Annotated in this window: 24 protein-coding genes and 1 pseudogene (1 of these 25 running past the window's edge); 15 read left to right on the top strand and 10 right to left on the bottom strand. The window is 73.0% G+C overall.

The genetic code is table 11. The annotated features are described in order from the left end of the window. The 3 genes from MMF94_RS32840 to MMF94_RS32830 all read left to right on the top strand — a co-directional run. Positions 1-192 carry the 3' portion of a DivIVA domain-containing protein gene (locus MMF94_RS32840; protein ID WP_379660415.1) on the top strand. It extends 555 nt beyond the left edge of the window, so only the last 192 of its 747 coding nucleotides appear in the window; the start codon falls outside the window, past its left edge; it ends in the stop codon at positions 190-192. 81 nt (positions 193-273) lie between these two features. Continuing rightward, positions 274-1,407, top strand: a complete 1,134-nt coding sequence (locus MMF94_RS32835; protein ID WP_241041324.1) for a MinD/ParA family ATP-binding protein — start codon at positions 274-276, stop codon at positions 1,405-1,407. A gap of 154 nt (positions 1,408-1,561) precedes the next feature. Further along, complete coding sequence (locus MMF94_RS32830) at positions 1,562-2,650, top strand: MinD/ParA family ATP-binding protein (RefSeq protein ID WP_241041323.1); 1,089 nt, start codon at positions 1,562-1,564, stop codon at positions 2,648-2,650. A 169-nt stretch (positions 2,651-2,819) separates the two neighbouring features. On the opposite strand, the gene MMF94_RS32825 is transcribed toward MMF94_RS32830, so the two are convergent. Further along, on the bottom strand, positions 2,820-5,132 hold the full coding sequence (locus MMF94_RS32825; RefSeq protein WP_241041322.1) for a hypothetical protein: 2,313 nt from the start codon (positions 5,130-5,132) through the stop codon (positions 2,820-2,822). A gap of 557 nt (positions 5,133-5,689) precedes the next feature. Here MMF94_RS32825 and MMF94_RS32820 point away from each other — a divergent pair. Continuing rightward, positions 5,690-6,841 carry a MinD/ParA family ATP-binding protein gene (locus tag MMF94_RS32820; RefSeq protein WP_241041321.1) on the top strand — a complete coding sequence of 384 codons (1,152 nt, stop codon included), beginning with the start codon at positions 5,690-5,692 and terminating at the stop codon, positions 6,839-6,841. Positions 6,842-6,854: 13 nt separating this feature from the next. On the opposite strand, the gene MMF94_RS32815 is transcribed toward MMF94_RS32820, so the two are convergent. Continuing rightward, positions 6,855-8,891, bottom strand: a complete 2,037-nt coding sequence (locus tag MMF94_RS32815; RefSeq protein ID WP_241041320.1) for a hypothetical protein — start codon at positions 8,889-8,891, stop codon at positions 6,855-6,857. A 687-nt stretch (positions 8,892-9,578) separates the two neighbouring features. On the opposite strand from MMF94_RS32815, the gene MMF94_RS32810 reads away from it, so the two are divergent. After that, a complete protein-coding gene (locus tag MMF94_RS32810; protein ID WP_241041319.1) occupies positions 9,579-40,787 on the top strand; it encodes a preprotein translocase subunit SecA in 31,209 nt (10,402 codons plus the stop codon). 63 nt (positions 40,788-40,850) lie between these two features. On the opposite strand, the gene MMF94_RS32805 is transcribed toward MMF94_RS32810, so the two are convergent. The 5 genes from MMF94_RS32805 to MMF94_RS32785 all read right to left on the bottom strand — a co-directional run bounded on the left by MMF94_RS32805 (position 40,851) and on the right by MMF94_RS32785 (position 47,294). After that, positions 40,851-42,761, bottom strand: a complete 1,911-nt coding sequence (locus tag MMF94_RS32805) for an AfsR/SARP family transcriptional regulator (RefSeq protein WP_241041318.1) — start codon at positions 42,759-42,761, stop codon at positions 40,851-40,853. A 73-nt stretch (positions 42,762-42,834) separates the two neighbouring features. After that, positions 42,835-44,181: an Nramp family divalent metal transporter gene (locus MMF94_RS32800; protein WP_241041317.1), complete on the bottom strand. Its 1,347-nt coding sequence runs from the start codon at positions 44,179-44,181 to the stop codon at positions 42,835-42,837. Between the two features lie 111 nt (positions 44,182-44,292). Next, positions 44,293-45,228, bottom strand: coding sequence for a TAXI family TRAP transporter solute-binding subunit (locus tag MMF94_RS32795; protein ID WP_379660414.1), 936 nt, complete (start codon positions 45,226-45,228; stop codon positions 44,293-44,295). Next, a complete protein-coding gene (locus MMF94_RS32790) occupies positions 45,225-46,616 on the bottom strand; it encodes a sensor histidine kinase (RefSeq protein ID WP_241041315.1) in 1,392 nt (463 codons plus the stop codon). Before MMF94_RS32790 ends, MMF94_RS32795 begins: the two co-directional genes overlap by 4 nt. Positions 46,617-46,625: 9 nt before the next feature. Further along, positions 46,626-47,294 (bottom strand): response regulator transcription factor, encoded by a 669-nt coding sequence (locus tag MMF94_RS32785; RefSeq protein WP_241041314.1) that lies wholly within the window; start codon positions 47,292-47,294, stop codon positions 46,626-46,628. Positions 47,295-47,407: 113 nt separating this feature from the next. On the opposite strand from MMF94_RS32785, the gene MMF94_RS32780 reads away from it, so the two are divergent. From MMF94_RS32780 to mutM, 5 genes are read left to right on the top strand one after another with little or no spacing between them, the layout of a single operon-like run. After that, positions 47,408-47,872: a hypothetical protein gene (locus MMF94_RS32780; protein WP_241041313.1), complete on the top strand. Its 465-nt coding sequence runs from the start codon at positions 47,408-47,410 to the stop codon at positions 47,870-47,872. A gap of 54 nt (positions 47,873-47,926) precedes the next feature. After that, complete coding sequence (locus tag MMF94_RS32775; protein WP_379660409.1) at positions 47,927-48,502, top strand: YceD family protein; 576 nt, start codon at positions 47,927-47,929, stop codon at positions 48,500-48,502. Between the two features lie 28 nt (positions 48,503-48,530). After that, positions 48,531-48,713 carry a 50S ribosomal protein L32 gene (rpmF, locus tag MMF94_RS32770; RefSeq protein WP_241041312.1) on the top strand — a complete coding sequence of 61 codons (183 nt, stop codon included), beginning with the start codon at positions 48,531-48,533 and terminating at the stop codon, positions 48,711-48,713. A 58-nt stretch (positions 48,714-48,771) separates the two neighbouring features. Continuing rightward, positions 48,772-49,500, top strand: coding sequence for a ribonuclease III (rnc, locus tag MMF94_RS32765; RefSeq protein WP_241041311.1), 729 nt, complete (start codon positions 48,772-48,774; stop codon positions 49,498-49,500). A gap of 9 nt (positions 49,501-49,509) precedes the next feature. After that, the gene (mutM, locus tag MMF94_RS32760; protein WP_241041310.1) at positions 49,510-50,391 is read left to right on the top strand and encodes a bifunctional DNA-formamidopyrimidine glycosylase/DNA-(apurinic or apyrimidinic site) lyase; all 882 of its coding nucleotides are present in this window, start codon (positions 49,510-49,512) and stop codon (positions 50,389-50,391) included. Positions 50,392-50,407: 16 nt separating this feature from the next. Here the strand turns inward: mutM and lysA are convergent, their stop codons facing one another. The 3 genes from lysA to MMF94_RS32745 all read right to left on the bottom strand — a co-directional run bounded on the left by lysA (position 50,408) and on the right by MMF94_RS32745 (position 53,425). Then, positions 50,408-51,745 carry a diaminopimelate decarboxylase gene (gene lysA, locus MMF94_RS32755; RefSeq protein WP_241041309.1) on the bottom strand — a complete coding sequence of 446 codons (1,338 nt, stop codon included), beginning with the start codon at positions 51,743-51,745 and terminating at the stop codon, positions 50,408-50,410. Between the two features lie 183 nt (positions 51,746-51,928). After that, positions 51,929-52,963, bottom strand: coding sequence for a magnesium/cobalt transporter CorA (corA, locus tag MMF94_RS32750; RefSeq protein ID WP_241041308.1), 1,035 nt, complete (start codon positions 52,961-52,963; stop codon positions 51,929-51,931). A 21-nt stretch (positions 52,964-52,984) separates the two neighbouring features. Further along, positions 52,985-53,425 (bottom strand): hypothetical protein, encoded by a 441-nt coding sequence (locus MMF94_RS32745; RefSeq protein ID WP_241041307.1) that lies wholly within the window; start codon positions 53,423-53,425, stop codon positions 52,985-52,987. Between the two features lie 184 nt (positions 53,426-53,609). Between MMF94_RS32745 and MMF94_RS32740 the strand changes: the two genes are divergently transcribed. From MMF94_RS32740 to MMF94_RS32720, 5 genes and pseudogenes are all read left to right on the top strand, one after another. After that, entirely contained in the window at positions 53,610-53,930 is a 321-nt protein-coding gene (locus tag MMF94_RS32740; protein ID WP_241041306.1) for a PadR family transcriptional regulator, read from the top strand. Positions 53,931-54,003: 73 nt separating this feature from the next. Then, positions 54,004-55,221, top strand: coding sequence for a DUF1700 domain-containing protein (locus MMF94_RS32735; RefSeq protein ID WP_241041305.1), 1,218 nt, complete (start codon positions 54,004-54,006; stop codon positions 55,219-55,221). A 408-nt stretch (positions 55,222-55,629) separates the two neighbouring features. Continuing rightward, on the top strand, positions 55,630-55,722 hold the full coding sequence (gene kdpF / locus MMF94_RS32730; protein ID WP_241041304.1) for a K(+)-transporting ATPase subunit F: 93 nt from the start codon (positions 55,630-55,632) through the stop codon (positions 55,720-55,722). 37 nt (positions 55,723-55,759) lie between these two features. Then, positions 55,760-57,421 carry a potassium-transporting ATPase subunit KdpA gene (gene kdpA, locus MMF94_RS32725; protein WP_241041303.1) on the top strand — a complete coding sequence of 554 codons (1,662 nt, stop codon included), beginning with the start codon at positions 55,760-55,762 and terminating at the stop codon, positions 57,419-57,421. After that, positions 57,418-57,671: pseudogene (locus tag MMF94_RS32720) on the top strand (potassium-transporting ATPase subunit B); the annotation flags it as partial. The gene kdpA and the pseudogene MMF94_RS32720, both read left to right, overlap by 4 nt.

Below are 57,671 nucleotides of genomic sequence, written 5' to 3'. Positions count from 1 at the left end.
GTGGATCGGCTGCGCCAGGAGTGCGACGGCTACGTCGACGCAAAGCTCGCGGAGTTCGAGGACACCCTTACCAAGGCCTTGCGTACGGTCTCCCGCGGCCGCACCCAGATGTGGCGCGGCGGCCCCCCGAGCGGCGCTCCGACGGGACTGTCGAACGGCCGCTCGGGCACCGGCATGGACCTCATCGAATAGCCCACAGCGGATACGGCCGAACGGATCACCACTCGGTCACTTTCGGCTGGACGGTGATCGTCACCGCGTTACCCTCTGCGGGTGGCGAGCCGCCCCGTCGAACCCGACCCGTCCGTGTGGTGGGAGCGGTACGGGTACCGGCTGGAACCCCGTCCGGGGGCCACGACGACCGACCGGCGGCACGCAGGTCCGGAAGGGCCGGGAGAACACGTGGGTGCAGTGGGCTCGACAGGAGATCGGTCCCCGATCACCTCGCAGCAGCAGGACGGCACACCGGGCACGGCAGGGGAGCTGAGCTCCGAGACGATCCTGCGGGCCCGGCCCGACGAGCCCGCTTCCGGTTGGCGCCGTGCGGTGCTGCGGGCCACCGGCGGCCTGGTGAACCCCGGCCCGAGCCCTGCCGAGGTGCAGTGGCGCGACCAGTTGCACCGCATCCGCCATCCGCTGCTGCAGTCGCACCGCATCGCGGTGACGTCGATCAAGGGTGGCGTCGGGAAGACCACGGTCGCCACGCTGCTCGGCCTCGTCATGGCGGAGAACCGGGGCGACCGGGTGATCGTGCTCGACGCGAACCCCGATGCCGGCACGTTGGCCGACCGCCTCACCGGCGAGTCGTCGGTGACGGTCCGGGAGTTGCTGCGTGACATCGCCCGCATCCACTCCTGGACCGAGGTGTCGCGCTACACGAGCCTTGCCGGCCGACTACAGGTGCTCGCCTCGGAGCAGGACCCCGCATCGAGCGACGCGTTCAACCGCGAGGAGTACGAGGCGATCTGCGAGCTGCTCGACCGCTTCTTCAACATCATCATCACCGACTCGGGCACCGGGCTCGTGCACTCCGCGATGGAGGGCACCCTCAAGCTCGCCGACAGCATCATCGTCGTCGGCGCGCCCACGGTGGACGGGGCGGGCCGCGCGAGTAAGACCCTCGACTGGCTGCACGCGCACGGCCACGCCGAGCTGGCGTCCGAGGCCGTGGTGGTGCTGTCGTGCGACCGGGTCAGCGCCGAGGTCGACCGCGCCCGCATCAGCGAGCACTTCACGACCCGTTGCCGGGCCGTCGTCGAGCTTCCGCACGACCCACACCTCGCCACGGGCGGCCGGGTCGAGCTGGCCCGGCTGCGCCCCTCCACACGGCACGCGGCCTACCGCCTGGCCGCGCTCATGGCCGACCGGTTCGTGACATCGCCGGACGCCACCGCCGGCCCGCAGTGATCATCTGGAGCGGTACCCTGCCCGCGTTTCGGGCGCGGGCCCGTGATCACGGGGGAATGGTGGCGGTGAGCAGCCGGGAGAGCACCATCGCGGCGGCTGCCGCACACGGCGATCGGAGCGCCGCCACAGGCGCGCATCCGGGGGCGGAGCGGGCATGACACAGCCGAACGAGACGGTCGCAGGCGATCGGCCGGAGGCGTCGTCCGACGACCCCGAGCCGGTGAGCGCCCCGGTGGGGCCGGAGCCGGCGGCCGACCGGCCCAACCGCTCCCGGCCCGACGCAGGCAGCGCCGCCGAGCTCACCGAGGACTCGATCGTGCGTTTCCGCAGCGACCGCCCGCAGCACGGGTGGCGCGCTGCGCTCTACACGATCACCGGAGGGCTCGTGAACCCGGGCGTCGGGGCCGCCGAACGCCGGCGCCAGGACCAGCTGCGCCGGATCCGGCGTCCGCTTCCCGGCTCGCACCAGATCGCTGTCAGCTCACTGAAGGGCGGGGTCGGCAAGACCACGGTGTCGGCGTGCCTCGGGCTCGTGCTCGCCGAGAACCGCGGCGACCGGGTGATCGCGCTCGACGCGAACCCCGACGCCGGCACGCTGGCCGATCGGCTGACGACCGAGACCGCGGTGACGGTCCGCAGCTTGCTCGACAACATCGCCGCCACCCACTCGCTCACCGACGTCGCTCGGTACACGAGCCTCGCGGGCCGGCTGCAGGTGCTCGCGTCCGAACAGGACCCCGCGATGAGCGAGGCGTTCAACCGCACCGAGTACGAGCAGGTCTGCGAGGTGATCACCCGCTTCTACAACGTGGTGATCACCGACTCGGGCACCGGCCTCGTGCACTCCGCGATGGAGGGCACGCTCGCGCTGGCCGACAGCCTGGTGATCGTGGGCGCCCCCACGGTCGACGGTGCGAGCCGGGCGAGCAAGACGCTCGACTGGCTGATCGCGCACGGCCACGGCCCGCAGGTGGCCGACTCCGTGGTGGTGCTGAGCTGCGACCGCATGAGCAAGGAGGTCGACCTCAAGCGCGTCAGGGGCCATTTCGAGGCCCGCTGCCGCGAGGTGGTCGAGGTGCCCCACGACCCCCACCTCGCCACCGGCGGTCGTATCGAGCTCGCCCGGCTGCGGCCGGCCACGCACGACGCCTTCCTGCATCTCGCCGCGCTGCTCGCCGACGGCTTCGGCCCGCGAGTCCCGCGTGCGGAGGTCGCTCCGGAGCAGGTGCCGAGCCTCGGTTGAGCAGCCCGGTTCGTCGGCGCCTACCCGAGCCGTCCGGCTGCGGCAGGCGCTGCAAGCCTCCGGGCAGCCGTCGTTCGCCACAGTGCTGACATGGCGACGGTGCCGGTCGTGCCGCAGGGAGACCCGGCACGTCCCGGCACCGCCGGGTCGATCAGCTCATGGCCGACGACTACTTCTTGGCTCCGGACCCGCCCGACTTGGACGACCCGCCCGAGCTGCTCTTCCCGGCGTCGCTCTTGCTGCCGCCGCTGGTGCTCCTCGACGCGGTGTTGCCGCTGCTCGGGCCGGTCTTGGTGCTCTTCTTGTTGCGCGCCGTCTTGGTGCCGGGGCTCGTGGTCGTGCTGCTCTTCTTGCTTCCGGCCGTGCTGCCACCGCTCTTCGAGGTGGACGAGGACTTGGACGGTGACGTGGCCCGGCCGGTGGAGCCGGAGTCGGTGGACGAGCCGGACCTGCTGCCACCGGCAGCGTTGTTGCGTGTGGCCGTGCCGCGCCCCTCGCCCTTCGCGGCCGAGCGGTCGTTCCCGGCGCGTGCGCCCTCGGAGCCGGACTTGCCTTCCTTCGAGCCGCCCCGCGCCTGCCCAGGGTCGAGCACCCGTCCTGCATTTCCGAGGGCCGTGCCCACGCGGTCCTTGAGGCGCTCCGCCTTGCCGCGCGGCGTGTTCTCCTTCGGCTGCTGCTTGCCGGCCGTCGACCGTGCGGATGTCTGCTGCCGATCGCCGCGCGACGCCGAGGAGCTCGTGGGGGTGCGGGCGTTGCCGCTCTGACTGCGCTCGGCCTTGCCGGCGGGCGTGGACCCCTTGGACGAGCCGCTCTCCGACGACGTGCGCCGCTCGCTGCCGCGGCCGAGCAGTGATCCGGTCACTGTGTCGACGACGTTGCTGACCGGCCGGACGCGTTCGGAGGACTGCTCGTTGCGGTCGCTGGAGCCGGACTGCCTGTCGGTGCTGGGCTTCCGGTCGGAGTCGGAGCGGTTGCCGGAGTCGGACCGGTTCGACGAGCCGCTCTCCGACGAACCGCGGCGCTCGTCGGAGCGGCCCAGCAGTGATCCGGTGACGGTGTCGACGACGTTGCTGACCGGCCGTACGCGTTCGGAGGACTGCTCGTTGCGGTCGCGGGAGCCGGACTGCCTGTCGGCGCCGGGCTCCCGGTCGGAGTCGGACCGGCCGGTGACGACCTGCCGGGCGGTGTCCACGACGTCGCCTGCGGTACGGAGCACCGCACCACCCGTGCGGACCGCGCTCGCTGCGACGTTCGTCGCCCCACCCTGCGCACCGTTGCCGGCACCGTTGTTGCCGCGCAACGCCATGGCCAGGTCGGTGGTGGAGCGTCCGTCGGCCTTCGGCCGGGACGGGTCGGGCGGGGCCGTGGAGCTCACGGTGTTCCGCTCCTCGCGTGTGCTCTCCCGGCGGGGAGCGATCGCCAGCTCCTGCTGCGGTTTCTGCGCCCGCGGCTTCGGGTCGGGCCGCTTCTCGATCAGCGCGATGACCTGCTGCGCAATCGACGTGGTGTGGTCGCTCGCGTCCGGGAGTGGTGCGGAGACCGCCTCGTCGACGCCGTGGCGCAGGACCTCGAGCTCCTGGGAGTTGTAGTCGCGCTGCTGGCGATGCACGTCGCGTTGGGCCGCGAGGGTGCGGATGGTCTCGGCCTGGTCGGGGCTGGCCGGTTCCGGTGGGGCCGTGCGGAGCGCCCGTTCCACGGCGTCGAGCTGCGCCTGGGCGGTGGTGAGGTCGGTGGTGACGTCCGGCAGGGAGCGGAACGCGCTGATCTGCGACTGCAGTGTGGCGCGCTGCTGCTCCAGCAGCGCCTTGCGCTCCTGGAGGGCTTGGAGTGCGGCCGGTTGTCCGGCGCGCTGAGCCTCGGGGAGCCGGTTCCAGCTCGCCTCGGTGACCGCGACCGTGTCGAGCTGCTTGTTGATCGAGGCGAGAACGATCTCTGCCCTGGCTGCCCACTGCGCAGGGTCCGCCGAGGGCTGGGGTGCGGCGGGCGGAGGCGGCGGTGGGGCGACCGGAACCGGCGTCTGCGTCAGCAGGTACCCGCCGCCTCCGGCGATCAGGCTCGCGACCGCGATGCTCGCGACTGCTCGCTGACGTAGCAGCACGGCGGCGCGCTTGCGCTCACCGGCGCTCCGCGCGGTGCCGCGGTTCTCCCCCGCCGGGCGGACGGGTCGTGGCGGTGGCGCCGGCGTCGGTGTGATCAGCCAGCTGGCGGCAGCGCTCCACGGCTTCGCGGAGGGGCGACTCGGTGGAAGAGGCTCGGCCGCTGCCGGCTCGGTCGACTCTGCCGGTGCCGTAGGGACGGTCAGGGCCGCGGGTGCTGCCGGGCCTGCTTCCTCGGCCTCGGTCTGGGCGGCCACGTGGCGTTGCTTGCGTGCGGCCGCCCGGTGGGCGGGCGAGCAGTAGCGCCGGGGCGGCCCGCCGTCCTGCGGCTGTTCGATCGTGGCGCTGCACCCGGGTAGGGCGCAGGCGGTCGGCTCCTCGGTCATGTCGTCCCCCCTGGCGAGTTCACGCCTGCGCGATGCTCACGCGTCTCACCGTGTCGCCCAGCCGGCGGCCGGAACACTTCCGGGCACAACCCGCAAGCGCGCCTGCCCCCTTGCATCTCCACCACTGCACACGCAGGCCTCGCTGTGGCCCTCCCAGCACACGACGCCCCATGATCGCGAGTGTGGCCGACGGTATTGCCACGCCGATGCCAGCACGATGCCGCGACGGCCGTGCCGTCGTCGGTGTGCCGGGGTGAGCGCGCAATGACCGGCGAGCCCGAACCGCAACCGATCACTCATCGCCGCGATCGCCCTTCGGCGTTACGCGCCGACCATCCACATGATCATGATATGCCCGGATTGGGCCATGATCCCCGGATATATTGCGATTTCTGAACGTACGAGGGTGTACGGATGGTTCTCCCGGTGATCACCGTCTGCTGAGCGAACGTGCGTAGGATCCCGTCGGCGGTGATCATGCGGGATCTCTCGATCTCGTAGCATCCGGCCGACTGTCCGGTTCCAGCATCGGCCGTCGCCGTGCAGGTGGGGGGAACATGCCCAAGCGAGCCTTCGTGTCATCGGACACCGATCATGCGCCGGACGTGCCGGCCGATCCGGAGCCGTTGCCACACACCGAGGCCGGGAACGAGCCGTCATCGTCCGAGGAGCCGGTGGTCGAGCCCGCCCGCACCCCGAGCGGTCCGGGAGAGGGTCCGGCTGCGGACGAGCGCACCGCTGGGAGCGCGGCGCAACTGACGGACGACACGATCGTCCGGCGCCGCTCCGACCCACCCACCGCAGGCTGGAGGCGGGCGGTTCACACCCTCAGCGGCGGGGTGATCAATCCTGGCGCCGGCCCTGCCGAACGCCACCGGCAGGGCCTGACGCTGCGCATCCGCCGGCCACTGGACGGGCCGCACCAGATCGCGGTCTCCTCCATCAAGGGTGGGGTGGGCAAGACGACGGTCGCGGCCCTGCTCGGTCTGACGCTCGCCGAGCACCGAGGCGACCGCGTCGTCGCGCTCGATGCCGATCCCGACGCGGGAACGCTCGCCGACCGCCTGACCGGCGAGCCCGGCGTCACGGTGCGCGAGCTGATCGAGCACATCGACGGCGTGCGGGCGCTTCCGGACGTCGCCCGGTTCACGAGTCTCGCGGGCCGGCTGCAGGTGCTGGCCTCGGAGCAGGATCCCGCCCGGAGCGAGGCCTTCAACCGCGCGGAGTACGAGCAGGTGTGCCGCGTGCTCCGGCGCTTCTACAACATCGTCGTCACCGACTCCGGCACCGGCATCCTGCACTCGGCGATGGACGGGATCCTCGCGCGGACCGACACCCTGGTGGTGGTGGGCGCGCTCACGCTCGACAGCGCCAGCCGGGCCAGCAAGACGCTCGACTGGCTGGTGGCGCACGGCCACCGCGACCTCGTCGGCAACGCCGTCGTGGCGCTCGCCGGCGACCGCACGAGCAAGGAGGTGGACACCACCCGGCTGCGCGCGCACTTCGCGGCGCGCTGCCGGGCCGTGATCGATCTGCCCCACGACCCGCATCTCGCCACCGGCGGCCGGATCGACATGGATGCACTACGTCGCAGCACCGTCGACGCTGTTCTCGAGCTCACCGCACTCGTGGCCGACGACTTCGGCACCGCGAATCCCCGCGAGCCCGCGCCTGCCGATCCTGTGGCAGCCGATCCCCGATCACGGTGACCAGCGGCAACCGTCAGACGCGCGGCCCGAACTCGTTGTAGGCCAACCGCCAGTTCCGGTTCGCGCTGTCGACGTTGCGATCGGAGGCGAACAGGCGCACCGAACCGGGGTCGTTCACTTCCAGGCCCGCGCCGAACCGGAAGTGGATCAGGAAACGCTCGGGTGCCTGCACGCGCACCAGCTCCCTGCTCCAGAGCGCCATGTGCCGGCCCGCCAGATCGAGCTTGTAGAGCGTCACCCAGTCCTCGAAGCGGATCGGCGACGAGTCCGTGGGCCCCGCCGACTCGTGCGAGCCGAGGCCGAGCAACCACACGTCGCCGTGGATGTCGGTGAGCAGGGAGATGTGATCGGGTGCCGGTTGTCCGGTCGTCCGGCAGGAGAAGCGGAACGTGAAGCGGCACCGCGGGTCGGCGAGCGGCAGCGGGTTCGACTCGTACACCGACACCTCGCCCTCGCCGTACACGGCGATCACGTAGTGCCGGTTCGCCCCCGACCCGACGTCGGTGATGCCTACGGCGTTCACGGCCCGTCCGACGTCGACCCGCAGGTCCAGCAGAGCCGGCTCCGTGGTGTCGGTCAGGGCGGAGAGATCGTAGAAGCGGACGCAACCGTGGCGCCCGCCTGTGCCCTCGAGTGACAGGGCGAGGTAGTCGCCGATCACCTGACCGCCGCCCGGATGGTTCAGCCCGTCCTCGGGCAGGGTGACGGCCCGGGCCTCCCGGTCACGGTCGCGGTCGGCGATGTCCATCTGGCCGCGGGCCTCGAGCGCGCGGTGGCGCGGCAGCAGGAACCAGTCGCGGTAGGGCAGGATCGCCCGGATGCGGTCGTAGGTGTTCTGGGTGACGTCACCTACGACGCAGTGTTTGAAGACACCGGTCGGGGACACCGCGGCCACGGCGGCGGGCACGTCGATGAGCCGGGGGGACCACCACTCGGGCGTGGTGGCATGGAATGTGGCGAGACCGGTGCCGTCGTGGTCCGTGGAGCGGAAACCGACATCGATGCCGAACTCGTCGGAAACCACCTGCAGCGCGCCGTCGGCGGCGGCGTGGTTACGCGCGGAGATCGACGTGTACCTGTTCCAACTGTCGTTGTCGTTCTTCGTGCAGACGTTGATCAGGGTCGGGTCCGATTCGTCCCGGAAGAACAGGAACAGCCCGTCGTCGTGCACAGCGGGTACCGGCGTCTCGCGGCTGCGGTTGTGGCCGTTGATCGATCTCCACCCGTACCAGGCGAGCCCGTCGAGGCTCTGGGCCACCAGCAACGCGCCCTCGTCCACGTGATCGGTGTAGAACGCATAGAGCATTCCCCGGTAGCTGATCAGCGCGGGATTCGAGGCGGTGTCGAAGGACGCGCTGGTGATCGTCCCGCCGTAACGCCATCCGGCACTGTTGTCGCTGACGAGAGTGAGCAGGGTGGCGGGAGACTGGCCGGGGCGGAATGCCACCACAAGGCGATCGCCGTGCACCACCGGAACCGGCGCGTCCGCCATCGTTCCGGTCATGTGTTCGAGATCCACGGGGGCGGTCCAGGCCGAGCCGGTGCTGCTCACACAGATTCGCAGCCCTCTCGTGGCGCTGTCGCCGCGGTAGAAGACGTACAGCGAGCCGCCGTGCTCCATCGGGACGGGTCTGCTCGAACTGCGCGCGGCCTGCGTGGTGATCGTGGAGAGCGGTGACCATTCGTGCCCGTCCACGGTGTGACAGACCTTGATCATGCCGGGATCGGTCTTGTCGCGGAAGAACACGTACAACGCGTCCTGGAAGACGATCGGCACCACCTCGGCGGCAGCCTGCGCTTCACCGGGCCGCTCGATCATCCTGATCCGCGCCGACCACCGGGACCCATCACGCGAGGTGCAGTAGTACACCGTTCCGCGGTCGGACGTACCCCGATAGAAGAGGTAGAGCACCCCGTGGAACCGAATGAGTGCGGGAACGGCTCCGGTCCATGCACGATTCTGCGCGGTGACATCACTGACCATCGACCAGTTCTGGGCGCTCGTGCCCACATCGTCGACCGGTCCGGACACTGTCGTGGTGCTGGTCATCGGGCCTCCCAGGGCTGGCCACGGCAATATTTCAAAGGACGGAACAGCCCGACAGACCCTGATGAGGTGTCCCACGGATCGGTGGATGCGCGGGCCGCCGACTGCCCTGCGTGGCTCCGGAACAATTGTCGTTCCGCCGGATCGGCGTTGTCCCGGGGCGCCGATCCCGGCTCCGAAGTCCGCCGTTCGCGGGGGACTGTCGGGCGGATCGAGCACCTGTTGTTGTGCTCAGCTCGTCCGAGGCGCCCTGGGCCGCCTGCCGCACGGACGCGGTAGTCCGGAGGCTCGCCGAGCCGGCTCGCGGAACCAGGCGTGAGCGTCACCCTGCGTAGCCGTCGACGAGGTGTTGCCACCCCCGCCGGAGATGAACTCCCGTCATCGATCTGGTCAACTTCGGAGGGTTTCTGTTAACCTGATGTTCGCCTTGATCGTCAAGGTCGGGGCTGTGGCGCTGTCCTCGCTGGTTGCTGACGTAACGCAACGGGCCGGGTGGCGGGGTCGCAAGGGCTGCTGGGCGTGAGTTCGACCGTCCGGTTGTGGGTCGCTGCCTCAGGCGCGACGTGCGGAGCCCGTCGTTCTGCATGTCCCTGCATGTCTCCGTGGTGGTCCGCGGGCCGTGTCCGTGACTGCCACTCGGTTCTGTCACCTTGTCCCGATTCGTCCGGCGAGTCGTCTGGAGCTTCCGTCATGAGTCCGGTGTCTGTGCGCGATGGTGAGGCTGCTGGCCTCGCCGTGCGCTCGGACGCCGTCGTGCGGCTGCGACTGTCGCCGCTGGAGCGGTTGCTGTGGGTGATGCGTTGGGTCCTCGGGCTGGCGGGCGCTGTCGTCGTGCTGTGGGTGGGGGCGGCCTTCCTGGCTGCCTCGCCCGCGTCGGCTGCGGTGGCGGTCCCGGTGGTTGCGGGGCAGGGCGTGCTGAAGGGAGGTAGCAGCAGGCCCGCAGGTGGAAAGAGCGGTGGCTCGGATTCCGGTGCATCGGAGAAGAAGAGCACCGAGAAGAAGAGCACCGAGAAGAAGACCGGCACCAAGTCGGCGACCGAGAAGAAGGCGACGACTGAGAAGAAGACGACCGCCGGGAAGAAGGCGGTTACCGAGACGAAGACCTCGGAGAAGAAGACCACTTCCAAGGCGGCGAGCGAGAAGAAGGCCACCTCCGAGAAGGCGAGCTCGGAGAAGAAGACGACCGAGAAGGTAGCGTCCGGGAGCAAGGCGTCGGCGAACAAGGCGGCGTCGGAGAAGGCCTCCGAGAAGAAGGCGGCGTCGGAGAAGAAGACGTCGGCTGATAAGAAGGCGGCTGCGAAGCGCGAGTCGGGGAAGCGCAGCGACAAGTCGGAGAAGCCGAGTGCCACGGGCGGCAGCCGGCCGGCCGCGGCGACGATGAGCGCCCCGTCGTATGACGAGAAGTCGGGCGAGCCCGCGAAGCGGACGACGTCTGCCGCGAAGAAGGCCGACTCCGAGAAGGCCGAATCGAAGAAGAAGACCTCCGCGCGCTCGGGAGCGACGCCCGGTGGGAAGAACACCGAGGCGCAGAACGTGAGCGATCGGCGGGACACCACAGTTGTCGCGACTCGCGAGAAGCTGAAGAAGACCACCGCGGCCGGCAAGGATTCCGCCGCAGCAAAGGCGCGCGCGACCACCGGTGATTCGGCCGGCATGCGGATCGCCCGCCAGGCGCTGACAACGCTCGGCGAAAAGGCAGGCGAGCAGCGCGCGACGAAGCTCGGCGCGGCAGAAACGCGGAAGATCGCGGACAAGGTGCGCGCCGCCGTCACGGGCGTTGCCGCGAAGCAGGCCACGAGGACGGCCGGCGCCGAGCTCGACGCGGCATTGGCAACGGTCGCCGGCACGAAGGCCGTCGGGAAGAAGGCCACCGAGAAGACCCCCGTTACTGCCGCCGACAAGGCACGTGCCGCCACGAAGGACCTCGCGAAGATTGCCGGCAAGGAATCCGGTGTTGCCGACGAGAAGGCCGTCCGCGCCGCTCTCGACAAGGCGTCACCTGCGGTTCGCAAAGCCCTGGCCGAGACCGCGGGGACGGTGCCCGGCGCCGCCGCTGACAAGGCGGGTCGTACCGCTGCTCTCGTGAAGATTGCCGAGAAGGCGCTCGACCAGGCCGACGGAAAGGCCGCTCTGAAGACAGCGGAGAAGGCCGGTAAGAAGAAGGCCGGCGCAGCGGCGGATGAGGCGGTCGCCGTCCGGGCCGCGCGTGCAATCCAGGCGGTTCGGGAGGGCGCGCTCGCGGAGGCGGCGTCGTTGCGGTCGCGGACGTTGTCGGCGACGGGGTCTCGTGGTCCTCCCTCGGACGAGGCCGGCGACCGGTATTCGACGGGCCGGTTCGGGCAGTGGCAGGAGTACGACGATTCCGCGGAGCGGACCGAGCGGGTGCTCGAGGGCCGGATCAAGGTTGATCAGAGCAAGGCGGCGTTGGCGGCGGAGAAGAAGAAGGTCGCTTCGGGTGAGGTGACCAAGGCCGCGTATGCGAAGGACGAGAAGAAGCACCAGCAGTTGGCGAAGCAGGTCGCGGCGGATCGCGCGGAGCTGTCGCCGGAGCGGGCTGAGCTGGTCGATGAGGTCGTGGACGGCCACCGCGAGTTGACCGCGCGGGAGAAGCAGCTGGCGGCGGAGGAGAAGAAGGTCGCCGCGGGCACGGTCACGAAGAAGGCGCACGCGCAGAACGTCGCGAAGGTCGAGGCGCAGCGCGATGAGGTGTACGAGGCCACCGATGAGTTGATGGCCGCCACCGACAACGAGGTGTCGGATGCGGTTCCGTCCCGGAGTCGTGGTGAGGGGTCGGCGGCCGGGTGCGGGTCGAGCGGGGTGTTCGTTGCGTGCGGTTCGGTGAGCCGGGGCGCGGACGGGCAGAAGGACTCCGACCGGTGTGTGGCGTTGGCCGGGGTGTCGTCCGGGTGTGGGGTGCAGACCTCGTCGGGGGAGTCGAAGGGCTCGGCGTCGTGCACGTTGTCCGGTGCCGATCAGGGTTGTGGTAGCAGCGTTTCCCATCGCGATGCCGACGGTGAGGTGGCCACGGCGTCGGCGAGGTGCTCGGGGGATGCGAGCGGGTGTGGCCTGAGCAGCCGGGCGAGCTCGGCAGGCGGAGAGTCTGCGTGCGCCACGGGTGGTGGGTCGTGCCGCAGCGAGTCGTCGGGTCCCAGCGGCATGGACGCTCAGTCCGTGGGTGGAGCGGAGCGGAAGACGTCGGCCTCGGCGTCGTGCACCGGCCGGTGCGACGTGACCGGTTACGCGTACTCCTCCGGCGCGCAAGCGCAGTGCCGCACCGACGGCGGCGTGTGTGACAGCAGCAGCACCGGGTCCCGGTCCGATCGGGACGAGGCGCAGCCGGCCACCGCTGGGCGGGGGGCCGGTGCGAATCGGGCCGTCAGCACCGAGCCGGTTGCCACCGGCGGTGAGTCGCGGGGTCAGGGGAGCGGGTCGGCGCACTGCGAGTCGGCGAGTGGCTGCGGCACGTCGAGCACGGTGGACCTCGGGGACGGCGCGGACGTCGGGCACCGGGGAGCGCGCTCGGGTGGTGACGCGGTCGTGGCGGGTGCCGAGGTCACCTGCGATGCCGCCTGCACAGGCCGTTCGACCAGCAGCACGGACGCCGGACGCAAGGCCGGGCCTCGTGACGCGAGCGCGGCTGCGGGTGCGGCCGCGGATCCGGTGCCGACCGGCACGCCGGAGGCCGCCACGAACGCCTCCGCGAACTGCACCGCCACCGGCGGGGGTTGCCGCACGCACAGCGAGTCGCGCGCCGACGGCACCGCCGACGTCAGCGGGAGCAGCGCGGCCACCGCCGACGTGGACTGCGACGGCGCTGCCGGGTGCACCGGTACGGGCGCGAGCAGGACCGGCGGGACGGCGAGTGGGCTGCGCGACGGTGCGGCGCGCACGAGCACCGGGTCGGCCGGCTGCGATGTCTCCGGTGGGGCGTGCGGGGCGAACAGCAGCACCGAGATCGACAACCCGATCGAGGAGTATGACGACCGATGGGTCGGCTCGGACGCCGACGGCGCTGTGCGGCCGGCGGTGCTGACCGATGGCGTGGCCACGGCATCCAGCTCGTCGGGCACGCGGGTGGACTGCGGGGACTCCACGGCGTGCTCCGGCAAGGGCACCACGGCGACGACGGGGCGCGTCACCGGCGCGGTCGCGACCGCGGGTGGCGCAGCGCCGGTGCGGGAGACGAAGGGCTCGTCGACGTGCGAGGCGTCCGCCGGTGCGTGCAGCGCCGAGTCCGTCTCGGATGTGAGTGACGGCGCAGCCCCGGGCTCCGCCAGGACGGGGTTCGACACGGTCGGCGCCGTTGCGCCGGCGGCTCGGGAGCTGAGTGCATCGAGCCGGGCCGGTGCGCAGGTCGAGTGCGCCGGTGCGGACTGCCGGGGCGCGGCCGCGAGCACGACGTCCGGTTCGGCGTCGGGGGACGTCACCGGGCTGCGCGACAGCACGGGCTCGTCGAACTGCACCGCACGCGGCGCCGGCGCAGGGTGCTCGGCGCAGTCGGACACCACCGTGAGCGACCGGGCGCCCGCTGCCGGGGTCGGCGCCGCGGGTGCGGTGACGGGTCCGGTGAGCGTCTCGAACGCGGGCGCCTCCGTTCAGTGCTCCGGCGGTGCGGGTGACTGCGGGGGAACCGCGAGCTCGTCGACGAGTGCGCGGGACACTGCGGTGTCGCCCCACTCCCGCGGATCGTCGGCGAGTGCGGACTGCATCGTCACGGGTGGCGGCTGCGACGCGCAGACCAGCTCGTCCGGTTCGTCGGCCCCCGACTTCGTGGTGGTCGACCCCGCGACCGGGCGCCCGGTGGCGGGTCAGCCGACCAGCGGACCCACGTCCACGTCCTCGTCGAGCGCGAGCCTCGTCTGCCCGTCGGGTGTGAATTGCTCGGGCACGGTCCACACCGGTTCGAGCGCGTGGGACGGCGCGGTCGCGGGCGGGAAGCCGCGGACGTCGACCGGCACGGCGAGCTGCACGGCGGGGACCGGCGGCTGCGATGTGCAGTCCGTCTCGAACGCGTCGACGGGCTCGGGCGCTGCGCTCGCCCTGAGCGGGCAGCCGCAGGCCAATGGGCCCACGAGCCGGGAGGCGGCCGCACCGGTCACGGCCGAGCGGTCGCAGGTGAACACCGCGCGGTTGACGGCAGGCCCCTCGGCGGCCTCCGCGGCCGGGGCCGCCCTGTCCTGTGAGGGACAGGAGGCCTGCACAGGTCGCGTGTCGAGCGCTGCGACCGCCACGGACCCGTCGGTGTCGCCCGACCCACGCGGCTCGTACAGCGAGGGTTCCTGTGAGGGTGTGTCGGGTGGCGTCTGCCAGGCGGTGACCAACTCGGGAGCGTCGTCGGGTCCGGACGCGAACGTCATCGCTCCGCTGGTGCAGGCACGCTCGACCTCGAACGCCTCGATCAGCTCCGGCACCACGGGATCCGCTGACGAGCAGGCTCCGGCGGACGACCAGCCGGTCCAGGTGCCGGGTCAGGACCAGCCGGCCACCCCGCCGGCCCCGACTGCGCCGGGCTCGTCGGCGAACTCCGGTGGGCCGACGGTGCAGGGCGCGTCCAGTTGGACGATGGCGTCGGCCACACTGGACTGCGACGGCAACGCCGCGGACTGCCGCAGTACCGCCGGCAGCTCGGCCTCCGGCAGCGACGGCCCCAGCACGCTGGCCGGGGCCGGTGGGGCCCGGGGGCCGCCGGAGGGCGTCTCCACCACGACTGCACGCTGTGCCGGCGGCCCCAGTGCCTGCCAGGCGCAGACCAGCTCCAGTGCGGGGTCCGGCCAGGTTGTGGCCGACATCGTCGCGGAGCAGCAGAACAGCGCTGCCGAGCAGGCCGGCCAGCAGGCCACCGAGGCCCGCCGGCAGGCCGAGCTGGCAGCACAGGTCGCGGCCGAGCCCGGCGCGACCACCGAGCAGAAGAAGGCAGCCACCGACGCGGCCACGGTCGCCGAGGCGGCGCAGAAGGCGGCCGTCGACGCAGCCGAACTGGCGGCGAAGCCGGTCGAGAACGCCCCGGCGACGTTGTCGGATTCCTCCGCGGCCGCGCTCTGCGCAGGCGCGGGCTGTACCGCCACGACCACGGGCCGCACCTCGGGCTCGCCCGGCGTCTCCAGTACGGAGGCGACGTGCACGTCCGCGGCGAGCGGGTGCGCGGTCAGCAGCGATGCGACTGCCGGCGTGGTCCGGAACGCGGGCGTGGCGCAGGGCGGGAAGACGAACCCGGGTTACTCGGGTAGCGGGCAGACCAGCTCGATGCTGACCTGCCCGGAGGCCGGATGCACCGGCCGGATGACCGGCACCGCGGACGTGAGCGCCGGCCCCCAGGGCCGCCAGAGCCGCAGCAGCGCCGACGGCGAGACCGGGTGCGACGGCACCACCGCCTGCCAGGCTCAGATCTCCGCCGGCACGTCGGCGACGGTCGGCACGGATCGCGACCCGGCCGCCCGGTTCGCCACGACCAGCGCCTCGGTCGGCGCCACCTGCGACAACGGCACCGCGACGGGCTGCGCCACCAGCACCTCGTCGCGCACCGAGGCGGTCGGCGCGATGAACGTGCGAGCCCTGGCCACGGGGTCCTGCGCGACGGCAGGTGCCTGCCAGTCCGCGACCGGCGGGTTCGCCGCCCGCGACGTCGCCGAGGTCACCGCCAGTTGCGCCGGGACCGGCTGCACCACCCACACCCAGGGCAACGCCCGCTACGCAGGTGGGAACGCCGTTCACACCGCATCCAGCCGCACCGACTGCACCGCAGGCCCGAACGGCATGTGCGGCAGCTCCAGCCGGGTCGGGGCGACCGAGACCGGCGCCGAGGTGTCCGCGAGCTGCGCCGGCACCGAGGGGTCGGCGTGCACCCATCGCATCGCCGCCCGGTCCAGCGCGCAGAGCAGCACCGGCGGCCACCAGGCCAGCGCCGACGCCGGTTGCGGGTCCGCCGGCGGCGCCGGCAGCGGCTGGTGCGCCACCAGCGCGGCGGCTCAGACCAGCGATGAGTTCGCCATGGCCGCTGCGGCCTGCCAGGGCAGCGCGGGCTCCGGTTGCCGCTACTCCTACCGGGCCCACAGCAGCGATTCGGCGGGCGGCGCTGCCCACGCCACGGCCACCGGTTTCGGTCGGGGCACGTTCGGCGCGGGCCAGGTGCTGACCACCGCCGCCGCAGCCGCCGGACCGGGCTTCGCGCAGGCCTCGGCGTCGTGCCTCGGTACCGCCGGCACGACCTGCAGCCACTCCTACTCGGCCGCCGTCTCGGCATCCGCCTCCGCCGCCGGTTCGTCGGCATCGGCGTCGGCTCGCGGGTCGGGCGGTGGGGGTATGGGCGGTGGTGGGGTCGCCGTCAGCGCGCGGGCCGTCGCGGGTCCCGGGTTCGCGCAGGCCTCGGCGTCGTGCACCGGCACACCCGGCACCAGCTGCAGCCACTCCTACTCGGCCACGGCCTCCGCATCCGACTCGTGGAAGGGGCCGCACGGCAGCCACAGCGAGGCGCAGGCCTACGCCCACGGCTCCGGTGGTGGCGGTATGGGCGGGGGCGGTGTCGGAGTCTCGGCCCAGGCCGTCGCGGGACCGGGTTTCGCGCAGGCGTCCGCGTCCTGCTCCGGCGCCGCGAACTGCACCACGAGCTTCTCGGCGGAGGCCGAGATGCACGCCCGCGCCGAGGATCCGGAGCGCGGCGGTTACTGGGAGGCGTGGGGCCACGCCAAGTGCGTGGGAGGCGGGTCCTCGGGAGGCACCTGCGGTGCGCGCGCCGAAGCGGTGCCCGGCCCGAACGGCGGTGGGCGGGGCTGGTGCACCGGCACCGGTAGCTGCGTCGAGCACTCCGGTGGCAACTCCTTCGAGAAGTATGTACAGCCGGGCTCGGGTCAGCCCGTCGACAAGAACGGGAAGCCCATCCCGATCGAGGAGCTGGGCCCCGACGACCGGGCCGTGCAGATCGAGCGTGACGCCGACGGCAACGTCGTGTGGAAGATCAAGCCGAAGGGCGAGAAGGTTCGAGGGGGCACCTGCCCGGCGCCGTGCAAGAACGGCGTGGACGAGTCCGTCGAGGGCGGTGAGCGGGTCGGCTACGACCCGGCCGACGGCTTCTCCGGGTCCATGCCGACCGATCCCGGGTCCGACAAGCGCGACAGCGCCACCGGTTCGGACGGCGTCCGCCTGGCCCGGGATGTGCAGGGGAACGGGGGCGGCTGGGTCCGTGGCAGCGGAAGCGTCACCAACGGGCGCACCGGCGAGACGGTCCGGTACACCCGGCGGGCGACGTCGGACAACCCGCTCAACACCTTCCGGCTGAGCAACCCCGCCGGCTCGCCCTTCACGTCCACCTGCAACGGCGGGTGCGTCTACACGGGAGCGAAGCTGCCGGGTAAGGCCGGTGTGGACCACCTGACCGTCGAGGGCGCCTGGGGTGAGATCACCGGCCGCGACGGCAACGGCAACCCGGCCAGGATCACCTTCACCGGCGCGGGCCACTTCACCTCGGCCGAGGGTGACACGTTCTTCGGTGTCGGCGGCACGGGCACAGCGGATCGCGTCGAGATCCTCACGCGAAACGCGTCAGGGCTGGGCGGATACATCAAGGTCACCAACGGCTACGGCACGATCCGCACGGCCGAGGGCGCCTCGCTCGCCTGCTGGGGCTGCGAGGGTGCGGAGTACATGCCCACCCGGGCCGGGATGGGCGGCCTCGCCACCTGCTCGATCAGCAACGCAGGCGACTCCTGCACGGCGACCGGGGCCCCGTGGAAGGGGCAGAGCGACGTGCAGCGTGCCTCGATCGACATCCACGCGAAGGGTGCCGTCGAGTTCGCCCAGTTCCTCCGCAACGCCGACGGCAGCGGCGGCGGGGCGGTCGCCTTCACCTCGGGCGACGGCTTCGCCCGGGGCACCGACGCCTACGGGGACTGGATCCAGACAGCGGGCGAGGGCGGCCGGATGGCGCTGCTCTACTCCGAAGCCGACGGATACAACCGCGGTCAGTCGTGTGTCGGCGGCAAGGGCGGCACGTTCGAGGGCGGCTGCAGCGGATCCGACCCCGTCGAGCGCAGGCTGAAGTGGGTCGAGCCCTCGCAGGACGTCACGGCTGCGCTCGGGATGCGGGGTGGCCCACCGCAGCGCCCGCCGGGCTTCATCGGGCCGGTCGCGAGCGGCGGCTCCACCTCGCTCGTCGACCGCGCACGCGCGGCGTTCCGGTTCACCGCCGGACAGGGCCACGTCCGATGGATGGCGGAGACCGGCAACCACCAGCTCGCGCCGGTGGCCGAGGCCTTCGAGCGGGCCAAGCAAGGCGGGATCACCCATGCGGAGGCGCGGGAGCTCGCCCGGAAGGTGGACGGCCTCCCGGCCAAGACGATGGAGCGGGCCGGGCGGACCGGCGACGCGCTGGAAGTGCTCATGAAGGTCAACGGCACCCAGCGCCCGTCGACCGAGGACGTCGAGCGGCAGCTCGCGGAGGACCCGCGGCTCGTGGCCTCCCTCCTGGGCCGGCCCTACGAGGCGGGCTGGAAGCCGTCCGATCAGGACAGGACCACGGCGAAGAACAAGCTCCTGGACCAGCAGGCGGCGTCTGCGCGGGCGATCGGTGACCTGAACGCGCTGCAGCCCCGTGAGGACGCCCTGCAGCGCCGGCAGGACGCGTACGAGCGGGCGGTCACGAACTACAACCTCGGGCTCGGCGGGAACCGGGCTGCGCTCGAGGCCGAGCGCAAGGAGATCGAGCGTCTCTCCGGCGACCTGGAGGACGACCAGCGCCCGATCATGGGCAGGCTCGACGCGTCCCAGGAAGTACTGCGCACCTACGACATCGCGGCCGCGGGCCTGGCGAACGACCCGAACTACGCCGGCAACATGCGGGTGGCGCAGGCGAACCTCGAGGCGGTCCAGGGCGTCGTGGACGCGCTGCCCGAGCTGAAGACGGATGCGGACGTCGCGGCGGCACGGAAGCTGGTGGCGTTCAGCGAGGCCGCTCGTCTGGGCTACGACGCCTCCATCGAGGCTCCCCGCCTCCCCAGCAGCAGGCTGCACGACATGGCGCTGCCGTCGTCCGGTGCACCGGACCTGGCGCTGGCCATGCGCTCGGCCGCCGGCTACTCGTACTTTAAGAAACTGGTGGAGACCTCGAACAGCCCGTTCGTCAACAAGGACGGGAGCGACTACACACCGGACCAGATCTCGGACCTGGCCGCCACCTGGGTCTACGGCGATCCGGCGGACCTCACGGAGGTGGCCCGGCTCGCCGGCACACCGCGCACGGCGGACGAGGCCGTCCAGCTGCTCGCCGGCAAGGAGAGCGAGGCCGGCCACGACGAGGCCATGGACAACTACTTCCGGCAGATCAACCAGGCCGGGCTCATCAAGGATCTCGGGTCGACCCTGTCCGACTCGGAGATGGACAAGCTCCGGGACGTCGTGAACGAGGAGGATCCGAAGAGCGTCGGGGGCTTCTTCCGCTTCATGCTCGAAGGCGCGCAGCTGCTGCAGTCCGAGGCGGTGCGCAAGTACAACCGCGAGTTCGGCGTCGGCCACGAGAGCTTCGGCCGCAACCTGGGCCGCGGCGCGGTCACCCTGGGGATGGGGATCCTCACGCTGCCCGGCACGGTCATCGGTGGCGGCGGGGTCGAGATCGCCAACAAGATCAAATACGAAGGCGTGCTCGGCACCGCGGCGTCGCTCACCCCGGGCACTGCTGCCTTCGCGCCCTTCCTGTCCGAGCGGGACCCCACACGCTCCGCCGCTCCGCCACAGCGCACCGGCGAGTCCGATGTGGAGTACTACACGCGGCTGCACCCCCTGACCGGCGGCATGCTGGTCACCCCGGTCACCAACTCGTGGAACCGGTGGTTCGGTGACGGTGACGCGTCCCGGGACTACCACGACCGGCCCGTCGAGTCCTTGATGGAGGACGGCCTCCCGGTCCTGATCGTTGCCGGCGGCGTCGCCGCAGGTCTGCGGGGCGGCGCCGTCGGGGCGGCAGCCCGTGGCGCCGCCGCGCGCGCGACCGCCGCGAACCTCCCACGGACCGCGGCCACCGTGGCGCAGCGCTCGGCTCTGCGAACCGCCGCGGTGCGGTTCGAGAACCGGGCGAGTCGGCTCGAGACCGCGCGCAAGATCGCGAGCGTGCCGGTGCACCTGGCGTCGGCTCCGTACTACGCCGTGGGCCTGCCGGTGCGTGCCGGCTCCGCCGCCGTTCGTGCCGTGACAGCGCCGGCGGCGCGGGTGGCGCAGGCCGGAAGCACCGCAGCCGGGATGCGCGCGCTGGCAGGCGCCATCGCGAACCGGCCAACCGCTCCGCTCTGGCTCAGTGCCACCACGGGCCTGCGGCGCGTCGCAGGCGGCCTCGGGCGCAGCGCCGAATCCGCCCGCATGATCGCCCGGCACGGGCTTGTCGGTTCGATCAGGATGCCCGGCGCGTACAAGAACCTGGGCGTCAGCCGCGCCGCGACCCCCCAGGCGATCGAGGCTGCCCACACCGTGCGCATCGCGAAGGCCAGCCGGGGGAAGGTCGACGACCCGGTTCTCGCCACAAGGCGAGCGGGCCTCGACGAGTCGCTGCAGATCGTCCGCGACCACCGCGCCAGGGTGACGGCCAAGGTCGCAGCGAAGGACGCGAAGAAGGCCGCACGCGCCACTGCCCGCACGAACGGCCCCGGTCGGCTCGCGCCGCCCGCCACGATCGTGGCGGCGGCGACGGCCGACGCCGGCCGGCCCGGGCCGGCTGCCGTGACCGAGGCGGCCGGTCAGCACGGTACGGCTGCGGCGGCTGTCGGCACTGCCGGGCAGCGTGGGGCGGCCGGTGTGGCGGACGCGCCGGGCGCCGCCGGCCGGGGTGCTCCGGCCGCACCGGGTGTTGCGAACCCCGCGGCACAGCACGGTCCGGCCACGCCGGAGACGGGCACAACCGCAGGCGGTGCCCCGTCAGCAGCCGCCGGCAGGCCGGCCCCCTCACCGACGACCGACGGGGCCGCGGGCGGCGCCTCGCTGGCCGAGCGCATCGATGCGACGCTGGCGGCGAACGGCGACAAGCCGATGACCGCCGCCGCCCTCGCCAGGCAGCTGGGGGTCAAGAAGACCGACATCCACCGGGCGAGCGAGTCCGGTTCCGGCCGCGAGAGCGCATCCGGCAGTGCAACGCCGCGGACCGAGATCGTCCGGGACGGGAACGGGACGGCGTGGGTACAGCGCCACGCAGGTGAACCGCCGTCGGCGAGGGGAAGCGCGACCGGCGACGGGCCGGGCGCGCTGACGCAGGGTTCGCGGGCCATCAGCGGTGAGAGGTCGGGCGCCGGGCCCGGGCCGTCGCGTGCCGGTGCGGGAACGTCGCGGGCGAGCGCCGGTGGCGGGTCGCCTGCCGCGGCGCGGTCCTCGGGCAGCGGAGGAGCACCTGGCGAATCGCCGCGTCCCGCTCCGTCGGGCCCGGGCCGGCCGAGCAACGACCAGGCACTGCCCACCGGGTCGACGGCGAGCGGCGGTCGTCCCAGGACGCCTGTCGGAGACGGTGGCGGCCCCACAGTTGTGAGAGGCCCCGACCCGGAGCCGCTCCGGTCGCCCGACGAGGCGGGGGCGGTCGACACGGCGTCGTCCGTGGGGGCACGTAAGCACGACGGCAAGGTGCGCAGCGGCGACCCGCCGGTCCGCGCGGCCGACGACACCACACCTCGTTCCGAGCCGTGGGTTCGCGGCAAGGAGAAGACGTCGTCCGCCCGGCCGACCGGCGCGGAGGCTCCTGATCCGCGCGGGCTCAGGACGACGCTGGCTGATGCCACGAAGGAACTGCGCGCGGCGAAGGCGGCGCGCACCGAGATCCTGGCGCGGCTGGAGGACGAGCTCGCGCGCACGACCGACCACGGCCGTCGCAGGGAGCTTCTGGATGCGCGTCCCCGGTACGACCGACCCGTCACGGAGGCACAGGCACGAGTAGACGCGGCCAAGCACGAGCTGACGAAGGAGCGCAGCACGCGGGCCTACCGGCCCGAGATCAGCGCGATCAAGACGCTGTGGTCCGACGAGGCGAGCATCCAGGCTCTGCGTGAACGCGTAGAGGCAGGCGAGCGGCTCAACAGGGTCGAGTCCTTCGCCCTGATCGCGGAGCAGATCCGGCTCACCCACGGCAAGCGCCTGCACGACGTGCAGCTCGCCGGTGCCATCGCCATGGACGGCGGCGGCCGGTTGTCCACCCGGATCCGGTTCGCGCTGACGCGTGGCGGCACGGCGCGCGGCACCGTCGTCGAGATGTTGACCGGTGAGGGCAAGACCTTCACCGGGATGCTCCCGGCGATGAAGCGCGGCTTCGAGAACCGTGTTGCGGGAGCCGACGGTCGCGGCGTGCACGTGATGACCAGCAACACACAGCTGGCCGGAGATACGGTTGCGGCCTACCAGGGGATCGCCTCCGAGCTCGGCCTCACCGTTCGCCTGCGCAGCCGCGGCACGCCGGGGGCACGGAGCGCGTACGAGGCCGACATCACCGTCGGATCGGCCACCGACCTGATCTTCGACTTCCTCGAGGACCAGCGCAGGCCCGCCGGTGAGCGGGTGCAGCGTGGGCACGCCTTCGCCCTGGTCGACGAGGCCGACATGGTCATGCTCGACTGGGGTGCGAGCCCGCACCGGCTCGCCGAGGCCGTCCAGGCGAGCGCGCGCCGCGCCGAGTTGGTCTGGGCCCGCGACCTCGCTCGTGGTCTGGAGCGAGGCGAGTACAGCGTCCGCACCGGCCGGCCGGTCACGATCAGCAGCCGGCAGGCGAGCCGCATCGAGCAGCGCACCGGTCAGGTGTTGTCCGACCAGCAGCGCATCGACCTGGCCAACGCCAAGCGGGCGGAAGGGATGCAGCCGGGCTGGGATTACAAGATCGCGGATCGCGTCCGGATCGAGGTCCTGGACAACCCGAACGGCCGGGCGAAGAACGGGCAGCGCTGGAGCCAGGGGCTGCACGAGGCGCTCGAAGCCAAGCACAAGCTGCCGATCGGACGCCCGCAGCAGACCATCGCCCAGGCCACCGTTGTGCAGTACCTGCGCAACTACCGCAACGCGGCAGGCATGACCGGCACGGCGTGGGAGGCGCGCGGCCTGTTCCGCAACCTCTTCCGGATGGACGTGGTGCGGATCGAGCCGAACCTGCCCAGCCGGCTGAACGTCCGGCAGCGCCAGGTGTACGCCAGTGAGCGGGCCCTGCACGACGCCCTCGCCACAGAGGTGGTGATGCGCAAGGACAACCCGGCTCCCGAGCTGCTGATCATGCGCACGCCTGCCCAGGCCGAGGCGTTCGCCGCGATCCTGCGCGAACGCGGGGTGACGGTGCAGGTGCTGAACGCCCTCGACGAGCGGATCGTCTTCGAGGACGCGGTGGTGGCGGCGGCCGGACGACCGTACGCCGTCACTGTGGCGACCAACATCATCGGTCGCGGCACCGACATCATTCTCGGCGGCCGGGGCAAGGGTGGACCGGTCGACCTGGCCGCCCAGCGGGTCGTGACCGAAGCGGGCGGTCTGCGGGTCACCACGGCCAGCGCGTTCGAGTCGTTCCGAGCCACCAGGCAAGGTTTCGGCAGGGCCGGTCGCCAGGGCAGCCCCGGCTCGGCCGGTGAGGTGCTCTCCCTCGACGACCCGATCCTGGCCCGATACGCCGACTGGCGGGCGCTCGCCCGGCTCGAGAAGACCTATGGCGCCTCGACGTCCCCGCTCCCGGCCCGCGCCGTGAACCGCCTCGTCGATGCAGCTGTGGCGCGCGCGGAGAAGGCAGGCGCGCGCCGGCTCACGGGGGTGGTGCGAGGCAAGGTCGGGCCGGAGACCGAGGTGGTCCAGGCGGTGGACAGCACAACCCCGGCCTTGGCACTGTCACGGTCGGCAACCGCCATCGATACCGCTGCGACCCCGCGTGACGGACTGGTCGACGCGACCATCGGAAGGATCGAAGGGCTGCGGCAGGAGCTCGCCGCCGCCCGCAGCGCCGTCGCTCGCTTCGGCGGTGCCGAAGCCACCAGCAGGCTCCTCGACGAATGCTCGCAGCTGTGCCGGGTGGAGACCGCGGTGTCCCAGGCGCTTCAGGACTACCGCGATCTCGTCGAACCGGCGGTCGAGCCACGGGCAGCCGAGGGGGCGCAGGCAGCATCTGCGGAGTTCGATCGAATCGCGGCCCAGCAGTTGGGCGTGACGACCGGCGTCGTGACGCTCGCCCGGGACCAGGCAGCGGCCGGTGACTACGCCGGTGCCGCCGAGACCCTCTCGCGGCTCTCCCGCGGCGCGGAGGCCGTCGACCAGCTCGCCGGTCGGCGCTGGGGCGGCGCGGTGTGGGCCGCCAATTCTGCCGACCAGGCCGTCTACCTGCTGGAACGGCTCATGGCGATCCAGGAGGGTGCCACTGACACGAGCCCGACGCTCTCGCACACCGCCACCGAGGTCAGCAGGCTCTCCCGGCGGCTGGCCGCACTCGACGGCGGGGTGGGCCACAGCTACGAGGCCCGCGAGCTCGCTCGCACCCTCGCTCGGCTCGACGGCCTCGTGCCGACCCTTCCCCCGGGCGCGGCCGCTGACGCCGTGGCGGCTCTCGTGGACGATGCCGCCCGACACCAGCTCGATCGGCTCCAGCAGGCGAACCCGCCTGCCGAGATTCTCGCCGACCTGTACGGGCTCGCCGCCGAGAATGCCGTGGGTGCGGCGGAGATCCGCACGTTGCTGCAGGCCGGGCACCTGCCGGGCCCGGGCGGGCCGGCGCGCGCGATCGGGGAGTTCGCCGGGCGTCACCATCTCGACTGGAGCCGGTCTGCCAAGCGCGCCCTGCGGGCTGCCCTGCGTCACGTCGCACCCGAGCTCCCGCGGCCCGCGCCGTCGGCCCAGGCTGCCTCGGCACCGGCTCCTGCCGGGACCGCCGCGGTGTCCGGTGACGGCGCCGGGACGGCGACTGCTACCGGCCCGGAACCCGTCGCAGGCGGCCGTCGTGGTGCGGCTGAACCGGTTCGTTCGACGGAGGCGAGCGCGCCGCGGCCTCGACCCGGCGACACCGCGTCGGGCGTTTCCCCACCGGCCGTGGTGGGCCCGGGGCCTGTCGGGCCGGGCGGGCAGCGGCTGTACCTCGGCGCAGTTGCCGACCCGGTGCCCGGCAGCGTCACCGTGGATCGTCGCGCCCTTCCGGGTGTCGACGTGATCGCGGACGCAGCCCGGCTGCCGTTCCGGTCGAGCACGTTCGCGGAGGTTCACGCGGTGAACCCGTCCGGGTTCCAGCCGGTGTCCCCGGAAACGGCCAGGGTTCTCGGGCCGGGCGGGCGCCTGGTGGTCACGGCGAGCCCACAGAACCCGGCCATGCGCCTGAGCGAGGCTGATGTGCTGGCAGCCGGCTTCGTGCGGGTGAGCGAGGGACCGGCGGTGGCCGAGCACCGGCGATCGCTGGATCACCCGGCCTCGGTGACCACGATCTACGAGTCGCGTGGTGGACCCCGGCAGCCTGGCTCCGGTCAGGCCCCCGGACCCGCCCGGCCCTCCCAGGCGGGCGGCTCCGGTTCCGGGCCGCCGGCGCCCAGTGCTGGTCCTGCGCAGGTCAGGACGCCAGGTCCGAGCGCGGCGGGATCACCCCGCCGGGTCGCGGGCAACAAGATCCGGCATCGATCCGGCGCTACCGCGTCCGGCACGTCACCTCCGGCAGTCGGCCGGTTCTCTCACATACGCCGGGGCGTGCGGGACGCCGCGGCGCGGACGCGGGCCGCTGCAGAGTCGGCCGGCCGGAGCGTGCGCGCCGGGTGGGGTGAGCTGACGTCCGGGTTGCGGTTCGTGTGGTCCCCGCCGGCATGGGTGCTGGAGCAGGCGGCTGCGCAGCCGAAGCGGGTGACGGTCGCTGTCGAGCACCGCCTCTACCCGACGTGGTTGCAGGAGTGGCTCGGCCCGGTCGGGGAGTTCGTCTACCAGCTGCTGCACGTCAAGCTGGTGCGCAGCGACAAGCTCGCGCCCGTCGAGGGGCGGCGGTTGACGCTGCGGGAGCGGATCAGCCGCATCCGGGAGATCGTCGCGCGGGCGATCTACAACCGGGCGGGAACGGGCGGCGCGCCGCACGTGTACCTGCCGCCCGTGGTGTGGAAGCTGCCGCTGCCGGGCTGGGCGGACGGGCTGCTCGACGTGTCGATCAAGGTGAGCGCGGGGAACATCGGCGTGCTCACGGTGCTCGACCAGGCCGAGATGTCGCAGAAGACAACGAAGAAGACCAGGGTGCTCGGGGCCTTCCCGGTGGTCCGGGTGTCGCTCGTGATCGCGGTGGGACGCTCGTTCCGGATCGAGCCGTTCCTGCTGCACTTCGACGTGCCCGGCCGGGCGCTGGAGCAGACGGCGCGAGCGCCGTGGATGGTCGGGTTCCACCCGGTGCGCCGGGTGGTTAACTGGGCGCTGAACCACGATCTCGGGCTCTGGACCTGGAACGTCTTCGACTTCATCTCCCAGTCCCAGTTCGGGCTCGGCGTGGGGCCGGCGAGCACGGTGTTGCCGAACTGGCTGGAGTACCGCGGCTCGCTGCAGAGCGTGAAGATCAACCGCCGCAACGGGCAGGTCGTGTCGATCAACATGATCAAGGACCCGGGCAAGGGGCTGCGGCGAGTGGTCATGGCGATGCTGCGCACCGGTGGCCGGCTGCTGCCGCGGCCGCTCCGTGAGCACCTCGCGGGCACTCCGGCACGGTTCGCCGTGCGGGGTGAGCGGCACCAGGTGCGTCACCGGCAGCGGATCCTCGGGCGGATCCGCGCGGAGCTGGAGATCCAGCGGGCTCTGTACGTCGAGGTGGCGGCGGAGCTGGCGCGGTTGCGGGAGCTGCAGACCGGTGGCCGGGTGGCGGTGACGGTGCCGTGGTACAGCTCGATGTTCACCGTCGCCGGTGTTCCGCTCGACCCCCGTGACCTGCTGGCGGCGCGCATCGCGCGGCTGGAGGCGCTGCGCGACGAGATCGCCGCGGTCATCCGGAAGAACCGCCAGCTCGAGAAGTCGGTGGTCGAGTCGCTGACGGCGCTCGGTGTGTCCATCGGCGACCCGGCGCGGGTCGAGGGAGCGCCGACACAGCGCGCCCTCGCGGTCGGCTCGGGCGCGCTGGGGGCCGTGACGGAGCCCGGGCGCCCCGACGTGGCCAGCGGCGACGCCTGGCGGGGGACGACGGTGTCCGGCCGCGTGGTCGCGATGGTCGCCGACCAGGTGGCAGGCTCGCAGGCCGCGGTTCCGGCGTCGGTGGTGGCGGTCGAGGCCGGGATCACCGCCGCCCGCTCGCAGTCGCCCACGGCGCCCGGGCCGCAGGTCGGCCGGGCCGTCTACGACGCGGCCGCTGCCGCCACCACACCCGCCCCGGACGTCCTGGACCCGGACTCGACCAGCTACCTGACCGCGGTCGCCACGCGCAGCGACACAGGCACCGAGGTCGTGCTGGTCGGGGTAGGCGACAGCCGGGCGTACCTCGTGCGGTCGGACGGCACGGCGGAGCTGCTCACCACGGACGACAACATGGCCACGGCCCAGTCCGCCGAGGGCCCGGCACCGTCGCGGCCCACGTCGGTGAGCACCCGCTGGCTCGGCGAGAGCCCGGCGCCCCAGCCGGGGACGACCACGGTGTCGGTGACCGGACCGGGTCTGCTGATCCTGGTCACCGACGGTGTCTCGGACCTCTTCCCGACCCCGGCCGACCTCGCCGCGGTGATCGACGTGTCCGCCGGTCTAAGCAATCCCGCGCAGGCTGCCCGGCAGCTCACCGCCGCGGCCACCGCCTTGGGCGGGCGCGACGACAAGACCGCCGTCGTCGTCCCCCTGAACGGGCAGCGGCCGGTCCCCGCTCCGGACGGGGGTCCGGTGGCGATCGGCGGGCTGTCCGAGAGCGAGCGGCTGGACCTGCTGCGGCTGCTGCCGACGGTGGCCGGGCACCTGCGTCCGCTGGAGCGGGTGGTCGCGGGGATGCCGCGTGGACCGCCGGGATCGCCCGCTGTGATGGTGCTGGACGTCGATGCGGTGCGTGCCTCGGTGCTGGCGGGGTCGGCAGGTGTGCTGGACCGGCTCGTGGCGTTCGGGTGGCGCGATCCCGCTGTGGCGGTGGCTGCTGCCGGCGTGGTCGTGATGACGGCGGGGATGGCGGCCGAGGTCGCGGGCCATCTCGCGGCCGGGCGGTTGCAGCCGGAGTGGTTCGAGCGGCTGATCGATCACGAGATGCGGCATCACCTGAGCGGGCGGATCCACGGCGGGCACGACGAGGATGCCGCCGCCGTCGTCGCCGGGTTGCTGGATGCGCGGCGGGCCGAAGCAGGAGCACGGGCGTTGTGGCGCGCGGGCATCGTGCGCGCCGACCTGGCGCGGGCCGCGACGAGGCGCGGGCTGGGGTGGGTTGTCGCGGGGCTCGGCCGCGTTCTTCGGTGGGCGGGATGGCCGATGCGTCGGCTCGCCGAGCTGCGGGACCGGCGGGCGGCCGGGGCGATGAGGTCGCTGGTGCAGGGGGCGAGCAACCGCCTCGCCGGGGCGTCGCGGTTGCGGTGGGACGCCGTGCAGGTCGCCACGGCCACCTCGCTGACGGGCGAGCTGAACCGGCTCGGCGGCATGCTGGACGCGGTCCGGGACGGCTCGGGGTCCGTGCCGGCGCGGGCGTTGGCGGGGCGGGTCGACGCGGCGGTGGCCGCCGTCGAGGCGCTGGTACTCACCGCGCCCGCGCGTGGTCCACCGGCCACCGCGGGGGCCGTGTCGAGGTTCGGTGTTCGCGCCGCCGTCGGGTCGCCGGCGTTCATGACCGCAGCTGCCCGGGCGGTCGCGGCGCGGATGTGGGCCCGTGCGGGTTCGGTCGGCCGGAGCGTGCGCGCCTGGTGGGACGGGCTGCTGTCCGGGTTGCGGTTCGTGTGGTCGCCGCCTGCGTGGGTGCTGGAGCAGGCGGCTGCGCAGCCGAAGCGGCTGAAGGTCGGCGTCGAGCACCGCCTCTACCCGACCTGGGTGCAGGAGTGGCTCGGTCCGGCCGGGGAGCTGGTCTACCAGCTGTTGCACATCAAGCTGGTGCGCAAGGACTCGCTCGCGCCCGTCGAGGGGCGGCGGTTGCCGCTGCGGGAGCGGATCAGCCGGATCCGGGAGATCGTCGCACGCTCGATCTACAACCGGGCCGCGACGACCGGGGGCCAGTGGATCTGGGCGTCGGCCGTCGTGCCCGTGCCGCTGCCGGGATTGGCGGACGCGTTCCTGGACGTGTCGATCAAGATGATCACCGGGAACTACGGCGCCCTCAGTGTGCTCGACCAGGCCGAACCCCTGACGAAGGCCGCCGCCAAGAAGATCCGTGTGCTCGGGGCGTTCCCGGTGGGCCGGGTGGGGCTGCTGATCGCCCTCCGCGGCTGGTTCCGGATCGAGCCGTTCATCCTGCATTTCGACGTTCCCGGCCGGGCGCTGGAACAGACGGTGGAGGCGCCGCGGGTGATCGGCTTCCACCCGATGCGCCGGCTGAAGTACTGGGCGCTGAACCACGACCTGTCGCCGTGGACCTGGAAGCCGTTCGATTTCCTCTCCCAGACCCAGTTCGGGGTCGGGGTAGGGCCGGCGGACCCCGTGCTGCCGAACTGGATGGAGTACCGCGGCTCGTTGCAGAAGGTGGTGATCACCCGCCGGGACGGGCGGGTCCACGAGCTCGACATGATCAAGGGCACGGGTCGGAAGGTCCGCGCGGGCCTCATCAGGGTCTGGCGTGTCGCAGGCCGGTTGCTACCGCGGCCGGTGCGCGAGTACGTCGAGCGAGCTCCGGCGTGGTTCGCCGCCCGGGGCGAGCGCCACCAGATCAGCCACCGCCGGCGGATCCTCGGGCGCTACCGCGCGGAGCTGGAGATCCAGCGGTCCCTCTACGTCGACGTGGCGGCGGAGCTGGCACGGTTGCGGGAGCTGCAGGCGGGTGGCCGGGTGCCCGTGACAGGGCCCTGGTACAGCGCGATGTTCACGGTCGCGGGTGCGCCGCTCGACCCCCGGGACCTGCTGGCGGCGCGCATCGCGCGGCTGGAGGCGCTGCACGACGAGATCGCCGCGGTCATCCGGAAGAACCGCCAGAGCGAGAAGTCGGTCGTGGAGTCACTGACCGGTCTCGGAGCGAGCGACGTCGTTGCGCTCGCTGCCGAACCTCCGTCGCGCCGTGCCGTCACCCAGGGCTCGGGGGCACTCGGTGCGGTGAGCGAGTCCGGGAGCCCCGGAAGGGTGAACGGCGATGCCTGGCGAGGCGCGACGTCGCCGGGCCGGATGGTGGCGATGGTCGCCGACGAGGTGGCCGGCTGGGGCGCGGCGGTTCCCGCGTCGGTGGTGGCGGTCGAGGCCGGGATCACGGCGGCCCGCGCGCAGCAGGCGACGGCCCCCGGGCTGCAGGTCGGCCGGGCCGTGTACGCCGCCGCCGCAGGCGCCACCACGCCGGCACCCGACGTCCTCGACGCCGACTCGACCAGCTACTTGGCGGCGGTCGCGACCCGTACCGGCACCGGCACGGAGGTGGTGCTGGTCGGCGTGGGCGACAGCCGGGCCTACCTGGTGCGCCCGGACGGCACCGCCGAGTTGCTGACGACCGACGACAACATGGCCAGCGCCCAGACCGCCGAGGGATCCGCCCCATGGCGGCCCGCGTCGGTCAGCACCCACTGGCTCGGGGAGAGCCCGGCGCCGCAACCGCGAACCGCGACGGTGGCGGTGACCGGTGAGGCGCTGCTGGTGCTGGTCACGGACGGGGTGTCGGACCTGTTCGCGACCCCGGCCGACCTCGCCGCGGCGATCGACGCGCCGGCGGCGCTGCGTGACCCCGGGCTCGGTGCCCGGCAGCTGGCCGACGCCGCCACCGCCAGGGGCGGCCACGACGACAAGACCGCCGTGGTCGTCCCGCTGAACGTGGCGCGGTCCGGCGCTCCGGACGGCGGTCCGGTGGCGATCGGCGGGCTGACCGAGGGCGAGCGGCGGGACCTGCTGCGGCTGCTGCCCACCGTCGCGGATCACCTGCGTCCGCTGGAGCGGGTGGTCGCGGGTATGCCCCGCGGACCGCCCGACGCGCCCCCGGTGCTGGTGCTGGACGCGGCGTCGCTGCCCCAGTCGTCGGCGCAGTCGTCGGCGGGCGTGCTGGAGCGGCTCGTGGCGTTCGGGTGGCGGGACCCCTCGATGCCCGCGGCCGCCCCCGGCGTGGTGGTGATGACGGAGGCGATGGCGACCGAGGTGGCGGATCATCTCGCGGCCGGGCGGTTGCGGCCGGAGTGGTTCGCGCGGCTGGTCGATCACGAGGTGCGCCATCACCTGAGCGGAGAAGCACATGCCGGCCACGACGCGGACGCCGCTGCCATCGTCGCGGAGCTGCTGGGTGCCAGGCGCACCGTTGCGGCGGGCCCCGTGCATCTCGTGGGCATCGGCACGAGCGGTGCGACGGCGGGCCGGTTCGTGGACACGACGGACGGTGCAGCGGGTAGGGCGGTGCGGGAGGCCGTCCGGACGCTCGACGAGCGGGGAGCGGTGCACCCGGCGCGGCAGTCGCTGCTGGAGGTGGCAGGACCACGGGGTCTGTGGGTGACCGAGGGCCTGGACTTCGCGCTCGTCGACGGGCTGAACGCCGAGCTGGCCCGTGAGCCCGGCTCGGACGGGATCGCGGTCGTGTACGTCCTGGACCGGGAGCGGAGCCGGGTGCTCGCGGACACGGAGATGTTCGGCCACCTCCGCGGCCTCGACGAGGAGCTGCGGGTCGCGCTGGAGGAGCACGTGCTGCTTCGCCTGCGCCACGGCGATCCCGCGAACGTGGGCACGGAAGCCGTCACCGATGTGCCCGGGATCCCGCTGCGGCGGCTGGAGGGCGCGTCGTTCGTCCGGCGGTTGACGGGGGAGACGGTCCGGGGCGGGCGGCCGAAGGTGCTGCTCCTGCGCGACGCCGGCGGCGCCCTGATGGCAGCGATGCACTGGGCGCACGACCCGGGGGTGCTCCTGCGTGCGGTGGCAGGGGCCGAGCTGTCCCGGCGGGTGGGGGTGCCGACGGCGCCGTCCTGGCCGGCGATGGCGTCGGAGGATCTCCACGACGAGACCGGCAGCACGGTGGTGGAGGCCGGGGACGTCCTGGTCATGCGCGGGTTCCTCGACGGGACCGCTGTCGAGCTGGATGCGCCGGGGAGCGGAGCGCAGCGGGACCAGGTGGCGGGCCAGTTCGTCCTCGCCGGGCTCCTGCAGGACGCGGATCTGATGCGAGCCACGGAGGACGACCGGCTGCGCACCGCGGACGGGCTGGTGTGGTCGTTCGACTTCGACCAGTCGCTACCGATCGGACGGGACGCGCGTCCGGTCGAGCGGGGGCTGCGCATCGGGTCGCGCCCGGAGATCTACGGCCGGCTCACGCCCGCGGACGTGCTGGCCCAGCTGGAGCACGTCGGACGGCTCCGGGAGTGGCTGCTGGCCGGGGTGCCGGGCGGGGTGCTGCACAGGATGGTCGCGGCTCGGCTGTCCCGGGTGCAGGAGATGGTGCGTGCCGGGCGCCTCCCCGAGGCCCTGGTGCAGGACCTGGAGCGAGCCGCACGCAGCGCCGCCGCGCGGTATCCCGGCGATCCGCGGCCGCCCGGCGCCCACCTTCCGGTGTTCGCCGATCAGGCGCTGGCCCTGGCGGATGCGTGGGCTCACCAGGCCGGGCCGCCCGGGCAGCGGGAGCTCCGGCTGGCGAGCGACGGGCAGCTGCGGGCGCTCGTCGAGGCGAGTCTGCCGGTGCAGGTTCACGGCTGGCGCGCCGGCCTGTGGGGGCAGGGCCGCTGGGAGATCAGCCTGCGGCCGCAGGACGCGCGCGGCGCCGGTGATCCATGGACGCCGGACCTGCACGCTGTCGATCCCCGACGGGTGCTCTCGGCGTTGCGCCCGCTGCTGCCCCGGCACCCGGCGCCCGCCGCTCCCGAGGCGGCCCCGGACGTCGCCGAGCCGGGTGTCGTGTCGGCGACCGAGGTAGCGGCGCAGCTGCGCAGGACCGGCGTCGCGGTGGAGGTGCACGCGTCGGGGCTGACCTGGGTGGACGGCATCCCCACGATGGTGGGCGCGGTGGCCGGGCCGCCGGACGACGGGCTGGCCGAGCGGGCCGTCGCGGCGGCAGGTGAGCTGACGCCGCTGGGGCGGGCGGTGATCTGGGTCCGCTCGCCCGTCACGGCGGAGCAGCTGGGCCAGGTGCTCCAGCGGGTGCGCGACGCCCACCCCGGCGCGTTCGACCACATCCGGCTGTTCACGGCCGACCACACGGTCGAGTGGGACCCCCACGGGCCGCCCGGCCGGTCGGGAGCGTCGGCCCTGCCCGCCGTCATCGCGCCGGGAGCCACGTTCGACGCGCTGCCGCTCTGGGCCCGTGCCGCGGCGGTCGGTGCCGGCGTCGCGGCCGTGCTCGGTGGCCCTCGTGCGATCGGGCGGGCACTGCTGGCCACTCTCCGCCGGCTCGCCGGCCTTCTCGCCTCCGCCCCCACCCGCGGCCCGCCACCCCGGCATCGGGGCGGCGGCCCTGCGCTGATCTCCCACCGCGACCTGCCGGACGACGAGCGCGAGATCGTCGTCCAGGTCATCGACGGCATGGCGTGGACGGACGCGGTGGACCCCGCGGGCCTCGACCGTCTCGCCCGGTTCGAGCCCGGGGAAGCCGCAGCCTCCGGCGCTCGCGGGATCCGCGGCGCCGACGGGTTCGGCGAAGCCGTCCGCGGTGCGAGCGGCCCTGCCGACCTCGTCGTCTACGCCGGCTGGGACGGCTGGCTCTACACGGACGCCCGCACACTGGCCGCGCTCCGCTCCGGCGTGCTCGGTCCGGACGCCCTGCGTGCCCTGATGCGGCACGAGCTCGCGGAGCTGGCCAACGGCCGCCTGCCCCAGCACGAGCGCCTGCCGCACGCACAGCTTCCCCCGCTACCCGATCTCACCCCGCTGGCCCCGGTGGTCGGCGCCCACCTGCCGGCCCGGCCCGTCGCGTTCCGATCCGTGGTGGACGTCCACGGCCGCACCGCGCTCGTCGCGCCCGAGCTGGGGGCCCCTCCAGCGGCACTGAGCAGCATGACGGTGGTCCATGCCGACAAGATCATCAGCAGGAGCCGGAGCTCCGGAGTGGTCGTCCGTGTGGCCGGGGGCACCGCGGACGTGCTCACCAACCGGCACGTGGTGGACGGCGCGGTTCGCGTGCGGGTGGAGCTGGGCCGTCAGGCCTGGAGCGGCAGCGTGCTCCCCGCACCCGCCCCCGGGCGCATCGCCGACGCGCTGGCGGGCATCGACGCCGAGGCAGCCGCCATGCCACGCGAGGAGCTGCTCGGCTCCGTCGCGGATCTCGACCTCGCGCTGGTGCGCATCAGCACCGACGAGCACCCGCAGGTCACGCTCGTTCCGGTGGTGCCGGGAACTACATCGGTCGAGGGCAGCCCGGTCACCCTCGTCGGCCTGCCGCACCAGTCGTTCCCTGTGGACGGACCCGACGCGGTCTGGGACAACCGGACGGCGGAGCCGCGGCCCGTCGTCGCGGGTGGGATCGCGGCACCGGGGCGGTGGTCCGCCACACCCGGGGCCGACCGGTGGGACCTGGTGATCGCCGGAAGCCCGTGGGTCGCACTCGGCAGCTCGGGTGGCCCCGTCCTCGCTGGTCAGGGCGTGCATGAGCGGCTCGTGGGCGTCGCGCACAGCATCACGATCAGCGTCCTCGGCCAGGACGGCACGCAGGCCCGGGCGGCGCTGGTGGTGGGCGCCCCGGCCGTCCGCGCCTACCTCGCCGCGACCTGGTCGCCCGACGACCCGGCTCCGACGAGAAGGCACGCGGATGTCGTGCCGGTTCGGTGGGGCGACAGCCCGGCCCTGGCGGCCGCCGCGGAGCGGAGCCTCGACCGCGCCCGGGTAGCGCTGGACAGGGCGGGCGCGCTGACGGGCGATCGGCCGCGCGAGATCGCCGAACTCGTCGAACAGGCCCGCGAGGCCGCGTCGTTCGCCGGGTTCCTCACCCGACGTCACCCCGAGCCGTTCGCTGCCGGAATCAGCGACGCCGAGGCACGGGCCGTCACGGCGACCGATCGGCTCTGGACGCTGCTCGCCGCCCGCGCGGAGCAGGCCACCACCGCCGACGATCTCCCGTCCGGCTTCATCGACTCGCTCGTGAGCGCGGCAGGCCGGCTCCCGGCGCCGTTACCCATGGCAGTGGATCTGCGCCGGTCGGAGCACCGGCGGCTGTTCGACCAGCTCCTGGCGGTGCTCGCACCGTTGTCCGGTCGGCTCGGGGACGGGCCGGCGCAGGCCGAGCTCGTCGAGTTGATCGACGATGCCTTCGACCTCGTGCTCGGTACCAGCCGCGAGCAGGGTGAGGTTCCCGCCCGCTGGCGCGGTGGGCCCGCGCCGGCCGCGGCGCAGTGGGGGCTCGCCCGGGTCGAGCGGCTGATCGTCCGGCATAGCGAGCTCGCCCTCCCGCCGGGAGCGGTCGCCGGCCTGGCCGACGTCGTCACGGAGACGCTCGCCGACGCCCGGCTGCTCACCCTGCACGACCCGGGACCGGTTGCAGACCGGCTGGTCGCGCTGCAGCGGTGGCTCGTCGAGGCGGGACGGCTGCGCGGCCCGCCCCCGGGCGGCGCGGTCGCCGTCGTCCGGAACACCGGCGTGCCCACCCGGCTGGACGACACCGAGTACGCGCAGGTCCTGCATGTGCTCGACGGGATGCGGGACTCGCTGCGCGAGGTCGGGCGGGAGCACCGGGCGTACCGACTGGCGGATCCGGGCGGGGCGTGGGCGGAGTTCGCGCCGCGGCTGTACGCGGTGCCGGGGTGGAACGCCGCTCTGCCGCAACGGTTCGCCGTGGTCGAGTTCGTGGCACCGGACCCCGCGGAGCCGGGGCGGGCAGCGGTCTTCGTCGACGCGGAGGTGCTCGCGCGCCTGGTGCTGCTGCCGGAGCCGTGGCGACAGCAGCTGGCCGACCGGGAGCGGGCACGCCTGGAGCGGGCCACCGAGGACGCGGCGCAGGCGATGCCGCTGCCGGCGGCGACCGCCCTGCTCGCCCTGGTCCGACCGCGAGTGGGCTACGGGGTCACGACCGGCCCGCTCTCGCCGGGTGAGCAACGGTGGCTGGCCCTGAGGTTCGCGCTGTGGCTGGGGGAGCAGCCGGCGTCGCGCGAGGGCGGGACGATCGTCGCGGACTGGGGGCCGCTGCGGTCCGAACTGGAGGGGATGGGGCTGGAGCGGCTGCGCGCCGAGCTGCTCGCCGTCCGCGTGGTGGACGTGCACGGCAGGCGATGGACCGTGACATTGCGGCACGTCCGCGCCGAGATCGACCGGCTGATCCGTGGCCGGCTGCTGAGCCCGGACCTCGACGCCGATCTCGACGCCCATCTCGCTGCCGGCCTCGACGGCGGTCCCGACCGGTCCGCGGCGGCCGTGCAGCACGCGGTGCTCGTCGCGCGGGTGACGATCGCGAGGGTGCGGCGCGACGAGATCGCTGCGGCGGAACGGCTCGATCGCGCCGAGGCCACCCGGCTGCCGGCACTGCGCACCCTGCTGTCACAGGTGGCGGCCGGCCCGGGCACGGCATCGGCGCTGCTGCGGCGGACGGTGCTGCCGGGGTCGGCCGAGCAGGCCCGGATGGTGCTCGACCGGCTGGTGGCGTCGGGGCTGCTGCGGGCAGGCCGGAGCGGTGACACCTACGGTCCCGTGGACCGCGTGATCGCGCTGCTCGAACGTGTGGCCGCCCGGGACGGCCTTGCGGACGGGCCGGTGCGCGCTCTGCTGGACGAGACCGCCGCGGTGCTCTCCACGCGCCCGGCGCTGTGGCAGGAGAGCACCGCTGATCAGATGGCCCGGCTGCTGACGCTCCTCACCGCCCTGCCGGAGCTGGGGGTTCAGGCGGGCGCCGGGGCGCCCACCTACCTGGACCTGCTGCACACGGTGGGGACCACCCCGGCCGGGGTCGGCGCGGGAGAGCTGTCGTCAGCGCTGCCGGGCGGTGCCGCGTCGGACGTGACCGCGGCGATCTCCGTGTTGCGGGCGGCGGGCCTGGTCCAGCTCGACGTGCAGGACGGGGTCCGGCACCTGCTCGCCGTCCCCGTCCGCAGGGTGCTCGGCGATCTCGCCTACCGGGACGAGATCGAGGAGCAGGACTACCGGCGGGAGCTGGACGCCCTGCTCGGCCTGCTGCGCCAGGTGCCTTCCGCGGCGGACGGGGCGGCGGACCGGCTCGGCGCGGTGGTGACCCGGCTGCGGACGATCGAGGGCAGCCCGCTGCACCCGGACGCGGACCGTGGCGGGTTGTGGGAGCCCGGGCCGACCAGCTACGGGGCCGTGCTGCTGGCCGTCCGCCGTTCTCCCGGCGTCAACACGGTCGGCCTCGCGCGGATGCTCGATCTGCCGGTGGGCAGCGTGCGTCACACGGCGCGCCGGCTCACCACCCTGGGACTGGTCCAGATCACGCACAGGGCGGGAGGTGGGGACAGCTACCTGCTGCGCACGTCGGTGCTCGCGCTGATGGACGCGCTGACCGACCCCGCGGAGATCGTCGAGCCCGCCTATCGAGAGGCACTGCTGGATCTGGCGGAGCTCCTCATGAGCGAAGGGCTGTCGAGGCCCTCGCTGGCAGAGCTGGCCACGTCGGTGGCGCGGTTGCGGGAGACCCCCGAAAGTCCGTTGGAGACCGATGGGCGGGTGCACGAGCTGTACGAGCCCCCACCGGTGAGCTACCTGGATCTGCTGCTCGCGATCGGGGCGGTTCCCGGGTCGGGGAGCAGCGAGATCGCCCGCGTTCTCGGCACGAGCGCGGATCTCGTCCGCGGAGCGACGGTGCACCGGATCGGGCCGCGGATGGTGACGGTCACCCGGCGGGTCCAGCGGTTGGACGAGAGCATCACGGGCGGCGGATTCCTGATCCTGGCCGAGCCGGGGTGGGGGTACGCGCCCGACCCGGAGTCGGCGAGTCCCAGCCGGACGAAGTTCACCTACGAGCTGACGGAGCTCGGGAGGGACTTCCTCGCGGCCCTGCGTGACCCGGGCACCGTGGCGGATCCCCACGACCGGGAAGCGCTGCACCGTGCCGCCCTGCTGCTGCGGCGCAACCCGGGCCGTGACCGGTTCCCGATGGACGCGCTGATCGACTCGATCGCCCGGCTGCTCGACCGCGGCGAGATCGATTCCGCGGGCATCCCGGTGGTGACCCGCGAGACCTCACTGCGGGGCACCCTGGACGCCGTCGCCGCCGCGGGCGGGTTCGTCGGAGGCGACGATCTCGCGCGGCAGCACGCCGGTGCGGTCAAGCTGCGCCTGGCGCGGTTCGCCGATTGGGGGTTGCTGGAGATGCAGCACGCCTCCGACGGGACCTCGCTCTACCGGATGCCGGAGCACACGCGCCGGCTCCTGCACGACCTCGACCACCGGGTCAGCGTGCTCGACCGGCCCCACCGGGCGGCCCTCGACGCGCTCGCCGGATGGTTCGACCGGCCCGCGAGCCTCCAGGTCGGCGTGGTGGCGACCCGGAGGATCGAGGACGCGCTCCAGGCCGTGCGGGACCTGCCGGAGAGTGCGTTGCCGGCGGCGCCGAGGGTGAGCACGAGGCAGTTGCTCGACGTGATCGCCGCCGGTGCCGGCGGCACGCTCGCCCAGCTCGCGGCGGCCACGTCCGGGAGGCCATGGGCCCTCGTCACCAGGCTCCACGCGCTGCACCGATGGGGTCTGGTCGATCGATGGATCGACCCGACCTCGGGGATCCGGTCCCGCGAGTACCGCTACAGCCTGCCGGGCCACACGCGTGCATTGCTCCGCGACGTCGACGGCCGTTCGCTCCAGCCCTACCCGCGGTACCTGGTGCTGCTCGACGAGCTGGCCGCGCGGCTCGACAGGCCGATCGACCGCGGCAGGGACGGGTGGAGGCAGCGGACCGACGCGGTCCTCACGGCGATACGCAACCTGCCCGGGAGCCCGTTGCCGGCGTCACCGGTGACGCAGGAGAACTCGGTGCGGCACATGCTCGACGTGATGGACCGGACCGGCGTCATGACGGTCGGCGAGATCGCGGCGGCCGTCACCGGGGTCGTGAGCACCGTGCTGGGCCAGCGCCTGGCGACGCTCTACGCGGCGGGGCTGCTGGAGCGGCTCCCTGCCGGTGCGCGGCACCACACGACCACGCGGTTCGCCTACTCGGTGCCCGAGCGCACCCGCCGCCTGCTGTCTGATGTGGACGGTCGGGAGGCGCTGCGGGAACCCGACTACGTGGCCGCGCTGGAGGAGCTGGCCCTCCGGCTGGGCTCACCGGCGCCGTTGAAGCCCGGAACGGCGCAGGCGAGCGAGTTCGTGGCGCTGGTCGGCGCGATCCGCGTTCTCGCCGCGAGCCCGCTGCCCTCGCGCGGCCCTGCGCCGATGACGTCCTACCGGGGCACGCTCGACGCGATCGGGGCGGCGGGCGAGGCCGGCATCACGGCAGAGGAGCTGGCCGCCCTGCCGCCGGGTCTTGGCATGGTGCCGATGCGGCAGCGGCTGCGGCTCCTGCTGGGGTGGGACCTGGTGGAGCGGGTGTCGGGCGCGGGCCGGGGTGCGCGCTCGGGCAGCCGGGTGTACCGGTTGCCCGAGCCGGTGCGGCGGCTGCTGGCCGCGTTGGACGATCCGTCCTCCTTCGTCGCGGAGGCGAGCAAGGCTCGGTTGCGGGCGCTTGCCGAGCTGCTGAACACCCCGGCGGCGAAACTCGGCCCGGGGTCGCGGCAGAAGGTCACCGAGGCCGTGGAAGCGGTCCGCGCACTGCCCTACAGCCCACTGCGCGATCAGCGCCTCGGCCCCCGGCCGGAGTCGCTACGCGCCACGCTCGACGCCCTGGATGCGCCCGGCGGGGCGACGGTCGCGGAGGTCGCGGCGGCCACCGGCACCGCCGAGACGGCTGTGCGGGGGCGGGTCTTCACGCTCACCGAGTGGGACCTGGTCGTCGTCCTGTCGGGCGGGACGCGGGGACCGGCACTCAGGCGGTACGGGCTGCCTGCGCACACCCGCCGGCTCCTGCAGGACCTGGACGATCCCGAGGCGATCACCGACCCGGGCTACCGGGTAGCGGCAGCGCACCTGACCGAGCTGCTGGCCCGCTCGGCGGGGCTGCGGCCGGAACAGCGTGGGACGCGGGAGCTCGCGGACGTCCTCGACGTGATCCGCGCGCTTCCGGGCGGGCCGCTTTCGGCGCAGCGGCTGCACAGGCCGGGCGACTCGGTGTGGGCGACGATCGAGGCGGTCGCCGCCGCGCCCGATGGGATCGGCGCAGAGGAGCTGACCGAGGCGACCGGCATGCTCCCCGTGCCGCAGATGCGCCACCGGCTGCACGTGCTGGCCGATTGGGGGCTGCTGCGCATCCGTCGTGGTGCCGCGGGTCGCAAGCTCTACTCCGTGCCCGCCGTGACCCGGTTGCTGCTGGCCGACCTCGCGGAGCCCGCCCGGATCGCAGACCCCGACTACCGCGCCGCTGCCGAGCGACTCGCTCCGCTGCTCGCGCAGAACGTCAACCTCCTGCCCGGCTCACCGAGGACCCCCGAGCTGATCCAGGCCCTCGCTGCCGTTCAGGAGCTGGAAGCCGGTCCGCTGGGCCGGGGCCCCCACGTCCCCGCGGACTCGTTGCGCGGCACCCTGCTCGCGCTGGCCACCGCCGACCGCCCCGTGCCGGCCGCGTGGCTGGCCCGGACGCAGCAGCTGCGGGAACACGGCGTCATGGGCCGGCTCGCCGTGCTGCACCGCCGCCACCTCGTACACCGTGAGATCGACTGGGGCGCCCCCGGGCGCGCTCCCGAGGCCGTCTACTCCCTCACGCAGGACACGCGGCGGCTGCTCGCGGAGCTGGCCGATCCCTCGGGCATCGACGCACCCCGGTACCGGGCGGCCGTCGAGGAGCTCGTGGTGCTGCTCGGCGCCCCGACCAACACGGAGACGTCGGCCACGCGTGAGGTCGTGCTCGCCGGGCTCGACGCCGTCGCCGAGCTAGAGGCCGGCCCGCTGCCGGCGCGCCGGGGCCCTGCGTGAGTCATGATCGACGAGATCGGGGTTTCGGACCTTCGCGGGGCCGAAACCCGGATCTCGCGGAGATCAGGAGGTGGAGATCCGCGCGAAGCGAGGCAACGGGTGCCCGACGATGACGGGGCCGCCGGCGGGCGGGTGGGCGCGGTCGCGTGCTTCCGAGGGCTCCTCGGTCTCCGCCTGGCTCGCTGCGTACCGGCGGACGAGGACGTGCATGCGGTAGCGCGCACACGGGCGGCGGTCGAGCAGGCTCACCGCGGCCAGCGCTTCGAGCCCGGCCGCCACCGCGGCGCGGCCCATCCCGGTGGCGGCGGCCGCTGCCGCCGCGGTGAACCCCTCGTCGGTCACGCCGGGGAGCAGGCCGAGCAGCCGCAGAAGCCGCCGGTGTTCCGGGTCGAGCGTGCGGTAGGACAGGTCGAGCGCGGCCACCATGTCGGTGGCGGCGTCGCCGTCCAGGCGCAGGGCTGCCAGAAGGTCTCCGCCGCTCAGCCGCTCGACGTGCTCGGCGATCCCGCGCTGCGGGTGCAGCACCAGCTGAGCGGCGGCCACGCGGAGCGCGAGCGCCGACCCGCCGCACAGCTGCACCAGCTCGTCGGCCGCGGCCGGTTCCGCGGCCACTCGCGGCGCGCCGAGCACGCCCGCGAGCAACGCGCGCCCGTCGGCAGCGGACAGGACGTCGAGCACGATCCGGTGCGAGCCGGGGGAGACGGCGAGCCCGGCGAGGTCGGCCCGGCTCGTGACGAGGACTCCGCACCCGGACCCGGGCAGCAGCGGCCGTACCTGCTCGGCCGACACCGCGCCGTCGAGAACGACCAGCATGCGACGGCCCGCGAGCAGCGACCGGTACGCGGCCACCAGTTCGTCCTCGTCGGACGGCAGCGCGTCGGCCGGCAGTCCGAGCGTCCGGACGAACCGTGCCAGCACGTCCGGCACGGCTCTCGGCGCAGCGGGGGAGTGGCCGCGCAGGTCGGCGAACAGCTGTCCGTCGGGGAAGCGGTCGGCCACGTCATGGGCGGCCCGTACGGCCAGCGCCGTCTTGCCGACTCCGGCCATGCCGGTGATCACGACCGGTGCGCCGCTGCGAGGCCCCGTCTGCCCGAGAGCGTCGACGATCGCGGCGAGCTCGGCCTCCCGCCCGGCGAACCCGGAGTCGGCCATGGGGAGCTGGCGCGGCGGGCGGGCGGCAGGCGGAAGCGCCACGGGCGCCGCGACGGGCGCGGGAGGGGCAGGCGCGCCGAGGACCTCACGGTGGGCGGCACGCAGGTCGGCCCCCGGGTCGATGCCGAGCTCCTCGGCCAGCAGGCTCGCGACCTCGCGGTAGGCCGCGAGCGCCTCACCCTGGCGGCCCGCACGGTGCAGCGCCCGCATGCGGTGTGCCCAGAAGCGCTCCCGCTCCGGGTACCGGCGAACGAGGGCGGCCAGTTCGCCGAGCACCTCGGCGTGTCGGCCGAGGGCCAGGTCGAGCTCGATCCGCCGGTCGAGCGCCTGCAGGTAGCGCTCGACCAACCCGGCCACCTCGTCGCGCTGCAGGGGCGGGGACGGGACATCGGACAGTGGCGGCACGTCACGCCACAGCGAGAGCGCGTCGGTCAGCAGCGCGGACTCGGCGACGTCGTCGCCTGCGGCAGCGGCCCGGGCCGCCTGCGCGCCGAGCGAGGAGAACCGGTGGAGGTCGAGACGGCACGCCGGGATCGTGATCCGGTAGCCGTCCGGCTCGGTCCGCACGGCGGAGTCCTCGGCGCCGCCCCCGAGCAGGCGCCGGATCCGCATCACGTACTTCTGGACGGTGCCGCGGGCGTCGCCGGGCGCGTCCCCGTCCCACAGCTTGTCGACCAGGTCGTCGATCGAGACGGGACGGTTCGCCTGGAGGAGCAGCGCGGCGAGGACCACCCGCAGCTTGCCCGCGCCCAACCGGAGGACGACTCCGTCGCGGACGACCTCGAGCGGTCCCAGCACCCGGAACTCGATGACCGAGTCCACACCCCGTCCCTTCGTGCCGCAGGTGGAGGCGGGGCGCCCCGTGCCGTCCGGGCACGTGGCGCCCCGCCGAGGATCAGCCGAAGCGATCGATCAGGTCGATCACCAGCAGGACGACGAACAGCGCCGACGCCCCGGTGAGCAGCACGTTGGACACCCACCCGGAACGGCCGTCGCCCACGACCCGCTTGGAGTTGAGCAGCAGCATCAGCGTGATGCCCAGGAAGGGCATGAACGCCGAGCCGAGCACCCCGTAGACCAGCGTGAGCCCGAACGGCCTGTCGAGGAAGAGCAGCGCCATCGGCGGGATGGTCAGCCAGAGCAGGTACCCGCGGAACGGGAGGCTGCGCTCGGCGACCGCGGCCTCGTACCCGGTGGCAGTGCCGGTCGGGTCCGTGGTGGCGTCCGTGGCCGTCTCGGCCTCCGCCGCCTCGAGCTCCGCCTCGGCCTTTCTGCCGTGCGGCAGGCGGATCGTGCGGGTCCAGTCGGTGAACAGCAGGCTCACGCCGTTCCAGACGCCCAGCAGCGAGGACGAGGTGACGGCGAGGAACCCGATGAGGAACATGATCCGGGCCCAGTCGCCGTAGGTCTCACCGAGCGCGGTGCCGAGGGTGAGCAGGCCCGAGTCGCTCGACGTGAGGTTCTGGCCCCGCAGCATCTCCGCGCCGACGATCAGCATCGCGATCACGAAGATGCCGGTCATGACGTAGCCGACGGTGTTGTCCAGCCGCATCATCGACAGCCAGCGAGTGCCCTTCCAGCCCTTGGCGATCATCCAGTAGCCGTATGCGGCCATCGTGATCGTGCCGCCGACCCCGCCGATCAGGCCGAGCACGTTGACCACGGAGCCCTCGGGCAGCCGCGGCACCAGCCCGCTGAACACCTCACCGAGGTTCGGGGAGACGAGCAGCGCGACCGAGACGACCGACACGAACTTGATCAGGACGAGCACGGTCATGAACTTCTCGAAGACGTGGTAGCGCTGCGCCCACACGAGAACGAGGCCGACGACACCGGCGATCATCGCCCAGTACCGCACGGGCAGCCCGCCGAACAGGGCGTTGAGTGGCAGGCCGACCGCGGACATCGCCGTGGCGCCGTAGACGAAGCCCCAGATGATGATGTAGGCGCCGAAGAAGACGGTGGCCCAGTACCCGAGCCTGCGCCACCCGTCGAGCAGGGTGGTGCCGGTCGCGAGATGCCACCGGCCCACGCCCTCGGCCAGCGCGAGCTTGAGACCCGTGCCGAGCACCGCCGCCCACAGGAGCACCATCCCGTACTCGGCGCCCGCCACCATCGTGGCGACCAGGTCGCCCGCACCCACACCGGTGGCCGCGGCGAGCAGCCCCGGCCCGACCTGCTTGACCTTCGCCTTGAATCCGACCGGTGGACCGAGCTCTCCTACCGGTGACGTCGTTGTCATCTGCTCCCCGCTCCTCGTTCTGCCAGAGGTGTCGCAGGCAAGGTAAAAGCGATCACAACGTGGAGCAGTACCTCGGATGAGATCTTTACCAACGCTTAGGAGACTGGTCGCTCAGCCGTGCAGGTCGCGGTAGGCGGCCGCGGCGCCGGGGTGCAGCGGGACGTCCCCGGTGCCGATGAGCGATCGCTGGTCCAGGTACTGGGTGCCCAGGGCCGCCGAGGGCACCAGGTCGGGTGCGGAGCCCACGAGGGTGCGCGCGACCGCGCCTGCCACATCGTCGGGCAGAGAGGCACCCGCGACGAGGAGGTTCGCGACGCCGACGGTGGGCACCCGCGTGCTCGTCCCGTACACGCCGGCGGGCACCGCGACCGGCCCGTAGACCTCCCCGTGGCGGGCGCGCAGCTGCGGCAGGAGCCCGACCAGCGGGATCAGCCGGATCGGACGGCGGGCCGCCAGCTCGTCGAGTGCGGGCGTCGGCACGCCGCCGGACCACAGCAGTGCGTCCGTCGCCCCCGAGTCCAGCGCCGTGACGGCCTCGCGCAGCGGCCGCCGGGTGACCGGAGCGGTGATCCCTGCCGCGGCGAGCAGCCGGTCGCCGAACACGGCGGCGCCGGATCCGAGCGCGCCGAGCGAGACCTGCCGCCCCGCCAGGTCGGCGACGTCCGCGATCGAGTCCTCGGCGCGCACCACGACCTGCATGTAGTTCTCGTAGACGCGCCCGATCGCCCGCAGGGCCACCACCTGGGCGAACGGCGCCTCGCCCCGCAGGGCGGCCACGGCGATGTCGCTGAGCGCGAGCCCGAGGGCAGCCGTGCCGTCCTCGACGTGGCGGGCGTTGTCGACGCTGCCCCCCGTCTCCATCACGCGCGCGGAGATCCCGGCGGCCTGCAACTGCCGGACGAGCAGCTCGCCGAACTCCACGTAGAAGCCTCCGGGCTCGCCTGCGGCCACCACGACCGGCGGCTCTCCGTCGCCGCTGCAGCCCGCGGCGACGAACGCCAGAGCCAGCGGTGCTGCGCGCAGGAGCGTCCGGCGCGAGAGGGTCACAGGCACGGCAACTCCACGGTGACGGCCAGACCTCCGCCGGGCGCGGGTGCGAGCCGCAGCGCCCCACCTCGTGCGGTCGCGAGGCGTTCCGCGATCGCGAGCCCCAGCCCCGACCCGCGGCTCCCGTTCGCCTGCGCCGAACGCCAGAAGCGCTGCGTGGCGCGGCCGAGATCCTCGGCAGGCAGCCCCGGTCCGTCGTCGCGGACCTCGAGCCGGACCCGCCGTGCTCCAGGCGTCCCGGCCGCGGTCCAGCCGACCCGGGCGGTGGCCGTGGCCCCCGCATGCTTCACGGCGTTGTCCAGCAGCACGTCGAGCAGCTGGGCCAGCTCCGACGCGGAGCACGCCACCTCGGCCGCAGGCCCGTCGGTGACGACGAGCCGCACCCCGGCGCGTTCGGCCACCGGTGCCCACAGCTCGACCTGCTCGGCCACGACCGTTCCGATGTCCGCCTGCTCGCCGCCGGCGTCGCCCGCCGCGAGGTCGGTGGCCCGGCTCTCCGCCGAGGCGAGGTCGAGCATCCCGTCGAGGAGCGACTCCAGCCGCTCCACCTCCGCGAGCGTCGAGCGGTAGGTCCGGCGGCCGTCGTCCGGGACGTGCGCGTCCAGGGCGTCGACCCGCAGCCGGAGCGCAGCGAGCGGGTTGCGCAGCTGGTGCGAGGTGTCCGCGACGAGCCGGCGTTGCTGCTCGGCACTGGTGGAGACGACGTCGGACATCCGGTTGAACGCCGTGGCCAGCTCGCGCAGCTCCGACGGGCCGCCGCGCGGCGACACGTGCGCTCCGGGGTGCCCCTCGGCGACCGCGCGCACCCCTCCCGCCAGCTCGGCGACCGGCCGGAGCACCCAGCGGGCCACCACCAGCGCCAGCGCGGCGAACGCCACGGCCGCAGCCAGCGCACCCAGCAGGATGGCCGTCCAGGCGGTGGCGATGTCGGCCGCGGCCCCGGCGGGCGAGGCCCGCAATACGACCGCACCTTCCACCTGCGTGCCGGTTCCGACCGGACGCGCGAACAGCACCGGCTCGTCGGACCCCGGCCCGAGTCGCTCCGGCCGGGCGGCCGGCTGGTTGCGCAGGGCGGCGTCGACGGCCGCGAGCACCCCGGGATCGTCGACGTCCAGACCGGCTTCGACGATCGGACGGCCGCTCCGGTCCACGACCACGACCCCTTCGCCGTAGAGCACGCTGTGCGCCCGAACCTCCTCCGCGAGCGCCGTGCCCGTGTCCTGGTCCGCCTGCTGGGCGTACGCGGCGAAGCGGTCCATGTCGGCGGTGCGGGCGAGCACGAACCGCTGCGTGCGCTCGGCCGCCGTGCTGTCGAGCAGCGGCAGCGCGAAGGCCGCGACGGTGGCTACCGAGAAGGCCGAGAGGACCAGCAGCAGGCGACGGCGCACCGGCTGTCCTCAGCCGCCGAGCCGGAAGCCGAACCCGCGGATCGTCGTCAGCAGGCCGGGGCGCCCGAGCTTGGCCCGCAGCGCCGCGAGGTGCACGTCGAGCGAGCGCGAAACCGCCAGGTAGGCGTCACCCCAGACCTCGTCGAGCAGTTGCTGACGACTGACGGCGGCTCCCGGCCTGCGGGCGAGCGCGGCGAGGATCTCGAACTCCTTCGCGGTCAGGGTGATCTCGTTCCCACCGACGGTGGTCCGCCGGGCGCCCAGGTCGATGTGCAGGTCCTCGATCTCCACGACGTCCGCCGGGGCGTCGTCGTCGGCGCGCCCCGCACGGGCCCTGCGCGCCACCGCCTCCATGCGCGCCAGCAGCTCGCGCAACCGCACCGGCTTCACCACGTAGTCGTCGGCGCCCAGCCGCAGCCCCCGCACCACGTCCCGCTCGGTGCCGCGGGCGGTGAGCACGAGCACCGGCGTGGAGGTGATGCGCCGCAGCCTGCGCAGCACGTCGAGCCCGTCGGCGTCGGGGAGGCCGAGATCGAGCAGGACGACGTCCGCGTCGTGGGCGTTGCCCCAGACCTCGGCTGCGCGGGCCGCCCGGACCGCGGTGTGCCCGTGCGCCGCCAGCGCTTCGAGCACCGCGTCGGCGACCCCGTCGTCGTCCTCGACCACAAGTACACGCACGTGATCAGCCTGCCGGACGATTACCGAGCGGAAAAGCCTGGTCGCGGCATGCGCACGGCCGGTCGTCGCACAGGGCTCGCCAAGCAACCCGGATCAACGGCACGATCCGGACCGTGAAGCTCCTCCGTACGCGCCAGCGGGTGCTCGGCTCCGTGCTGGTCGCCGTCACGCTGCCGATGCTCGTCGTTGCGGGTTGCACCACGAGCATCGCCGGTGAGCCCACGTCGCGCCCGGGCGCGTCGGGCCAGGCAGCGCCGTCCCCACAGAGCGCCTCGCCGTCGGTCGTGCCGCGGGCGTCCTCGGGGTTCTGTCGCCTGAGGGTGACGCCCGGCGGCACGTCGATCAGCAGCTCGGGCACGAGCTCGCGCTCGAGCACCGTGAACGGGCACACCACGTTCTCCTGCGGCTCGAGCCCGGTCATCGCAGTCGAGGCGGTCGAGGACGCCGGTGTCACGTTCACGGCCGACGGGGCCACGGTGACGATCGCCCCCGGCTCGAGCGCCACCGTCGGCACCGCCGTGATCGAGGTCATGCGTGCCGGGGACGGCACGGCGGAGTTCCAGGTCACACCGGGCTGACCGACGACTTCCCGGCGCGGTGCCCGCATCGTCGCGGGCTACTACTCTGGTGGGGTGAGTACGCACCACCCCGTCCCCGGCCACCCCGATCCGGCAAGCCCCTGGGTCTTCAGCACCCGTGAGCTCGGGCGGCGTCCAGGGAACATGCGCAGCTACCAGCGCACCGTCCCGGCTCCGGCGGACCCAGCCGCGCTCGGCTTGGAGACCATCGCCGTGCCGGCGGGGGAACCCATCGAGCTGGACGTCCGGCTCGAGTCGGTCACCGAAGGGGTCTACGTCTCGGGCAGCGTGCACGCGCCCCTCACGGGCGAGTGCGCCCGCTGCCTCGACGCGCTCACCGACGAGATCGACGTCGAGCTCTCGGAGCTGTTCGCTTACCCCGACAGCGTCACCGACGAGACCACCGACGAGGACGAGCTGCCGAGGGTCGTCGACGAGATGGTCGACGTCGAGCAGACCGTGCGCGACGCGGTCGTGCTCGCCCTGCCTCTCGCCCCGCTGTGCAGCCCTGACTGCCTCGGCCTCTGCCCCGACTGTGGGGAGAAGCGGGCCGACCTCGCGCCCGGCCACGGGCATGAGACACTGGATCCTCGGTGGGCCGCTCTGCGTGAGCGCCTGTCCGCAGACTGATCCCTCGAGTACTGCTAGGAGATTCACCGTGGCTGTTCCGAAGCGCCGGATGTCGCGGTCGAACACGCGCTCGCGCCGGTCGCAGTGGAAGGCCACTGCACCCACGCTCGTCGCCTGCTCGAACCGCGCCTGCCGGGCCGTCAAGCCCCCGCACGTCGCCTGCCCCACCTGTGGCACCTATGACGGCCGCCAGGTCGTCACTCCGGCCTGATCGCCGGGAGCACGGAATCGGCGACGACGCAGTGGTAGCGCGAGGCCTACAGGGGCCCGTGGAGGACCGCGGGCCCCTTCTCGCGTCCCTCGGAGTCGAGATCGCCCACGATCTACTCACTCTGGCGCTCACCCACCGGTCCTACGCGTACGAGAACGGCGGGCTGCCCACCAACGAGCGCCTGGAGTTCCTCGGCGACTCCGTGCTCAGCATCATCGTCACCGAGCGGCTCTACTGCGATCACCCGGACCTGCCCGAAGGGCAGCTGGCCAAGCTGCGCGCGAGCGTCGTCAACATGCACGCGCTCGCCGGCGTGGCGGCCACCCTCGGCGACGGCGGGCTCGGTGCGCACCTCTACCTGGGCCGCGGCGAGGAGCTGACGGGTGGGCGCACGAAGGCGAGCATCCTCGCCGACGCCACGGAGGCCCTGATCGGCGCTGTGTACCTCGAGCACGGGCTCGAGACGGCCCGTGGGCTCGTCGACCGCCTCTTCGACGGTCTGATGCGCAGCGCGCCGTTGCTCGGGGCAGGGCTGGACTGGAAGACGAGCCTTCAGGAGCTCACCGCGGCGGCCGAGCTCGGCGTCCCCGAGTACCGGATCGCCGAGGACGGCCCGGACCACCTCAAGATCTTCACGGCCACCGCGGTCGTGGCGAACCGAGAGCTCGGGTCGGGCGAAGGGCGCACGAAGAAGGAGGCCGAGCAGAAGGCGGCCGAGCTCGCGTGGCGCACTCTCACGGCCGAAGCCGCGGCGGGCAGCGAGCCCGCCGCGTCCGGCCCCGCCTGACGCCCGGCCGTGCCGGAGCTCCCGGAGGTCGAGGTCGTCCGTCGCGGCCTCGCCGACCACGTTCTCGACCGCAAGATCGCCGCGGTCACGGTCGCCCATCCCCGCGCGGTGCGTCGGCACGTGGCAGGCGGCGACGACTTCGCCGCCCGCCTCGCCGGGCGCGCAATCACCGGCGTCCGCCGCCGGGGCAAGTACCTGTGGCTCGACCTCGACGGCGGCGCGGAGGGGGACGACGCCGTGCTCGCCCACCTCGGCATGAGCGGGCAGATGCTCGTGACCGTCGAGGACCGGCCCGACGAGAAGCACCTGCGCATCCGGTTCCGCTTCGCCGACGGCGGCACGGAGCTGCGTTTCGTCGACCAGCGGACGTTCGGCGGCCTGTCGGTGCACCCGCTGGTGCCTGCGGCCGGGGGTGGCCTGCTGCCCGAACCGATCGCGCACATCGCCCGCGACCCGATGGACCCGGCATTCGACCTCGACGACGCCGTCGCGGCCATCCGGCGGCGGCGCACCGGGCTCAAGCGCGCGCTGCTGGACCAGACGGTGGTGTCGGGCATCGGCAACATCTACGCCGACGAGGCGCTCTGGCGGGCACGGCTGCACTGGGCCCGCCCCACCGAGGCGCTCACCCGCAAGCAGGGCCGTGAGGTGCTCACCGCCGCCACCGAGGTGATGGCGGCGGCGCTCGCGGCCGGTGGCACGTCGTTCGACGCGCTCTACGTGAACGTGAACGGGGCGTCCGGTTACTTCGACCGTTCGCTCGACGTCTACGGACAGGAGGACCGGGCGTGCCGCCGCTGCGGCACGCCCATCCGGCGCGACCCGTTCATGAACCGCAGCTCGTTCAGCTGCCCGCGCTGCCAGCCACGACCGCGTCATCCGCACGCCTGATCCGCCGGACCGCTCCTCAACCCGCGTCGCGCAGCATCAGATCCTCCAACGTCTCCCGGCGCAGCATCGGCACGGCCGCGCCACTGGCCACCGCGACGACCGGCGGCCGGCCGATCTGGTTGTAGGTCGAGGAGAGCGAGGAGTGGTACGCGCCGCTGCAGGGCACGGCAAGGAGATCACCCGCAGCGATGTCCTCGGGGAGCATTGCCTCCTCGGCGAGCACGTCCGACGACTCGCAGTGCCGTCCGACGACCGTGACCGGCCGGGACGGCACGCGTTCGGGCCTGCCGAAGCGCCGCACGTGGTAGCGCGCGCCGTAGAGCGCGGGCCGCGGGTTGTCGCTCATCCCGCCGTCCACGGCCACGAACGTGCGGCGCACCCCGTGCTTGACGGCCGCGACCCGGTACACCGTGACGCCCGCGCGGGCGATGAGCGCCCGGCCGGGCTCGACGGTCAGGCGGGGCATCCGCAGGCCGTGCCACTGGCAGGCCTCGGCGATCGCGGCCGGCACGGTGCGTCCGAACGCGGCGAGGTCCATCGACTCCTCCTCGGGCGCGTACGCCACCCCGTGGCCGCCGCCGATGTCCAGCTGCGGCAGCTCGATGCCGTGCTCGCGTGCGATCTCGGCGAGAAAGGCGACCATGCGCTCCGAGGCCTCCACGTACCGGCTGATCGAGCGCACCTGGGAGCCGAGATGGCAGTGCAGGCCGACCAGTTCCAGCTCGGGCCGGGCGAGCACGCCACGCACGGCCTCCGCCGCTGCACCGGTCGCGATGGAGAGCCCGAACTTCTGGTCCTCGGTGCCGGTGGTGAGCCCGGCGTGCGTGCCGGCATCGACCCCGGGGACGACCCGCAGCAGCACCTGCTGGCGGGTCGGCACGAGGGCTGCCAGCGGGGCGATCTCCTCGAGAGAGTCGATCACGATGCGGCCGACGCCCGTGGCCATGGCCGTCTTGAGGTCCTCGGTGGTCTTGACGTTGCCGTGCATCACCATCCGCGCTCCGGGAAAGCCGGCGGCCGCGGCCACGGCGACCTCGCCACCGGAGCACACGTCCATCGCCAGGCCTTCCTGGTCGACCAGCCGGGCCATGGCCCGGCAGAGGAACGCCTTCGCGGCGTAGGCGATCTCCACTCCCGGGAGCGACTCCCGGTAGGCCCGGCAGCGGGAGCGGACGTCCGTGGCGTCGATGGCCAGGACGGGCGTGCCGAACTGCGCGGCCAACTGGGCGAGGTCCACCCCGCCCACGAGCAGCTGCCCGTCACACGTCGCTCGGGCAGTCTCCGGCCACAGGCCCGGGGCCAGTCGGGATGAGAGCGACGTGCGAAGTGACGGGATGAGATCGGCGAGAGTCACCTGTTCTCCTAGATCCGGCGGTCTCCGGAGGCGACGGCGGCCGGCAGACCGCCGAGGTCTCCGTTCTCCCGCGATCGGACCGAACGGAACAGGGAGTCACCGCGGCGTTGACGGCCACCGGCCGTGTCCTGACGCCGCCATAGCGCCGAGTGGTTCGGGCCACTCGGGGGCCCTACGGGCGGTTCAGAGCCAGCCGGCCCGTTTGAAGATCGTGTAGAGGATCATCCCGCACAGCAGCATCAGCCCGATCGCGAACGGGTAGCCGTAGGTCCACGCGAGCTCGGGCATGTGGGTGAAGTTCATACCGTAGATCGAGGCGACCAGCGTGGGGGCGAAGAGGATCGCCGCCCACGACGAGATGCGCTTGACCTGCTCGTTCTGGTCGAAGCCCGCCTCGGTCAGACGGGCCATCTCCTCGTTCTGTCGTTGTGCGACGAGCGCGGCGTTGACCTGGACGATGTTGGAGAGCAGGTCGCGGAAGGACTGGACGCGCTCCATCACGCGTATGGCGTGGTCGGACACGTCACGCAGCGACCGGCGCAGCTCCAGGTCGGACTGGCTCGCCGTGGCCTTCAGCCGGTCGCGCAGCTCGACGAAGACCTCCCGCAACGGCTCGACCGCGCGCTGGAACTCGATCACCTCGCGGCTCAGCTGGTAGATCCGCTTCGAGACCCCGGGGTCACCGCCGAAGACCTGCACCTCGATGCCGTCGATGTCGTCCTGCAAGCCGTCGAGCACCGGGAAGTAGTCGTCGACGACCTTGTCCAGCACCGCGTAGAGCACGGCGTACGGGCCGTTGTCGAGGAGCTCCGGGTCGCCCTCCAGCCGCTTGCGGACCGCGGCGAGGTCGGGCTCCTCGGCGTGCCGGACGGTGATCACGAAGTCGGGACCGATGAACAGGTGCACCTCGCCGATCTCCACGACCTCGACGGGGTCGACGTACCGGGCGGGGCGCAGCACCACGAACACGACATCGCCGTAGAGGTCCAGCTTCGGCCGCTGGTGGGCGGTGATGGTGTCCTCGACGGCGAGGGGGTGCAGGCCGAACTCCTCGGCGACCGCCTCGATCTCCTGCTTGCTCGGCCGCAGGAGCCCGATCCAGCAGAAGCTGCGCCCCTGATCGGGGCACTGGCGGAGTTCCTCGAAGGTGTGGTCGAGCGACGTCGGATCGACGGCCCGCCGGCCGTCGATGTAGATGGCGTTGTCGACGACCGACATCCGTACTCCCGTCAGGTGCGGCTACCCGGTCATGCTCCGGATGCGCGGCCGTGCCTCCGGAGGCACATCCGCAGGGTAGTCGCGTCGACTTTCCGTCGTCCGTATGTGCTGCACGACGGCGGCGGCCGCTCGTGCGGTAAGGGCTGCTCCCACGACGATGCCGAGCGCGATGAGGTCGCCCCGGCCGCCTTCGAGGGTGCCGAAGCGGTGGAGGACGAATCCGTCGTAGCAGGCCCAGCTGAGGCTCGCGGTGACGACGGCACCGACCGTGGTGGTCATCGCCGCGAGGGTGACGGCCGCCGCGGCGGCGAACACGAGCCCCATCGTGTGGTCGCCGGCGAACGCCCACGCGGCGATGGCGGCGACGGCCCCGGCGGGGAGACCCAGAACGCCACCGACCGGGCCGGACATCAGGGGCTGCGCGGGAGCGGTGTCGCCTGTGGTGGGCCGGGGTGCGAGCACGCCTTCGACGATCCAGCGCGGCATCCGGCGCTGAAGAATCGTTGACGCCCTCCTGACGTGGCCGAGGCGAGCTCTGACGCACCTGTCATGCGGTTGTCGTACTACTGCGCGGTGCGTAGTACTGTGCCGTGCGCAAGCCGGCCCGCACGACCGGCCGGGCGCGTCGACCAGGGGAGGGGGAGGTGTGGACACGAGCCAACTGCTCAAGGGGGTGCTCGACCTCGCCGTGCTCGCGGTGCTGGACCGCGCGGACGGCTACGGCTACGAGGTGGTGCGCGGGCTGCGCGCGGCCGGACTGCAGGAGGTGGGCGACGCCTCCGTCTACGGAACGCTGCGCCGGCTCTACAACGCGGGGCTGCTCACCTCGTACGTCGTGCCGAGCGAGGAGGGGCCGCACCGCAAGTACTACAGCGTGAACGGGCCGGGCCGGGACCGGCTCCGGGAGCTGGTGAAGACCTGGCGGTCGTTCGCCGAGACGATGGAAGGACTGGTGGGGGCAGCGTGAGCGAGCTCGAGAGCTCACCGTTCAGGTCGGCACCGGCGCGAACGCAGCCGACGAGCGTGAGCGAGGAGGTCGCGTGACCGGCGGCAACGATGACGTCAAGCACAGCGAAACAGCGAGCGTGCCCAACGTTCGGGTACTGGCCGGGCCGGTGGAGGAGTACCTGGCCGGTATCCGGTCCGCGCTGGCGGACCTGCCGGCACCGGAGCTCGCCGACATCCTCGACGACGCCCGCGCGCACCTCGCCGACCTGACCGCCGAGTTGGGGAGCGAGGCGAGCCTTGCCGCGCTGGTGGATCGGCTCGGCACCCCGGCGGCCTACGCGGGCGAGCTGCGGGCCGCCGCCGGATACCCGCCGGCGTCCGGAGCGCCGCCGGAGCGGTCGAGGTCTGGTGCGGCACGGCTCGCGATCGCCGGGCTCGTCGCATCCACCGTGCTGATCATGCTCGGGGTCGCGGGGAGCGCCCCCGAGGTCGTCCTGTTCGGGATGCTCCTCGCCCTCGCCGGGCTCCCGCTCGTCACCAGGGACGGCCCGGAGCTGCCCTCGCTGACCGCTCTTCCGGCGGTGCGCCGGCTGGCCGCCGCCATGCCGGCCCCCGGAACGGCTGCCCGGTCCGTCACGGACTTCCTGGCGGCCCTGCAGCCCGCGTGGTGGGTCGCCAGGGGAGTGGTCGCCGCGGTGCTGGTGGACGAGATCATGGTGGGTGCGGAGCTCGCACTGGTGGTTCTGCTGTCGCTGGTGACCGTGCCGCTGTCGATCTGGCTGGGGCACCGCACCCGTCGTGACCGGCGCTGGCTCTGCGCGGTGGTCCCGCTGAACGGTCTCGCGGCCGCGCTGCTCCTGCTGCTGCTGGCCAGCTCCGCTCTGTTCGGCTCCTCGTCGTCGTCGAGCGGCTCGGTGCAGAGATACCAGCAACCGGGCCTGTGGCAGGACATGGACCGGCAGATCCTCGACATCCGGCCCGTCGACGCCGCGGGCAACCCGCTCACCGGCGTCTACCTGTTCGACCAGAACGGGCGCCCGATCGACACGACCACCAGTTCCTCGTGCGAGGACGAGCACCGGTTCTCGGCGCCCGGGGCGAGCGCGGCCCGCCCGTACCCGCGTGGAACCGTGGACTACGACCCCCGTACCGGCGATTGCGTGACCATCCCGCCCGGCCCACTTGTGGTGGCGGTGCCCTCCGAGACGCCGTCGGCCACCGGCCAGGTGACGGTGCCGCCGCCCACCACACCGCCGGCCCCGCCGACCCCGCCGACCCCACCGACGGCGCCCCCCACCCCCACAGGCTGAACCCTCACGGCGCACACCTCGTGGCCGCCGCACACAGGGCATGACGTGTGCGCGGTGGCCACCAGGTGTGTGCGGTCAGCTCCGGCCGGTCGCCGCAGCTAGCGGCCGGTTGTGCCCGGGCCGTGCCGGTATGCGTCGGGGGCGCCGGCACGGCCCACTCTTCCCGCGCGCGTGAGCGCCACCACCAGCGCGTCAGGAACGCGTCAACGTCGCAGGCCAAAGGCGTCAACGCGGCGTTCGCGGTCCGCTATGCCCAGCGGACTCCGACGATGCTCGCGCACCGGTCCGTCGGCTCGGCGGACCGGTGTGTCCTGGTGGAGGAGAAACGATGGCCGACCTGGCCTACGTGGTGCTGGTGATCGCAGGTTTCGCGGTCCTCGCCCTTATCGCGAGGGGGCTCGAGTCCCTGTGAACGCCGCCGCATACATCGTCGGCGGGCTCATCGCGCTGGGCCTGCTCATCTATCTGTTCGTGGCCCTCCTGCGTCCGGAGCGCTTCTGATGCGCACTGACGAGAACCCCCGGGCGGGGGTGAATTCATGAGCGACACTCTCGCCGGCATCCTCACGGTCGTCGCGCTGCTCGTGGTCCTCGCGATCGTGTACAAGCCGCTCGGCGACTACATGGCGCGGATCTTCACGAGCGACAAGCACTCCGGCGTCGAGCTGGCCCTGTATCGGATACTCCGGGTGGACCCGAACGCCGAGCAGCGATGGAGCACCTACGCGGCAGGCGGGCTGGGCTTCTCCTTCGTCGGCGTGATCCTGCTGTACCTGCTGCAGCGGCTCCAGACATTCCTCCCGATGGCGTTCGGGCACGATCCGGTGCCGGCCGCGGTCGCGTTCAACACCGCGATCTCGTTCGTCACCAACACGAACTGGCAGTCCTACGTCCCGGAGACCACGCTCGGCAACACCGTGCAGATGGCCGGCCTGACCGTGCAGAACGTGGTGTCCGCAGCGGTCGGCATCGTGGTCGCAATTGCGCTGATCCGCGGGTTCGTCCGCTACAACACCGACCGGCTGGGCAACTTCTGGGTCGACCTGACCCGCTGCGTCATCCGGCTGATGCTGCCGATCTCCTTCGTCTTCGCGATCATCCTGATCGCCACGGGCGTGGTGATGTCGTTCAAGTCCGGTGTCGACGTCACCGCCGTCGACGGCACACAGCACACGCTCGCGCTGGCGCCCGCGGCGTCGCAGGAGTCGATCAAGGAGCTGGGCACGAACGGCGGCGGCATCTTCAACGCCAACTCCGCCCACCCGTTCGAGAACCCCAACGGGTTGAGCAACTTCGTCGAGATCTTCCTCGAGCTCGTGATCCCGGTGGCCCTCACCCGCACGTTCGGGACCATGGTCCGCAACACCCGGCAGGGCACGGTGCTCGTCGCCGTCATGGGCGCGGTCTGGCTCGTCTTCATCGCACTCGCCTGGGCGTCCGAGGCACACCCCAACGGGCCGGCTGCGCAGGCCGCCGGGGCGGCCTTGGAGGGCAAGGAGGTCCGGTTCGGGATACCGAGCTCGATCATCTTCGGGATATCGACGACCGGCACGTCGACCGGTGCGGTCAACTCGTGGCACGACAGCTTCACCGGCGGTGCCGGCGGGTTGACGATCCTCAACATGCTGCTCGGTGAGGTGGCGCCCGGTGGTACCGGCACCGGCCTCTACAGCATCCTCATCATCGCGATCATCGCGGTGTTCCTGGCAGGCCTGATGGTCGGGCGCACACCGGAGTACCTGGGCAAGAAGATCGGCCGGGTGCAGGTGACGGCGGCGTCGATCTCGCTGCTCACGATGCCGGCGCTCGTCCTGATCGGGGCCGGCCTGGCCATCGCCCTCCCGAGCACGCTCGGTGCCTTGGGCAACGACGGCGCGCACGGCTTCTCCGAGGTGCTCTACGCCTACGCATCGGCATCGAACAACAACGGGAGCGCGTTCGGCGGCCTCACGGTCACGAGCGACTTCTTCCAGGTCACGCTCGGCCTGGCGATGCTCTTCGGCCGGTTCGTGCCGATCCTCGCCGTGCTCGTGCTCGCCAGCTCGCTCGCGAAGCAGAAGCGGGTGGAGGCCGGCACAGGCACGTTGCCCACTGACGGAACGCTGTTCGCGGTGATGGTCGGCGGCACCTTGATCCTCGTAGCGGCCCTCACCTTCTTCCCGGCCCTTGCTCTCGGGCCCATCGCGGAGGCTCTTTCATGACCCTCGGACTTCAGGAGAAAAAGGCTCCCGCAGCGGCGTCGCACGCGCCGCAGGCCGTCAAGGCGGGAGCGTTCAGCCCCCAGCAACTGTGGGAGTCGTTGCCGGAGGCGTTCCGCAAGCTCGACCCGCGCACGCAGTTGCGCAACCCGGTCATGTTCGTCGTCTGGGTCGGATCCGTTGTCGTGACGGTGATGGCGATCATTCAGCCGTCGGTGTTCGCGTGGTGGATCGCGGTGTGGTTGTGGTTCAC

It is taken from the genome of Pseudonocardia alaniniphila (genome assembly GCF_022524485.1).
GTDB classification, from domain to species: domain Bacteria; phylum Actinomycetota; class Actinomycetes; order Mycobacteriales; family Pseudonocardiaceae; genus Pseudonocardia; species Pseudonocardia alaniniphila.
Note: the sequence above shows the minus strand (reverse complement) of the source record. Positions and strands in the feature narration are given on the sequence as shown.

What these genes read in the sequence shown, in the direction of transcription:
- MMF94_RS32830 (WP_241041323.1), top strand. Translation starts at nt 1,562, where the DNA reads ATGACACAGCCGAACGAGACGGTCGCAGGCGATCGGCCGGAGGCGTCG.
- MMF94_RS32825 (WP_241041322.1), bottom strand. Translation starts at nt 5,132, where the DNA reads ATGACCGAGGAGCCGACCGCCTGCGCCCTACCCGGGTGCAGCGCCACG.
- MMF94_RS32820 (WP_241041321.1), top strand. Translation starts at nt 5,690, where the DNA reads ATGCCCAAGCGAGCCTTCGTGTCATCGGACACCGATCATGCGCCGGAC.
- MMF94_RS32815 (WP_241041320.1), bottom strand. Translation starts at nt 8,891, where the DNA reads ATGACCAGCACCACGACAGTGTCCGGACCGGTCGACGATGTGGGCACG.
- MMF94_RS32810 (WP_241041319.1), top strand. Translation starts at nt 9,579, where the DNA reads ATGAGTCCGGTGTCTGTGCGCGATGGTGAGGCTGCTGGCCTCGCCGTG.
- MMF94_RS32800 (WP_241041317.1), bottom strand. Translation starts at nt 44,181, where the DNA reads ATGACAACGACGTCACCGGTAGGAGAGCTCGGTCCACCGGTCGGATTC.
- corA (WP_241041308.1), bottom strand. Translation starts at nt 52,963, where the DNA reads ATGTCGGTCGTCGACAACGCCATCTACATCGACGGCCGGCGGGCCGTC.
- kdpA (WP_241041303.1), top strand. Translation starts at nt 55,760, where the DNA reads ATGAGCGACACTCTCGCCGGCATCCTCACGGTCGTCGCGCTGCTCGTG.